Origin of the sequence: Robiginitalea biformata HTCC2501 (assembly GCF_000024125.1) — a bacterium.
GTDB lineage: Bacteria > Bacteroidota > Bacteroidia > Flavobacteriales > Flavobacteriaceae > Robiginitalea > Robiginitalea biformata.
In genome coordinates, this window is sequence record NC_013222.1 from 2,807,501 (window position 1) to 2,863,736 (window position 56,236).

The 56,236-nt window shown below is 56.0% G+C and carries 56 protein-coding genes, 1 rRNA gene and 1 riboswitch (2 of these 58 cut by a window edge); of the genes, 24 read left to right on the top strand and 33 right to left on the bottom strand.

Annotated elements, in window-relative coordinates; translation table 11 throughout:
• Together RB2501_RS12500 and RB2501_RS12505 are read right to left on the bottom strand one after the other, a co-directional pair.
• Positions 1 to 1,428: ribosomal RNA gene (locus tag RB2501_RS12500) — 16S ribosomal RNA — on the bottom strand; it reaches 95 nt to the left of the window's first position.
• A 411-nt stretch (positions 1,429 to 1,839) separates the two neighbouring features.
• The gene (locus tag RB2501_RS12505) at positions 1,840 to 2,538 is read right to left on the bottom strand and encodes a DUF4294 domain-containing protein (RefSeq protein ID WP_015755204.1); all 699 of its coding nucleotides are present in this window, start codon (positions 2,536 to 2,538) and stop codon (positions 1,840 to 1,842) included.
• A 101-nt stretch (positions 2,539 to 2,639) separates the two neighbouring features.
• On the opposite strand from RB2501_RS12505, the gene RB2501_RS12510 reads away from it, so the two are divergent.
• Positions 2,640 to 3,728, top strand: a complete 1,089-nt coding sequence (locus RB2501_RS12510; protein ID WP_015755205.1) for a M42 family metallopeptidase — start codon at positions 2,640 to 2,642, stop codon at positions 3,726 to 3,728.
• Positions 3,729 to 3,744: 16 nt separating this feature from the next.
• Positions 3,745 to 4,293 carry an NUDIX hydrolase gene (locus RB2501_RS12515; RefSeq protein ID WP_015755206.1) on the top strand — a complete coding sequence of 183 codons (549 nt, stop codon included), beginning with the start codon at positions 3,745 to 3,747 and terminating at the stop codon, positions 4,291 to 4,293.
• 18 nt (positions 4,294 to 4,311) lie between these two features.
• On the opposite strand, the gene hisS is transcribed toward RB2501_RS12515, so the two are convergent.
• From hisS to rpsF, 5 genes are all read right to left on the bottom strand, one after another.
• Positions 4,312 to 5,694 (bottom strand): histidine--tRNA ligase, encoded by a 1,383-nt coding sequence (gene hisS, locus RB2501_RS12520; RefSeq protein WP_015755207.1) that lies wholly within the window; start codon positions 5,692 to 5,694, stop codon positions 4,312 to 4,314.
• A gap of 124 nt (positions 5,695 to 5,818) precedes the next feature.
• Positions 5,819 to 6,292 (bottom strand): DUF6495 family protein, encoded by a 474-nt coding sequence (locus RB2501_RS12525; protein ID WP_015755208.1) that lies wholly within the window; start codon positions 6,290 to 6,292, stop codon positions 5,819 to 5,821.
• A gap of 74 nt (positions 6,293 to 6,366) precedes the next feature.
• Positions 6,367 to 6,819 carry a 50S ribosomal protein L9 gene (gene rplI / locus RB2501_RS12530; RefSeq protein WP_015755209.1) on the bottom strand — a complete coding sequence of 151 codons (453 nt, stop codon included), beginning with the start codon at positions 6,817 to 6,819 and terminating at the stop codon, positions 6,367 to 6,369.
• Positions 6,820 to 6,831: 12 nt separating this feature from the next.
• Positions 6,832 to 7,128 (bottom strand): 30S ribosomal protein S18, encoded by a 297-nt coding sequence (gene rpsR, locus RB2501_RS12535; protein ID WP_015755210.1) that lies wholly within the window; start codon positions 7,126 to 7,128, stop codon positions 6,832 to 6,834.
• A 4-nt stretch (positions 7,129 to 7,132) separates the two neighbouring features.
• Positions 7,133 to 7,471 (bottom strand): 30S ribosomal protein S6, encoded by a 339-nt coding sequence (rpsF, locus tag RB2501_RS12540; protein WP_015755211.1) that lies wholly within the window; start codon positions 7,469 to 7,471, stop codon positions 7,133 to 7,135.
• Between the two features lie 243 nt (positions 7,472 to 7,714).
• Between rpsF and RB2501_RS12545 the strand changes: the two genes are divergently transcribed.
• The gene (locus tag RB2501_RS12545) at positions 7,715 to 8,407 is read left to right on the top strand and encodes a LytR/AlgR family response regulator transcription factor (protein ID WP_041327243.1); all 693 of its coding nucleotides are present in this window, start codon (positions 7,715 to 7,717) and stop codon (positions 8,405 to 8,407) included.
• Here the strand turns inward: RB2501_RS12545 and priA are convergent, their stop codons facing one another.
• The 3 genes from priA to nadC are packed head-to-tail and all read right to left on the bottom strand — an operon-like array spanning position 8,408 to position 12,749.
• On the bottom strand, positions 8,408 to 10,927 hold the full coding sequence (gene priA / locus RB2501_RS12550) for a replication restart helicase PriA (protein ID WP_015755213.1): 2,520 nt from the start codon (positions 10,925 to 10,927) through the stop codon (positions 8,408 to 8,410).
• On the bottom strand, positions 10,920 to 11,891 hold the full coding sequence (locus RB2501_RS12555; RefSeq protein ID WP_015755214.1) for a YihY/virulence factor BrkB family protein: 972 nt from the start codon (positions 11,889 to 11,891) through the stop codon (positions 10,920 to 10,922). Before RB2501_RS12555 ends, priA begins: the two co-directional genes overlap by 8 nt.
• Positions 11,892 to 12,749, bottom strand: coding sequence for a carboxylating nicotinate-nucleotide diphosphorylase (gene nadC / locus RB2501_RS12560; RefSeq protein WP_015755215.1), 858 nt, complete (start codon positions 12,747 to 12,749; stop codon positions 11,892 to 11,894). It lies immediately after the preceding gene.
• Between the two features lie 130 nt (positions 12,750 to 12,879).
• Here nadC and RB2501_RS12565 point away from each other — a divergent pair, with 130 nt between their 5' ends.
• Positions 12,880 to 13,353 (top strand): 23S rRNA (pseudouridine(1915)-N(3))-methyltransferase RlmH, encoded by a 474-nt coding sequence (locus RB2501_RS12565; protein WP_015755216.1) that lies wholly within the window; start codon positions 12,880 to 12,882, stop codon positions 13,351 to 13,353.
• Between the two features lie 75 nt (positions 13,354 to 13,428).
• Positions 13,429 to 14,193, top strand: coding sequence for a class I SAM-dependent methyltransferase (locus tag RB2501_RS12570; protein ID WP_015755217.1), 765 nt, complete (start codon positions 13,429 to 13,431; stop codon positions 14,191 to 14,193).
• Here RB2501_RS12570 and serA read toward each other — a convergent pair.
• The 4 genes from serA to RB2501_RS12590 form a co-directional block, all read right to left on the bottom strand.
• Positions 14,190 to 16,073: a phosphoglycerate dehydrogenase gene (gene serA / locus RB2501_RS12575; RefSeq protein WP_015755218.1), complete on the bottom strand. Its 1,884-nt coding sequence runs from the start codon at positions 16,071 to 16,073 to the stop codon at positions 14,190 to 14,192. The genes RB2501_RS12570 and serA overlap by 4 nt on opposite strands.
• 111 nt (positions 16,074 to 16,184) lie before the next feature.
• Positions 16,185 to 16,889 (bottom strand): DUF3307 domain-containing protein, encoded by a 705-nt coding sequence (locus RB2501_RS12580; RefSeq protein WP_083760726.1) that lies wholly within the window; start codon positions 16,887 to 16,889, stop codon positions 16,185 to 16,187.
• Positions 16,877 to 17,497, bottom strand: a complete 621-nt coding sequence (locus RB2501_RS12585) for a hypothetical protein (RefSeq protein WP_015755220.1) — start codon at positions 17,495 to 17,497, stop codon at positions 16,877 to 16,879. The genes RB2501_RS12580 and RB2501_RS12585 overlap by 13 nt, the downstream gene beginning before the upstream one ends.
• A 79-nt stretch (positions 17,498 to 17,576) precedes the next feature.
• Positions 17,577 to 18,038, bottom strand: a complete 462-nt coding sequence (locus tag RB2501_RS12590; protein ID WP_015755221.1) for a methyltransferase family protein — start codon at positions 18,036 to 18,038, stop codon at positions 17,577 to 17,579.
• 65 nt (positions 18,039 to 18,103) lie between these two features.
• Here RB2501_RS12590 and rdgB point away from each other — a divergent pair, with 65 nt between their 5' ends.
• The 4 genes from rdgB (at position 18,104) to RB2501_RS12610 (ending at position 23,241) form a co-directional block, all read left to right on the top strand.
• Positions 18,104 to 18,682 (top strand): RdgB/HAM1 family non-canonical purine NTP pyrophosphatase, encoded by a 579-nt coding sequence (rdgB, locus tag RB2501_RS12595; protein ID WP_015755222.1) that lies wholly within the window; start codon positions 18,104 to 18,106, stop codon positions 18,680 to 18,682.
• Positions 18,683 to 18,880: 198 nt separating this feature from the next.
• A complete protein-coding gene (locus tag RB2501_RS12600; protein WP_041327244.1) occupies positions 18,881 to 20,659 on the top strand; it encodes a DEAD/DEAH box helicase in 1,779 nt (592 codons plus the stop codon).
• A gap of 72 nt (positions 20,660 to 20,731) precedes the next feature.
• A complete protein-coding gene (locus RB2501_RS12605; RefSeq protein ID WP_015755224.1) occupies positions 20,732 to 21,505 on the top strand; it encodes a carboxypeptidase-like regulatory domain-containing protein in 774 nt (257 codons plus the stop codon).
• Positions 21,506 to 21,555: 50 nt separating this feature from the next.
• A complete protein-coding gene (locus RB2501_RS12610) occupies positions 21,556 to 23,241 on the top strand; it encodes an alpha-amylase family glycosyl hydrolase (RefSeq protein WP_015755225.1) in 1,686 nt (561 codons plus the stop codon).
• Positions 23,242 to 23,277: 36 nt separating this feature from the next.
• On the opposite strand, the gene RB2501_RS12615 is transcribed toward RB2501_RS12610, so the two are convergent.
• From RB2501_RS12615 to RB2501_RS12625, 3 genes are all read right to left on the bottom strand, one after another.
• Positions 23,278 to 23,658, bottom strand: a complete 381-nt coding sequence (locus RB2501_RS12615; protein ID WP_015755226.1) for a VOC family protein — start codon at positions 23,656 to 23,658, stop codon at positions 23,278 to 23,280.
• Positions 23,659 to 23,675: 17 nt separating this feature from the next.
• A complete protein-coding gene (locus tag RB2501_RS12620; RefSeq protein WP_015755227.1) occupies positions 23,676 to 24,206 on the bottom strand; it encodes an SRPBCC family protein in 531 nt (176 codons plus the stop codon).
• Positions 24,207 to 24,282: 76 nt separating this feature from the next.
• Entirely contained in the window at positions 24,283 to 24,936 is a 654-nt protein-coding gene (locus RB2501_RS12625; RefSeq protein WP_015755228.1) for a TrmH family RNA methyltransferase, read from the bottom strand.
• A 164-nt stretch (positions 24,937 to 25,100) separates the two neighbouring features.
• Here RB2501_RS12625 and RB2501_RS12630 point away from each other — a divergent pair, with 164 nt between their 5' ends.
• The gene (locus RB2501_RS12630; protein WP_015755229.1) at positions 25,101 to 25,796 is read left to right on the top strand and encodes an SIR2 family NAD-dependent protein deacylase; all 696 of its coding nucleotides are present in this window, start codon (positions 25,101 to 25,103) and stop codon (positions 25,794 to 25,796) included.
• Here the strand turns inward: RB2501_RS12630 and RB2501_RS12635 are convergent.
• Positions 25,756 to 26,229, bottom strand: a complete 474-nt coding sequence (locus tag RB2501_RS12635) for a heme-binding domain-containing protein (RefSeq protein ID WP_015755230.1) — start codon at positions 26,227 to 26,229, stop codon at positions 25,756 to 25,758. The two genes, RB2501_RS12630 and RB2501_RS12635, sit on opposite strands and share 41 nt — an antisense overlap.
• Before the next feature lie 31 nt (positions 26,230 to 26,260).
• Here RB2501_RS12635 and RB2501_RS12640 point away from each other — a divergent pair, with 31 nt between their 5' ends.
• Positions 26,261 to 26,830: a hypothetical protein gene (locus RB2501_RS12640; protein ID WP_015755231.1), complete on the top strand. Its 570-nt coding sequence runs from the start codon at positions 26,261 to 26,263 to the stop codon at positions 26,828 to 26,830.
• A 35-nt stretch (positions 26,831 to 26,865) separates the two neighbouring features.
• Positions 26,866 to 28,209, top strand: coding sequence for an adenylosuccinate lyase (purB, locus tag RB2501_RS12645; protein ID WP_015755232.1), 1,344 nt, complete (start codon positions 26,866 to 26,868; stop codon positions 28,207 to 28,209).
• 86 nt (positions 28,210 to 28,295) lie between these two features.
• Here purB and RB2501_RS12650 read toward each other — a convergent pair whose 3' ends face one another.
• The 4 genes from RB2501_RS12650 to RB2501_RS12665 all read right to left on the bottom strand — a co-directional run bounded on the left by RB2501_RS12650 (position 28,296) and on the right by RB2501_RS12665 (position 30,396).
• Positions 28,296 to 28,847, bottom strand: a complete 552-nt coding sequence (locus tag RB2501_RS12650; protein ID WP_041327245.1) for a DUF4252 domain-containing protein — start codon at positions 28,845 to 28,847, stop codon at positions 28,296 to 28,298.
• Positions 28,848 to 28,911: 64 nt separating this feature from the next.
• Entirely contained in the window at positions 28,912 to 29,463 is a 552-nt protein-coding gene (locus RB2501_RS12655; protein ID WP_015755234.1) for a DUF4252 domain-containing protein, read from the bottom strand.
• An 11-nt stretch (positions 29,464 to 29,474) separates the two neighbouring features.
• Positions 29,475 to 29,897 carry a hypothetical protein gene (locus tag RB2501_RS12660; protein ID WP_015755235.1) on the bottom strand — a complete coding sequence of 141 codons (423 nt, stop codon included), beginning with the start codon at positions 29,895 to 29,897 and terminating at the stop codon, positions 29,475 to 29,477.
• Complete coding sequence (locus RB2501_RS12665; RefSeq protein ID WP_015755236.1) at positions 29,884 to 30,396, bottom strand: RNA polymerase sigma factor; 513 nt, start codon at positions 30,394 to 30,396, stop codon at positions 29,884 to 29,886. The genes RB2501_RS12660 and RB2501_RS12665 overlap by 14 nt, the downstream gene beginning before the upstream one ends.
• A 228-nt stretch (positions 30,397 to 30,624) precedes the next feature.
• Between RB2501_RS12665 and RB2501_RS12670 the strand changes: the two genes are divergently transcribed.
• Entirely contained in the window at positions 30,625 to 32,148 is a 1,524-nt protein-coding gene (locus RB2501_RS12670; protein ID WP_015755238.1) for a S41 family peptidase, read from the top strand.
• A gap of 148 nt (positions 32,149 to 32,296) precedes the next feature.
• Here the strand turns inward: RB2501_RS12670 and RB2501_RS12675 are convergent, their stop codons facing one another.
• Complete coding sequence (locus RB2501_RS12675; protein WP_041327247.1) at positions 32,297 to 34,162, bottom strand: TonB-dependent receptor plug domain-containing protein; 1,866 nt, start codon at positions 34,160 to 34,162, stop codon at positions 32,297 to 32,299.
• 73 nt (positions 34,163 to 34,235) lie between these two features.
• A riboswitch (cobalamin riboswitch) is annotated at positions 34,236 to 34,453 on the bottom strand.
• A gap of 67 nt (positions 34,454 to 34,520) precedes the next feature.
• On the opposite strand from RB2501_RS12675, the gene RB2501_RS12680 reads away from it, so the two are divergent.
• From RB2501_RS12680 to RB2501_RS12700, 5 genes are all read left to right on the top strand, one after another.
• Positions 34,521 to 35,678, top strand: a complete 1,158-nt coding sequence (locus RB2501_RS12680; RefSeq protein ID WP_015755240.1) for an ABC transporter substrate-binding protein — start codon at positions 34,521 to 34,523, stop codon at positions 35,676 to 35,678.
• The gene (locus RB2501_RS12685) at positions 35,675 to 36,706 is read left to right on the top strand and encodes an iron ABC transporter permease (RefSeq protein ID WP_015755241.1); all 1,032 of its coding nucleotides are present in this window, start codon (positions 35,675 to 35,677) and stop codon (positions 36,704 to 36,706) included. Before RB2501_RS12680 ends, RB2501_RS12685 begins: the two co-directional genes overlap by 4 nt.
• Positions 36,707 to 36,799: 93 nt before the next feature.
• Positions 36,800 to 37,627, top strand: a complete 828-nt coding sequence (locus RB2501_RS12690) for an ABC transporter ATP-binding protein (RefSeq protein WP_015755242.1) — start codon at positions 36,800 to 36,802, stop codon at positions 37,625 to 37,627.
• 63 nt (positions 37,628 to 37,690) lie between these two features.
• Entirely contained in the window at positions 37,691 to 39,061 is a 1,371-nt protein-coding gene (gene rmuC / locus RB2501_RS12695; protein ID WP_015755243.1) for a DNA recombination protein RmuC, read from the top strand.
• On the top strand, positions 39,058 to 39,423 hold the full coding sequence (locus tag RB2501_RS12700; protein WP_015755244.1) for a hypothetical protein: 366 nt from the start codon (positions 39,058 to 39,060) through the stop codon (positions 39,421 to 39,423). Before rmuC ends, RB2501_RS12700 begins: the two co-directional genes overlap by 4 nt.
• Here RB2501_RS12700 and pgl read toward each other — a convergent pair.
• Entirely contained in the window at positions 39,403 to 40,128 is a 726-nt protein-coding gene (gene pgl / locus RB2501_RS12705; protein ID WP_015755245.1) for a 6-phosphogluconolactonase, read from the bottom strand. The two genes, RB2501_RS12700 and pgl, sit on opposite strands and share 21 nt — an antisense overlap.
• Before the next feature lie 9 nt (positions 40,129 to 40,137).
• Positions 40,138 to 41,661, bottom strand: coding sequence for a glucose-6-phosphate dehydrogenase (gene zwf, locus RB2501_RS12710; RefSeq protein ID WP_015755246.1), 1,524 nt, complete (start codon positions 41,659 to 41,661; stop codon positions 40,138 to 40,140).
• Between the two features lie 107 nt (positions 41,662 to 41,768).
• On the opposite strand from zwf, the gene gndA reads away from it, so the two are divergent.
• Positions 41,769 to 43,184: an NADP-dependent phosphogluconate dehydrogenase gene (gene gndA / locus RB2501_RS12715; RefSeq protein WP_015755247.1), complete on the top strand. Its 1,416-nt coding sequence runs from the start codon at positions 41,769 to 41,771 to the stop codon at positions 43,182 to 43,184.
• A 77-nt stretch (positions 43,185 to 43,261) separates the two neighbouring features.
• Here gndA and RB2501_RS12720 read toward each other — a convergent pair whose 3' ends face one another.
• Positions 43,262 to 44,122 (bottom strand): DUF5777 family beta-barrel protein, encoded by an 861-nt coding sequence (locus RB2501_RS12720; protein WP_015755248.1) that lies wholly within the window; start codon positions 44,120 to 44,122, stop codon positions 43,262 to 43,264.
• Positions 44,123 to 44,371: 249 nt separating this feature from the next.
• Here RB2501_RS12720 and RB2501_RS12725 point away from each other — a divergent pair, with 249 nt between their 5' ends.
• Entirely contained in the window at positions 44,372 to 44,785 is a 414-nt protein-coding gene (locus RB2501_RS12725; RefSeq protein ID WP_015755250.1) for a hypothetical protein, read from the top strand.
• The gene (locus tag RB2501_RS12730; protein ID WP_015755251.1) at positions 44,782 to 45,348 is read left to right on the top strand and encodes a YceI family protein; all 567 of its coding nucleotides are present in this window, start codon (positions 44,782 to 44,784) and stop codon (positions 45,346 to 45,348) included. Before RB2501_RS12725 ends, RB2501_RS12730 begins: the two co-directional genes overlap by 4 nt.
• Positions 45,349 to 45,355: 7 nt before the next feature.
• On the opposite strand, the gene carB is transcribed toward RB2501_RS12730, so the two are convergent.
• Together carB and rpmH are read right to left on the bottom strand one after the other, a co-directional pair.
• A complete protein-coding gene (carB, locus tag RB2501_RS12735) occupies positions 45,356 to 48,208 on the bottom strand; it encodes a carbamoyl-phosphate synthase large subunit (protein ID WP_015755252.1) in 2,853 nt (950 codons plus the stop codon).
• An 88-nt stretch (positions 48,209 to 48,296) separates the two neighbouring features.
• On the bottom strand, positions 48,297 to 48,455 hold the full coding sequence (gene rpmH / locus RB2501_RS16055) for a 50S ribosomal protein L34 (protein WP_015755253.1): 159 nt from the start codon (positions 48,453 to 48,455) through the stop codon (positions 48,297 to 48,299).
• Between the two features lie 156 nt (positions 48,456 to 48,611).
• Between rpmH and RB2501_RS12740 the strand changes: the two genes are divergently transcribed.
• On the top strand, positions 48,612 to 49,511 hold the full coding sequence (locus RB2501_RS12740) for a DUF6263 family protein (protein WP_015755254.1): 900 nt from the start codon (positions 48,612 to 48,614) through the stop codon (positions 49,509 to 49,511).
• Complete coding sequence (locus RB2501_RS12745; RefSeq protein WP_015755255.1) at positions 49,501 to 50,016, top strand: hypothetical protein; 516 nt, start codon at positions 49,501 to 49,503, stop codon at positions 50,014 to 50,016. Before RB2501_RS12740 ends, RB2501_RS12745 begins: the two co-directional genes overlap by 11 nt.
• Before the next feature lie 128 nt (positions 50,017 to 50,144).
• On the opposite strand, the gene cls is transcribed toward RB2501_RS12745, so the two are convergent.
• The 3 genes from cls to RB2501_RS12760 are packed head-to-tail and all read right to left on the bottom strand — an operon-like array spanning position 50,145 to position 53,298.
• Positions 50,145 to 51,608: a cardiolipin synthase gene (gene cls, locus RB2501_RS12750; RefSeq protein WP_015755257.1), complete on the bottom strand. Its 1,464-nt coding sequence runs from the start codon at positions 51,606 to 51,608 to the stop codon at positions 50,145 to 50,147.
• Positions 51,608 to 52,579 carry a lytic transglycosylase domain-containing protein gene (locus RB2501_RS12755; protein ID WP_041327249.1) on the bottom strand — a complete coding sequence of 324 codons (972 nt, stop codon included), beginning with the start codon at positions 52,577 to 52,579 and terminating at the stop codon, positions 51,608 to 51,610. The genes cls and RB2501_RS12755 overlap by 1 nt, the downstream gene beginning before the upstream one ends.
• A gap of 32 nt (positions 52,580 to 52,611) precedes the next feature.
• A complete protein-coding gene (locus RB2501_RS12760) occupies positions 52,612 to 53,298 on the bottom strand; it encodes an alpha/beta hydrolase (protein ID WP_015755259.1) in 687 nt (228 codons plus the stop codon).
• Positions 53,299 to 53,459: 161 nt separating this feature from the next.
• On the opposite strand from RB2501_RS12760, the gene RB2501_RS12765 reads away from it, so the two are divergent.
• Complete coding sequence (locus tag RB2501_RS12765) at positions 53,460 to 53,753, top strand: GNAT family N-acetyltransferase (RefSeq protein ID WP_015755260.1); 294 nt, start codon at positions 53,460 to 53,462, stop codon at positions 53,751 to 53,753.
• An 89-nt stretch (positions 53,754 to 53,842) separates the two neighbouring features.
• Here the strand turns inward: RB2501_RS12765 and mtaB are convergent, their stop codons facing one another.
• Both mtaB and RB2501_RS12775 read right to left on the bottom strand, forming a co-directional pair.
• Positions 53,843 to 55,171, bottom strand: a complete 1,329-nt coding sequence (gene mtaB, locus RB2501_RS12770) for a tRNA (N(6)-L-threonylcarbamoyladenosine(37)-C(2))-methylthiotransferase MtaB (RefSeq protein WP_041327250.1) — start codon at positions 55,169 to 55,171, stop codon at positions 53,843 to 53,845.
• Between the two features lie 123 nt (positions 55,172 to 55,294).
• On the bottom strand, positions 55,295 to 56,236 hold the 3' portion of the coding sequence (locus RB2501_RS12775) for a GlmU family protein (RefSeq protein ID WP_015755262.1). The gene runs 231 nt beyond the window's last position; 942 of the gene's 1,173 nt are visible here — the last part of the coding sequence; the start codon falls outside the window, past its right edge; the stop codon is at positions 55,295 to 55,297.

Genomic DNA, 56,236 nt, shown 5'->3' on the forward strand with positions numbered 1-56,236 from the left:
GGACTTCAGGCACTCCCGGCTTCCATGGCTTGACGGGCGGTGTGTACAAGGCCCGGGAACGTATTCACCGGATCATGGCTGATATCCGATTACTAGCGATTCCAGCTTCACGGGGTCGAGTTGCAGACCCCGATCCGAACTGTGACCGGTTTTTTAGATTCGCTCCTGCTCGCGCAGTGGCTGCTCATTGTACCGGCCATTGTAGCACGTGTGTAGCCCAGGACGTAAGGGCCGTGATGATTTGACGTCATCCCCACCTTCCTCGCGGTTTGCACCGGCAGTTCCGTTAGAGTCCCCGACATTACTCGCTGGCAACTAACGGTAGGGGTTGCGCTCGTTATAGGACTTAACCTGACACCTCACGGCACGAGCTGACGACAACCATGCAGCACCTTGTAATGAGTCCGAAGAAAAGCCTATCTCTAAGCCTGTCCCACTACATTTAAGCCCTGGTAAGGTTCCTCGCGTATCATCGAATTAAACCACATGCTCCACCGCTTGTGCGGGCCCCCGTCAATTCCTTTGAGTTTCATTCTTGCGAACGTACTCCCCAGGTGGGACACTTATCACTTTCGCTTGGCCGCTGAGGCGTGAGCCCCAACAGCTAGTGTCCATCGTTTACGGCGTGGACTACCGGGGTATCTAATCCCGTTCGCTCCCCACGCTTTCGTCCATCAGCGTCAGTGTGTGGTTAGTGACCTGCCTTCGCAATCGGTGTTCTATGTGATATCTATGCATTTCACCGCTACACCACATATTCCGGCCACTTCACCACAACTCAAGACCAGCAGTATCAAAGGCAATTTTACGGTTGAGCCGCAAACTTTCACCCCTGACTTACTGGCCCGCCTGCGGACCCTTTAAACCCAATGATTCCGGATAACGCTCGGACCCTCGTATTACCGCGGCTGCTGGCACGGAGTTAGCCGGTCTTATTCGTACGGTACCGTCATCTGCCCACACGTGGGCATTATTCTTCCCGTAAAAAAGCAGTTTACAACCCGTAGGGCCGTCTTCCTGCACGCGGCATGGCTGGATCAGTCTTTCGACCATTGTCCAATATTCCTCACTGCTGCCTCCCGTAGGAGTCTGGTCCGTGTCTCAGTACCAGTGTGGGGGATCCCCCTCTCAGGGCCCCTACCTATCGTAGCAATGGTGAGCCGTTACCTCACCATCAAGCTAATAGGACGCATGGCCATCCTCTACCGCCGAAGCTTTAATTGCTCAAGTGATGCCACTAAGCAATACTACGGGGTATTAATCCGAATTTCTCCGGGCTATCCCCCAGTAAAGGGTAGGTTCCATACGCGTTACGCACCCGTGCGCCACTCGTCAGCGGATTGCAAGCAATCCCTGTTACCGTTCGACTTGCATGTGTTAGGCCTGCCGCTAGCGTTCATCCTGAGCCAGGATCAAACTCTTCATCGTAGAATCTTAAATAACTTAACTCTCGGTAATCCCAGAGGTAACTCCTACAACTTATTTGTCCCAACTCGGTCCAGGTTCTTTTCTTAATTCCTTGACGGATGTTGTTTATTTATTTTGTACAATCACTCCTGCCCGTTATCAGATCCATAGGCCTTTCGACCCATAACCCCGGACAGAAGCTACGCTGTCTGTCAATATGTCAATGAACTTTTTTCTGTTCCTCGCATCCAGGTTTTACCCCGAAAAGCGGGTGCAAATATAGAATGCTTTTTTTGAAAAACAATCACATAAATGCGTAAAATTTTTTTCTTTTTTCCGGCCTGACACCTAACCCGCTTAGAACGAGAAATTTGGTTGTATCAACCCCAAAAAAAGGACAAGGAAGATAACGGAAAAAAAAGAACCCTGCAACTAATTTTCCTTCTTTTTGGCGCTGCTCCACTGGTTGGTCAGGGAGGCGTAGTCGTAATCCAGTACGGATTCCTGCCGCTCCAGTATATTTGCCGCGAAAGCCCGCTGCAGAATATCCTCGATCAGGTAATCCTCGTGGACGCTTTCCGGGTGGAACTCCTCCTTGATGCTGATATCGAACAGGCTTGCGGTAGTCTGGTACCAGAAGGCCCGCCAGCCGCTCCTGAGTTGTTTCACCAGGTCAAAAGCGGTAATGCCCGTCTGCCGGTAGATCAGTTTCACCAGGATCTGGCCCTCGGTCCGCGTGAGCTTCTTCAGCTCAGCGGCGAACTCGTCTTCGATGAACCGCTGTACAATGCGCGTGTAGCGTTTCTGCTTCCGCCTGGAGGTGATGCTCTCGAGGCGGCTGTTGAGTTCTACGAGCCGCTCCGAGGCGAGCTTCGCGTACGGATACACCTTGATGGTCTTCCTTCTGAGGATCAGGTACCGGAGTTTGTCGTCATAGGAGTCGAACTTCAGTTTTCCGAAAATATACACCGCGTCCAGCTCGATGGAGCTGCGGAAAATACTATCCCCCTCCAGGATGATCATTTGCTCCTCCACCGAATCCAGTTCCTGTTCGGGCACCTGCCCGATGAGCCAAGCCGGCAGCAGGGAGATCTGCAGGATCGCCAATAAGGTTTTACGGGAAAAACGCATAGACATATTCAATCAAAGGCCTTGCCAAAAGTAACGATAAAGCCAGGCTGGAAGTATTAAATAAAAGTGAATATTGCTAAGTTTGCAGCAAACAAAGCTACATGAACGCAGACAGCATTCTCACTCCGGAATCCCTGGAATTTTTTGAAAAATATCTGAATAACGCCTCCCCGACCGGCTATGAATGGGAGGGCCAGAAAATTTGGATGTCCTACCTGAAACCCTATGTGGACACCTTTATCACGGACACCTATGGAACCGCTGTAGGCGTCATCAACCCGGATGCCCCCTACAAGGTGGTTATCGAAGGGCACAGTGACGAAATTTCCTGGTATGTCAACTATATTACGGACAACGGACTGATCTACGTGATCCGCAATGGGGGCAGCGACCACCAGATCGCCCCGTCGAAATGGGTGAATATCCATACGGCCAACGGCATCGTTAAGGGAATTTTCGGTTGGCCGGCCATCCATACCCGCGACAAGTCGAAAGAGGAGCCGCCCAAACTCGAAAACATCTTTATAGATATCGGGGCCAAGGATAAAGAGGAGGTTGAGAAGATGGGCGTGCATGTAGGCTGTGTTATTACCTACCCGGACAACTTCCAGGTTTTGGCCGGAAACAAGTTTGTCTGCCGGGCCATCGACAACCGGGCCGGAGGCTTTATGATTGCCCAGGTAGCCCGCTTGTTAAAGGAAAACGGCAAGAAACTACCCTTTGGTCTCTATGTGACGAATTCGGTCCAGGAGGAAATCGGGTTGCGGGGGGCCGAAATGATCACCCAGCGGATCAAACCGAATGCCGCGATAATTACGGATGTCTGCCACGATACAACCACCCCGATGATCGACAAGAAAAAAGAGGGGCATACCGAAATCGGGGCGGGGCCGGTGATCTCCTACGCCCCGGCTGTTCAGAACAAACTCAGGGAACGCATCCTGCAAACCGCCCAAAAGAATGACATTCCGTTCCAGCGCCTGGCGGCTTCCAGACAAACCGGGACGGACACGGATGCATTTGCCTACAGCAACGGGGGGGTGGCTTCCGCCCTGATTTCCCTGCCGTTGCGGTATATGCACACCACGGTGGAAATGGTGCAAAAGGAAGATGTGGCGAATGTCATCCGGCTCATTTACGAAACGCTTTTGACCATCGAGGAAGGGGAAACGTTCAGCTACTTCGATTAACCAACCCGCAGACAAGGTGGATGAGCGGATAGATATCTGGGACGCAGACGGCAATCCCACCGGCAAAACGGCGCTGAAGTCGGAAGCCCACCGGGAAGGCTGGTACCATCCCACCGTCCACGTCTGGTTCTACACCTCCGATGGACGCGTCTTGCTGCAGCGTCGCGCCGAGGACAAAGCTACCGACCCGGGCGTCTGGGACGTTTCCGTTGCCGGTCATGTCGGCGCAGGGGAAAGCCCGCTGGAAGGGGCAGTGCGGGAGATACGCGAAGAGATTGGCCTGGAGGTATCCGCGGACCAGCTCATACCGATAACCACTGTGAAGGATTCCCGGGACCACCCCGGGGGAATCCGTGACCGGGAGTTCCGGCATGTATACCTCTGCCGGCTCAGCCAGCCCTTTGGGGCGCTCACCCCCCAGCAATCCGAAGTTGCGGAACTCCGGCTTATCCCCCTCCTGCAATTTGCCGAAGAAACCTGGGGGCTGGCCCGGCCCGGGGAATACGTACCGCACGGGGCCCAATATTATTCCCGGATCGTCAAAGAGGTCAAAAAAAGGCTGTAGTAATACAGGCTGTTGCCGTTATGCGGAAAGGGTATCGGCAAAGTCTTCCCATGCATCCAGCGGGTAGGATTGCTGCCCGCCCCCGCGCATGTCCCGGACGGTAAACTCCCCTTTGCGCAACTCCTCGTCCCCGATCAGGACGACGAAGGGGACATCCCGTTTATCTGCGTATTTAAATTGCTTGCCCACCTTGGCGTCATTTGGGTAGAGGTCTGCCCGGATCCCGCGGGAACGCAGGCGCATGACCAACCGGAGCGCTGACCGCGCCTCTTCCGGGCCAAAATTGATGCAGAACACATCCAGGGCGCGGTCCAGGGTTTCCGGGAACAACCCAAGCTCCTCCATTACCAGGCAAATCCGGTCCAGGCCAAAGGAAATCCCAACCCCGCTGACATCCCTGAGGCCAAAGATGCCCGTCAGGTCGTCGTAGCGGCCGCCCCCGCCAATGGACCCCATTTGCACCGTTTCCGGGGCTGCCACCTCAAAGATGGTCCCGGTGTAGTAGTTCAGGCCGCGGGCCAGTGTAACGTCGAGCACGCACTTACCCGCTTCCAATCCCATCTGCCGGGTCAGGTCGAGCAATTCTTCCAATTCCTCCACGCCCTGCAGCCCAGTCGGCGATTTGGCGAGCAGCCCGCGCAGTGCGGCCAGTTGTCCGGAAGCCTCCCCGCTCAGGTCGAACAGGGGTGCCGCTTTGCGGATGGCCTCCCGGGAAATCCCCTTTTCCTCCATCTCGGCTTCCACCTTTTCCCTCCCGATCTTGTCGAGTTTGTCCAGGGCTACGGTAAAATCCGTCAGCCGGTCGGCAGCCCCGATGACTTCGGCAATGCCGGACAACACCTTGCGGTGGTTCAGCTTGATGGTTACCCCATTCAGGCCCAGAGAGGCAAAGACCCGGTCGTATAGCTGGATAAACTCCGCTTCCTGGATGAGCCCGGTGGCGCCCACCACATCCGCATCGCACTGGTAGAACTCCCGGAACCGCCCCCTTTGCGGCCGGTCTGCCCGCCAGACAGGCTGGATCTGGTAGCGTTTGAAGGGAAAATCGATTTCGTTCTGGTGCATCACCACATAGCGCGCAAAGGGCACGGTCAGGTCGTACCGGAGGGCTTTTTCCGCTATTTGCGGAGTGAGCCCGGCGGAGTCTTTATCCTGCAGGACGGTCGCGTCTGCCTTTTTTAAAAAATCCCCCGAATTCAGGATCTTGAAAATCAACCGGTCGCCTTCCTCCCCGTATTTGCCCATGAGGGTGTCGTAATTCTCAAAGGACGGGGTTTCGATGGGCTGGAAGCCGAACCGCTCAAATTGTTCGCGGATGGCCCCGATGATATGGTTGCGCCTTGCAACCTCCTGCGGGCTAAAATCCCTTGTACCTTTCGGGATGGATGGTTTTCTTGCCATAAGGCGGCTTGAATTCGTGTGGTTATTTCCGGAGCCTGGGATGATCCGACACAGGCTCATGCAAATATAGCGGAAAGACGGGAGGGTGCCAGTCCCTGGGGAGGTTAGTTTTCAAGGCTTGCCGTTAGTTTTCAATCACCTCGTCAAACCAGCGGTACAGGTCGCCTTTGGTAATGGTCGCCCCCTTTCGGATCAATTCGAATTTATCCGCATTCGGATCGTCCGAATACGCCTTGGCCGCCGTGAGGTACTCCACAAAATCGGACTGCCAGTTTTTCTTGAACCAGCCAAACCCTTCCTGCGACCTGAGATCGATTTCCGGGTTCATTACCCGGACGGAAATCAGTTTCATCTCGCGCTTTGTCATGTGGAACAGATGCATTTGCTGCGCCTCGATCTGTTCCAGGTATTCTACCCGGGACAGGACGCCCTCCCAGACCAGGTCGCTGAAGACATCGATTTCGTCTTCGGCCACCTGGGGCGTTTCCCGCTTAATCCGGTCCCATTCCTCGGCCGTGATGGATTGCGTTGCCAGGAAATTGATGAATTCCAGGTGCAGTTCCTCCAACTGTTCGCGTGTAAGCCTTTCGTATTTCATCCTCCGCAATTCGGTTTATAAAAAAAGCCCACCCTGATGGCCAGGATGGACTCTTATCTATTTGCCGGTCGGGCTTAGTTTTGTTCAGCCACCACCTCAAAGGCAAACTCCACCTGTACCTCGCGGTGCAGCCGGATTTCCGCCTCGTAGGGTCCGGCGCGCTTGATAGCGCCTCCTTTGATGCTGATATACTTCTTCTCGATAGCGTGTCCCTCTTTCTCCAGGGCAGCCGCCAGGTCGGCGTTGGTAACGGAACCAAACAGTTTGTCCGCTTCCCCTACTTTGGCGGGGATTTTAATTTCCAGAGCCTTCAGGGCTTCGGCTGTCTTCTCGGCAGCGTCGATGGCCTGCTTTTCCTTATGGGCCCGCTGGCGCAGGTCCTCGGCGAGTACCTTTTTGGCAGAAGGGGTAGCCAGTACCGCCATCCCCTGGGGAATCAGGTAGTTCCGGCCATAGCCGTTCTTGACGGATACCAGGTCGTCCTTGAACCCGAGGTTCTCTACGTCTTTCTTGAGTATCAATTCCATGATTCCTTCCGTTTACTTTAATAAATCACCTACATAGGGCATCAACGCCAGGTGGCGCGAACGCTTAATCGCCTGGGCTACTTTCCGCTGGTACTTCAGGGAGGTACCCGTCAGCCGGCGCGGCAGGATCTTGCCCTGCTCGTTCACCAGCTTCATCAGGAAATCCGGATCCTTGTAATCGATATACTTAATACCGGATTTCTTGAAGCGGCAATACTTCTTCTCTTTGCTGGTCTCAATATTCAGCGGGGTCAGATACCGGATCTCCCCGTCTTTTTTTCCTTTTGCCTGTTGTTGCAGTGTGGCCATATCCTTAGGCTTTAGCTTTTAATTTGTTACGGCGTTTCTCCGCCCATGCGACGGCGTGTTTGTCCAACTTCACGGTGAGGAAGCGCATGATGCGCTCATCCCTCTTGAACTCCTGTTCGTACGGGCCAATGACCTCGCCGGGAGCCGTGAATTCGAACAGATGGTAGAATCCGCTCTTTTTGTGCTGAATGGGATAGGCCAGTTTCTTGAGTCCCCAATCTTCCTTGGAGACCATCTTGGCACCATTCTTGGTCAAGAAATTTTCAAATTTCTTAACTGTTTCCTCTATCTGCGTATCAGATAGAACGGGATTTAAAATGAAAACAGTTTCGTAATGGTTCATATTAAGAGTTTAATTTAAGGTGCGCAAAAGTAAGAATTCTTTGGCCTTTTTACAAGAAATCCAAAAAAAGATCGTTATAGCTAGGAAGGATTAAAAATTAGAGCTTAACCTGAACCCAAATCAAATGACTGAAAGTCGTCTGCAAACCGTACAGTAATTCACACCATGTTTACAACTTTAGTTGTCGACACCGCTGATTTTTAAGTACTTTGTAGATGATTAAACCCCACAAATCAACCATTTATGAAATTAAGGAGTATTGTGGTTGATGATTCATCAATGCAACGAATGGCGGTTGCGAAATTGGTGAATAATCACCCGAATTTAGCCTTGGTTGCTGAGTACAGCAATGCTATTGAAGCCAAAAACGGCATCAAAAACAATGAAATTGACCTGATTTTCCTGGATGTGGAAATGCCCATCATCAACGGTTTCGACCTGTTGGAATCCCTGGAAAATCCGCCCCAGGTAATCCTGATCACCGGGAAACCGGATTACGCCCTCAAGGCGTTTGACTACGACGTGACGGATTACCTGCACAAACCGATTACCATGGCCCGGTTTGACGCCTCCGTAAAACGCGCGGTGTCCAAATACGAGCAGATGCACAAGGTGAATGAGGACGAGGAGCACATCTTCGTGAAAAGCAACCTGAAAAAACGCAAGGTCATCCTCAACGACATCAAGTGGATCGAAGCCCTGGGAGATTACATCAAACTGGTGACCGACGAGGCGAACATCGTTATTTTATCCACGATGAAAGCTTTTGAGAAACAGTTGCCGGAAGACAAATTCCTGAGGATCCACAAATCCTATATCGTCAACCTGGAGAAAATCGAAAAATTCAACAGTAAAAACGTGGAGGTAAGCGGACGCTCGATCCCGTTGAGCCGTAACAAGAAGACGGAACTCGCGGAAGCCTTGAGCAATGTTTAACTAAATGTAGTCGACGTTATAGATCACACGTATACTTCGGAATTGCGAAATAGCATTAAAAGACGATTCGATTCTTTTAATGCTATTTTTTGTTTGGGCCAGCCCGCTGCCCGGCCGGATCTTCAATAGGATATTCTTGTGGTACTGGTTCCGGATCCGCGCTACCGGAGGGAATTCCGGCCCCAGGACGTCCTTTCCGAAATGCATCCGCATAGACCGGGCAAACCAGGCGGCGCCCTCCCCTACCCGATTGTATTCCCGGTGGCGAAAGGTGATCCGGATGATCCTGAGGGCCGGCGGGTAGCCAAACTGCTCCCGTTCGTAGACCTGTTCGGCATACATCGCATCATAGGCCCCGGAGGCAACCTGCTGGAGAATCTGGTGGTTCGGGTTGTACGTCTGGATCAGCACCCGGCCCCGCTCCCGCGTGCGCCCCGCGCGTCCCGCCACCTGCGTCAAAAGCTGGAAGCAGCGTTCGTGGGCCCGGAAGTGGGGGAAGTTCAGCAGGGAGTCCGCATTCATGATGCCCACCAGCGCCACATTCCGGAAGTCGAGCCCCTTGGTCAGCATTTGCGTCCCGACCAAAATGTCCGTTTCCCGCGCTTCAAAAGCCTGGATAATGCGGCCGTAGGCGTGCTTGCCGCGGGTGGTGTCCAGGTCCATCCGGGCCGTTCGGGCCTTGGGGAACAATTCCGCCAGCTCCGCCTCCACCTGTTCCGTGCCGAATCCCTTGGTGTCCAGCGTGGGGTTGCCACAGGCTTCGCAGGTGTTTTCCAGGAGCCGGTGGAAACCGCAGTAGTGGCACCGGAGCTCCTTGCGGTGCCGGTGGAAGGTCAGGCTGACGTCGCAATTTCGGCACTGGGGGGCATGGCCGCAACTCGCACATTCCACAATGGGTGCAAAGCCCCTGCGATTCTGGAACAGGATCACCTGCCCGCCCTGCCCCAGGGCACCCTCAACCTCCTCCCGCAACCGCTCTGAAAAATGTCCCTGCATCTTCTTTTTCCGGAACTGCTCCGCGAGGTCTACCAGTTCCATCTCCGGCAGCAGCACATCCCCGAACCGCCGGTCCAGTCGGGCATAGGCGTATTTTCCCGACCGGGCATTGTGATAGCTCTCGATACTCGGTGTGGCGGAGCCGAGAACCACCCGGGCCCCGGATAGGCCGGCCAGTACAATGGCAGCATCCCGGGCGTGATATCTCGGTGCCGGGTCGAATTGCTTATAAGTGTTTTCGTGCTCTTCGTCCACTACGATGAGGCCCAGGTCTGCAAATGGCAGAAAGAGGGCTGAGCGGGCTCCCAGGATTACCGACGCCTTTTCCTCCCCGGCGCGTACATGGTACCAAAGTTCGGCCCGTTCCTGCATGCTGTGGCGGGAATGGAAAACGGCCACGCGATGGCCCAGGACCCGTTGCAACCTCCTCACGAGTTGTTCCGTAATGGCGATTTCAGGGACCAGGTACAAAACCTGCCGCCCTGCCGCCACCATATCGAGGATCAGGCGGAGGTACACCTCGGTCTTTCCGGAGGAGGTTACCCCGTGGAGAAGGACCGGCCGATCCGATTCAAAACCGCTGCGAATGGCTCCCAGGGCCTCCTCCTGAAGGGCATTCAACTCCGGGGGTTGATGCTGCGCCCCGCCCCCCGGGGATACAATCCGGTCTTCCTCCAGGAAGTACTCTTCCAGGACGCCCTTATCGATCAACGCTTTTAAAACTGCCCGGGAAGTTCCGGATTGCTCCTGCAATACCTTGCTGCGAATGGGTTTGTCGGTTCCCCGCCGCAATTGGAATAAATGCAGGAGGAGCTCGGATTGTTTCGGGGCCCGCCCCATGGAGTCCATCAACTCCCCGAGTGCGGCCTGGTCCTCGTAGTCCGGGTGTAACCGGATAAAACGGGCCCGCAGGGGTTTATATCCCTGTTGGAGCTTTTCCTGCAATACCAGTAAATCCCGGCCGATCATCCGGTGGAGGATGGGCAAAACGGATTTGCGGTCCACGATATCCCCTATTTCGCCCACCGAGAGTACCGGTTGGTGCTGCAATGCCTCCAGGATCAGGAATTCGGTATCGTCCAAATCCTTTTCGTCGGGGTCCGCCCCTTCCCGCAGCATGACCCGGGTTTCGCTCTGTAAAAGGAAAACCGAAGGCACGGCTGTACGGAATACCTCGCCGGCAGTACACATGTAATAATCCGCAATCCATTGCCAGTGCCGGAGCTGCAATTCGGTGACCAGGGGCTCCTCGTCCAGCACGCGGTACACCTCCTTGGCCTCATACGCCTCGGGTGCCCGGTGTCCGAAGCCCACTACCAGGCCCGTATACAATTTGGATTTCCCGAAGGGTACTGCTACCCGGGTCCCGGGACGGAGCGTACCCGGCGGGATGTCTCCCAGGGCATAGGTGAAATTCCGCTCCAGCGGCATCGGGAGGAGCACCTCCACATAGCGCGCGCCCGACGAATCCTTTGGGCTGGAGCCCCGGGGGCTGGCATCCGCTCCGGTCCCCGCCTCATTCATCTCGCGGGAAACTTTTGCGCAAGTAATTCAGCGTGGCGTTTAGCTCAAACCCGAGCAGCAGGATATTCGAATTCAGCCAGATATAAATCATCAGGATCAACAGGCCGCTCAGTGCCCCGTAAAGCTCGTTGTACCTGGCAAAATTATCGATGTAGACGCCAAACAGGTAGGAAGTCAGCAGGATGAGCAAGGTGGTCATCAGCGCGCCGTAGGAGAAAAATTTGGCCTTCTTCCCCTCGGTCGTGCCAAAGTAGTAGAGGATGGCGGTGGTGAGGTAGGTAAGCAGGATAAAGAACAATACTTTACCCACCCGGACCCCTAGGATCTCTCCTTCGTCCAGGACCACCCCGCTGTTGCGTGCCGTGAATTCGGTGAGGTATCCCAGGACGTAAAACTCGAAATAGACGTAAAAAACCGCCCCGACAATCAGGAGGACCGAGAGGATAAGCCCCACGAATAGCGCATAGGCATATTGCTTGAAGAAATTCCGCGTGAGTTCGATGTGGTAACTGTTCTCAAAGCCCCCGAAAATAGCATTCACGCCGTTGGCCATCAACAGGATGGAAATCAGGAAGGCCGAGGATACGAGCCCACCCTGTTTCTGGTCGCGGATTTGCTGATAGACCTCCGTGAAATACTCCCCGGTGGCCTGCGGGAGGAAGGCCTCCAGAAAACTCAGGAACTGGGCGTCAAAATTGCTGTTGCCCACGCTGACCAGGGGGATCACGAAAGGGATGAGGGTAACCAGGAAGATCAACAGGGGAAAAATGGCCAGGAACAGGCTGAAGGCAATGGCGCTGGCACGGGTGGAGAGCGCCCCGCGAATGATTCCCCGGGCGTACATGACGATCAGGTCGAAGAGGGAGAGCCCTTCGAATGCCTTTAGCTGAACCCGCTTTAAGGCAAATACCACCCAGCGGATAACGGGCATGCGCTCCAGTTTTTCGATGAAATTCTGCCCCATCTAGACCGCTTTAAGGCTCATGTCCAGGTTGTGGACCGAATGCGTGAGTGCCCCGGAGGAGATATAATCCACCCCGCATTCCGCAAAGGCCCGCAGTGTTTTTTCGTCGATCCCCCCGGAGGATTCGGTTTCGCACCGATCCCCGATCCGCCGCACGGCTTCCCGGGTGTCTGCATAGTTGAAGTTATCCAGGAGGATCCGGTGGACGCCCTGGCAGGCGAGTATTTCATCTACTTCCACGAGGTTTCGGGCTTCGACGATGATCTTCAGGTCGCGGCCGGTACTTGCCAGGTATTCCCGGGTCTTGCTAATGGCTTCCCGGATTCCCCCGGCAAAGTCTATATGGTTGTCTTTCAGCATGATCATGTCGTAGAGGGCAAACCGGTGGTTTGTGCCGCCCCCGATGCGGACGGCCCATTTCTCCAGGGCGCGGATGCCCGGGGTGGTCTTTCGGGTGTCCAGGATTTTGGTGCCCGTCCCTTCGAGCAGGTTCACATACCTGCGTGTTTTGGTGGCAATCGCACTCATTCGCTGCATCGCGTTGAGGACCAGCCTCTCGGCGCGAAGGATACTCTGGGAGGATCCCGAGACAAAAAATGCCGTGTCCCCGTGCCCCACGTTGCTCCCGTCCTGCAATAAAACTTCCATGTCCAGGTCCGGGTCTACCGCCTGGAAAACCTGTCGCGCCAGGTCCACGCCGGCCAGGATTCCCCGGTCCTTGACCAGCAGGCGGGCCCGCCCCGCCGCCGACGCCGGGATACAGGCCAGGGAACTGTGGTCCCCGTCACCAATATCTTCCCGCAGCGACGTTTCAATAATCCGGTCAATTTCCTGCTGGAATTTTTCGGCTGAAATCATTTGTTCTTTTTCTATCGCTAAAGTAACAAAATGTTCGGGTTAGACCCGGGCCAATCAGACCGAATCGGTGGGGGATACACTGCGGAACGGGAGATTTCCCGAATTGGCCCGCATACCGTATTTTTACCGGATGAAGCTCATTCTGCTCGCTGTTGGCAAAACAGATGCCGGCCCGTTGGAGGCTCTCATTGCGGACTTCGAACGCCGACTCAACCACTACATCCCTTTTGAAATCGGGATCGTCCCGGATATTCGAACCAAAGGGAAGGTTAAACCGGAACAGCTGAAAGAAAAAGAAGCGGAAGCCATCCTCCGGGCGTTACATCCCCAGGATGCCCTTTGGCTGCTCGATGAAAAGGGGCGGGAGTATTCCTCCCGGGGGTTTGCAGGGCAGTTGCAGAAATGTATGAATGCCGGGCCGAAAAGGCTCGTACTGGTTATCGGCGGGGCCTACGGCTTTTCAGAAGGCCTGCGCACCCGGGCCGATAGGACGGTGAGCCTCTCGAAGATGACCTTCAACCACCAGGTGGTCCGGCTCCTGGCGGTGGAACAGCTCTACCGGGCTTTTTCCATCCTGAGGGGGGATCCCTACCACAATGACTGACGGGGAAGGCCGCCCCCGGGCCTGTTCCCACGTTGCGGAATACCGCCCGGGCGGCACCGTTAAAAAGCGACAAAGATGAAGCAACCGAAAGACTTGTTTTCCGAGCAGGCCGCAGATTACCGGCGATTCCGGCCTTCCTATCCGGCAAATTTGCTGGAAGATATAATCGCCCTGGTTCCCGACAGGCAACGGGCGCTGGATTGTGCCACCGGCAACGGGCAGGTAGCCCGGGCCCTTTCACCTTATTTCCAGCAGGTAAACGCTATCGATATCAGCGAAGAACAATTGCGGCAAGCCCCTTCGGCCCCCAACATTACCTACAGCCGGCAGCGGGCGGAAGCCACCGGTTTTGCCAACGGGACGTTCGACCTGATCTGTGTGGCCCAGGCCATCCACTGGTTCGACATCCCGGCATTCCACAACGAGGCGCGACGGTTGCTCAAACCGGGAGGCGTGCTGGCCGTCTGGGGTTACGGCTTACTGAAAACCGACCCGGAAACCGATGCCTGGCTCGATCGGTATTACCGGCAGGTGGTGGGCCCCTATTGGGAGCCCGAACGACGATACGTGGAAGCGGCATACGCCAACCTGCCCTTCCCCTGGGAAGAAATCGAAATGCCCGGCCCGTATTCCATACGCCGTGAGGTGGCACTGGAGGATATAGCCGGATACCTGTATTCCTGGTCGGCTACACGCCACCTGTTGCACACCGAAAGGGACCCGGTGCCCGAATGGATGGATCAACTGGCTGCCCGCTGGATCCCGGGAAGCACCCGGGAAGCAAGGCATGAGATATTCCTGCGTGCGGGGCGAGCGGATGTCCCGGACGGAGACGGTTAGTAGAGCACCCGGAACTTAATCGTGTGCTCGATGGCCTTGAGTTCCTTGATGACCGCTTTGTTGTACTCCTTATCCAGGTCGGTGATTACGTAGCCCACTTCTGGGTCTGTCGACAGGTACTGGCCGATGATATTCATGTCGTAGGACGCCAGGACCTTATTGATATGGGCCATGATCCCGGGGACATTTTTGTGGATGTGCAGGAAACGGTGCGCATTTTGTTGTTTGGGCAGCCGGATGTTCGGAAAATTCACCGCGTCTACCGTACTGCCCGAATTGATATAGTCCATGATCTTGTTCGGGACAAAGTCGGCTATATCCCGCTGGGCCTCCTCGGTGCTCCCGCCGATATGGGGGGTGAGGATCACGTTATCCAGGTTTCTCAGTTCAGTTTCAAACGGGCCGTTGCTGGCAGGTTCTTCCGGGTACACGTCGATGGCGGCACCTGCGAGCTTTCCGGATTTCAGGGCTCCGACCAAAGCCGGGATATCCACCACGAACCCCCGGGACAGGTTGATCAGGTAGGCCCCCGTGCGCATCTGGGCGAGTTCCCGTTCCCCGATGAAATTCCGGTTGGCAGGGTTGTCGTCTATGTGCAGGGTGACCACGTCGGAGACGCCGAGCAGGTCTTCCAGCGTGTCACATTTAACGGCATTGCCCAGGGCGAGTTGTTCGTTCACGTCGTAATAGTACACGCGCATGCCCATGGCCTCGGCCAACACGGAGAGTTGTTTCCCGATATTCCCGTACCCGACAATCCCCAGGTTCTTCCCCCGGATTTCCCGGGCATTTGCTGCGGTTTTATGCCATTCCCCGTTGTGGATTTCCGTGCTCCTGGGAAAAATGCTCCGCATCAGGACGATGATCTCCCCGATGGCGAGTTCCACCACGGAACGCGTGTTGCTGTAGGGGGCGTTGAAGACCACCACCCCTTTCTGGCGGGCGTACTCGAGTTCGATTTGGGTGGTCCCGATGCAAAAGGCCCCGACAATCAAAAGCTTATCGGCGGCATCCAGTACTTTCTTGGTGACCCGGGTCTTGGACCGGATACCCAATACATGGACACCCTTGATTTTTTCGATCAGTTCTTCCTCCGGGAGGCTGTGTTTGACCAGTTCGACGGAAAATCCGTCTTCGGAAAGGTTTTTAAATGCTGCCGGGTGAACATTCTCCAGCAGGAGGATCTTGATCCGGTTCTTGGGGTAGGATAGATTTCGTGGCAAATCGTTTACAAATAAAAATTCATCAAGGTTAGGTGCGATATGGTCGGCATTTCGGGCGGCCTTTTCGCGGTGGACATTCTCGGTATAGGCAAAGAATTTATGGGCTATACCGGCCTCGCGCATCACGTAATCGCTGTAGCCGTCGCCGATGACCTGTACCTCCCCTTCCAGGTCGAGTGCCCGGAGGCATTCGATCTTTCCGTTGTGGGAAGCCAGTACATTGGCCGTGTCGAATCCGGTAATGCGGCCCTGCTCGTCAAACTCGAAGGTGTTTGCAAAAACCCGTTCTTCCGGAATGTTGTATTCCCGGACAATCGGATCGATAAACTCCTTGAAACCGCAGGAAATCACATAGATGTCATCCGCAAATTTTTCAAAGAATTCCCTGTTGGTTGCAATGGATTTTGAAATTTTCTCCCGCAGCATCCCTATGAGGGGTTCCAGGTCTTTCCGGTGCGCCCCGAGCAACCGGATACGCCGTTCCAGGGACTCCGTAAAGGAGATATCCCCGTCGATGCCCAGGTTGGTGATCTGCTGAATCTCCCGGATGATGGCATCCCGGTCTTCCCGGCCTTCCAGGGTAATTTCCGCCAGGACATCCAGGGCCTCAACCCGGGTCAGCGTGCTGTCAAAATCGAAAACGAATTTCCGGCTCACGTACCAACAAGTGTTTAAGGCGGTGAAGATAAAAAGAAATTGCGGCAACCCCTCAATGCCTCTGACAAAATGAAACGGGCGCTACAAAGCCGCCCCGGGATGTTATATTCTTTAACCCTGCAGGGAGGGGAGAACCCACAGGCCGGCCAGGATGGCCATGCCAAAACTCAAAAGCGTCCCGATCAGGATATATTCCGTCCAACGGCGGTTGTTGAACTCCTTCAGGTCGTTGAAGCGGAATACAGATTTGGCCGCTATGAGCAACCCGATGGCTTCCCAACGACCCAACAGGATAAACGCAAAGACAAACAGCCTTTCCAAAATCCCGATATACATGCCGGCGCGCGGGAGGGATTTGTGGTCCATGGGGATCTGCTGGCCCAGCCCCTCGAGGAGTTTGGCGGTGAGGAAGGCCGCCGGAAAGGTCACAAAGAACAAACCGGTAAGGACAGGCCAGTTGAGCCCCGCTGCCAGTTGCGCCAACTCCCCTGTGGTATCCGGATAGGTTGCCACGACCAGGAGGACCAGTACATGGGCCAACTGGTCCAGGAAGAATGGGATGCTGTCTCTTCGGTACCAGTGTGCAGTGTAGAGTTTGACGGCGTCGATGACCAGGTGGGAGGCCGCGATGACCAGGGCCTCCTGCCAGAACCGCAAGTCCCATACCAGGAGCAGGGTCAGGGAAAAATGCACCAGACCGTGGAGGTAGAAAAACCAGGAGCCGGCCTTGCGGGCCTGCTTGTGGCGGAGCGCCCTGCCGGGTTGCAGGAGGAAGTCGCCAAGCATGTGGGCGAGCAATAATTTTACAATAAGCATCCGATCTGTTTTAGGTAATCATCCTGGTAGTAACCCAGCAACTCCCTTACCAGGTCGAGGCGGGCCCGGGTCTGTCGCTGACTCACCGCCGACTGGCGGATTTCGAGCCGTTCTGCCAGCGTCTCCTGGCTCGCTTCCGGATAGGCCAGGGCCAGGCTGACAGTTTCGGCAGAGACCCGGGTCCAGCTGTCCATGAACTGCAATGCGAGCCGGAGCATCAGGTTGAGGCTTTTGTCGGCATCCGGGACGCCTCCTGAAACCTTCAGGCGCGTTTTATCCTTCTTCAGATTTTCAAAAGCCCGCCCGGATCGCCGGTAAGCTTCCCCATTCGACTCGCTGACCCGCCGGCCCCGAAAAGTTTCCGTCCCGATTCCTATGGCCAGCCGGATATCCATGTCCTCCCGCGACCGCATGAGGGCTTTCAGCCAAACTGCAGCCCGGAGGGCTTTGCCCGGGGGCAGGCGCAGCTGCAATTCGTCCCCCCGGTATATTTCCCAATCCTGCGGGCTTTCCCCCCACTCCCCCATCAGCGATTTAAGTGCAGGCAGCCATTCGGGAACCGGTGTTTGGGCGGAATTGATGATGTCTCCTGTGAGAACGGCAATCATTTTATTAGTTTTTCAGCTAATATAATCATTTATTATTTAAAAAGCTAATATTTTGTATTATAAGCATTAAAGATAATAGTTAGAACCACCTGCGGACCAATTTGCAATACTGCCTGTAGGGCGCCCCAAAGCGATCCAGCAAGACCCGCTCCTCCGGGAGAATCTGAAAGCGGTTCATATACGCGACAAACCCGGCCGCGAGCAGCGTGTTGAAGGCGTTGCCCAGTTGCAGCCCCCAAGCGAGCAAAAACAAAAGCATGGCCAGGTACATCGGGTTCCGGGTATAGTTGTAAATCCCCGAGGTGACCAGCCGGTTGACCTTCTGCGGATGCATCGGGTCCGTGGTGGTCCGGCTGAAGACGAATTGCAGGATAGCGACGGCCAGGATGACAATCCCGGCACCTCCCAGTGCATAGATCAGCCAGCGCCGGCCGAAAAAATCAAATTCCCCTGCAGGCAGCCAGGCGGCCAGCAGGTACATGGCGCCGGCAAAGGCCAAAAAAACCAGGGCGGGCGGAAGGCGTAATTCAAGTGTTTTCATAATGCGGGCAGAAGCCTAAAAATAGTATTTTTGAAACCGTCCCAGGAACAAATGATCCAATATCTGTGAAACTGGTATTTGCAACTCGAAACCCCGGCAAACTCCGGGAGGTTCGGAAAATGCTGCCGGAAGGCATTTCCCTCCTTTCCCTGGACGCCATTGGCTGTACAAGTGAAATCCCCGAGACCGAGCCCACCCTGGAAGGCAATGCAGGCCTCAAGGCCCGATATGTTTCAGACAATTTCCGCATGGATTGTATTGCCGATGATACCGGCCTGGAGGTAGCCGCCCTGGGCGGGGCCCCCGGCGTATATTCGGCGCGGTACGCAGGCCCTGCAGCCGACCCGGAGGCCAATATGCGCAAATTGCTGGCAGCGATGGAAGGGAAGGAGGATCGGCGGGCCCGATTCCGCACGGTGATCGCCCTTTGCCTGGGCGGACAATTCCACTATTTTGAAGGCGTGGTCAACGGGGAATTGCTCAAAGCCCCCAGGGGGACGGGTGGTTTCGGCTATGACCCGGTATTCCAGCCGGAGGGTAGCCCGCGGAGTTTTGCCGAATTTACCACGGACGAAAAAAACAGCATCAGCCACCGCGGAAAGGCATTCCGCGCCCTGGATGCCTTCCTCCGCACCCGGGTCTGAGCCTGGCGGCAGATCCCGGTCCATCCGGGCCCGGGACGCAAACATCTGAGGCAGAAAAAGATAAATTGCGGCACATATGTCGAAAATTCGAAATATCTTTGCGGCCGAATTTCAACCGCCGGGTCTCCCGGGTTCATGCGGCACATCCTATGCGTATCGCCGCCACTGTTCGCAACGATTGAACAGCAATACCATCCTATGACATCATTTAAAGACCTGGGGCTCAGCCAGCCACTTGTGGAGGCCGTCGACGCCCTCGGATTTGTACAACCTACGGGCGTTCAGCTCGAAACCATCCCGCTGCTACTCGGCCCGGAAACCGACCTGGTTGCCCTTGCCCAGACCGGTACGGGAAAAACTGCCGCCTTCGGCTTGCCACTTCTGGAAAAAACGGATTCCGCCAGCCGGAAGAGCCAGGCGCTCATCCTGGCCCCTACCCGGGAACTCTGCCTGCAGATTACCTCGGAATTACAGGCCTATGCCAAATTCATCAAGGGGCTCTCCATTGTGGCCGTATACGGAGGCGCGTCCATCCAGCAACAGGCCAAGGCACTTAAAAACGGCGGTCAGATCATCGTGGCCACGCCGGGGCGGATGAAAGACATGATCAGCCGGAAGCTGGCGGATATATCTTCCATTGGCTACTGTGTCCTGGACGAGGCCGATGAAATGCTGAACATGGGTTTTTACGAAGACCTGGTGGATATCCTCTCCCATGCACCTAAAGACAAATCGACCTGGTTGTTTTCGGCCACCATGCCGAACGCCGTCGCCCGGATAGCCCGGGACTTTATGCACCAGCCTGCAGAGGTAACCGTCGGAACCCGAAACGAGGCCATTGCCAGCGTCCAGCACGAATACTACACCGTTGCGGGCAGGGACCGTTACCCGGCCCTCAGGCGCCTGGCCGACGCAAATCCCGGCCTGTTTTCCGTAATTTTCTGCCGAACAAAACGCGACACCCAAAAGGTGGCGGAAAAATTGATCGAAGACGGGTATAACGCCGGCGCCCTCCACGGCGACCTAAGCCAACAACAGCGCGACCTGGTGATGAATGCCTTCCGCAAGCGGCAACTGCAATTACTGGTAGCTACCGATGTAGCCGCCCGGGGCATCGATGTGGACGATGTCACCCATGTGATCCATTACCAGCTGCCCGACGAAACAGAGACCTACACCCACCGCAGCGGGCGTACGGGCCGCGCGGGAAAATCCGGGGTGTCCATGGTGATTCTGACGCGCTCGGAACAACGGCGGATCCGCGCCATCGAAAAAATAATTGGACGGCCATTTGAGCAGAAAAAGCTGCCCGACGGAATGGAGATTTGCGAAATCCAGCTCTATCACCTGGCCAACAAAATCCGGTCTGTGGAGGTCAATCCCTCTATCGAGGCGTACCTCCCGGCCATTGAAGATGTCTTTAAGGGCATGGACCGGGATACGCTGATCCGGAAGATGATCTCGGTGGAATTCAGCCGGTTCTATGACTTCTACAGCAAGACGCGCGACCTGAACCCGGCCGCAGGGGCTGCCGAATCGGCCCGGGATTCCGGGACCACGCGGTTTTTTATCAATATCGGCGAAATGGACGGCCTGGACTGGATGCAGCTCAAGGACCTGCTTAAAGCGGCAACCGGACTCGGCCGTGACGACATCTACAAGGTGGAGACCAAGGACAGTTTCTCCTTCTTCAACACCGATTCTTCCATGGCCCCACTCGTGATGGAATCGATTCAGGGAGTCACCTACGAGGGGCGGGAAGTCCGTGTGGAAATTTCTTCCAGCCCTCAGGACGGGGGATCGAACAGGAAAGGCGGCAAGAAATTCCGCAAAGGCGGCAAGAAGTCCTACAAAGGCGGAGGCCAGGGAAAAGGCGGGTACTCCAAAAAAGGGGGGTATCCCAAAAAAGGAAAGCCCGCGGGGGGCAAGAAGAAAAAGGGGGCCAAGAAAGGCGGGAAACGCGCCGGCTTCTATTAGTTAAGGCCACGCTAAAAATTGGGAAACAGCCATTTTTTTTGTTTTCTTAGCAGCCCATTGTCCCGCATCCCCATGAAGAACCCCCTGCTTTTATTCCTGCTCCTGGCAGTTACCCTTCCGGCAAGCGCCCAGGATACATCGGCAGCCGGCATTTTTAAGGCCCGCGTGATCAACGCGCAGACCGATCAGCCCCTGGAGAGCGTTCACGTCATCAATTTGAACCAGGTGGTCGGGACCATTACGGACCGACAGGGGGAATTCGCCATCCGGGCAGCCGTCAACGACACGCTCTACTTTTCCTATCTGGGGTTTAAGTCGCAAAAGATCCGGGTAACCAACGACATGTTTAAGTTCGAGGATACCGACATCGCCCTGACCGAGCTCGCCTATGCCCTGGAAGAAGTCATCGTACAGCCCTACCAGCTTACGGGCTACCTGGAGATAGACGTTAAAAACCTGCCCATCAATACGGCCTACCAGTACAGCATCTCCGGCCTGCCCGTGAGCTATGAGTCCGGGAGCAAAAGCCCGAGTGCGGTTACCAAGGTCCTGGGGGCCATCATGAACCCGGCAGACTTGCTCCGCAACCTCTTTGGCAGGCACCCGCGCCAGATGCGCAAGCTCAGGCAAATCAAGGAAGACGATCGGATCCGGGACCTGCTGGCCTCGAAGTTCGACCGGGAAACCCTGACCGAACTCCTGCAGCTGCAGAAGGTGGATATCGAGGATATACTCACCAATTGCAACTATTCCAGTTCGTTTATCCGCACGGCAAATGACCTGCAGATCCTGGACGCCCTGAGCAGTTGTTACGAAGAGTACAAGGTGCTCAACCGCCAAAAATAAATTTTAATTATCCCCCTCCATTTTTTAGCTTTAGGAAAAATCCTGAAACCATGCATAGACTCCTGCTGATTCTGGCGCTATCGGTTAGTATTTACAGCTGTAAACCCGAACCAAAAACAGCGCAGTTACCGGCAACGGAGCAAGTGGCAGATCAGGGCCGGGACAGCGTCCCCTTCCTCTGGGAGGCAGCGAACATCTACTTCCTGCTCACCGACCGGTTCCGCAACGGGAATCCGGAAAACGACCTGAATTTTGATCGCGTCAACCCCACCGGGCCCCTCCGCGGGTTTATGGGTGGCGACCTGGCCGGCATTACCGAGAAAATAAAAGACGGATATTTTACCGACCTGGGCATCAATGCCATCTGGTTTACCCCCGTAGTGGAGCAGGTGCACGGGGACACGGACGAAGGGACGGGCAACACATATGCCTACCACGGGTACTGGGCGAAGGACTGGACGGCCCTGGATCCGAATTTCGGTACCCGGGACGAACTGGCAGAACTGGTGGCAGCTGCCCACGCCAAAGGGATCCGCATACTGATGGACGTGGTCCTGAACCACACGGGTCCGGTTACCGGGGAGGATCCGGCCTGGCCGGAGTCCTGGGTACGTCTGGACCCCACCTGCAATTTTGAGGATTACCAGGGAACCACCGCCTGTACCCTGGTGGAGAACCTGCCGGATATCCGAACGGAATCGTCGGAAGCCGTCGTGCTGCCGGATGCGCTCCTGGCCAAGTGGAAGGCGGAAGGCCGGCTGAGCGAGGAATTGGACGAATTGCAGGTGTTCTTTGACCGCACGGGCTACCCCAGGGCACCGCGGTACTACATCATCAAATGGCTGACCGACTATGTCAACGACCTGGGCATCGACGGTTTCCGCGTAGATACGGCCAAACACGTCAATGAAGACGCCTGGTCGGAATTGTACCGGGAAGCCGCCTACGCATTCCAGAGCTGGAAGCGCAAACATCCCGGGAAGGTCCTGGATGACACCCCGTTTTATATGGTTGGGGAAGTGTACGGCTATGGGGCTTCCTCAGGCCGCGACTACGATTTTGGCGACCGGACGGTGGATTACTTTGACCACGGCTTTAAAAGCCTGATCAATTTTGAACTAAAATCGGACGCCGGGCAATCCTATGACCGGATCTTCGAAAAATACAGCACCCTCCTCCACGACGACCTCAACGGACTGGGAATCGTCAATTACCTGAGTTCGCACGACGATGGCAGCCCCTTTGACCCGGACCGGTCCAAACCTTTCCGCTCCGCCAATATCCTGCTGCTCACCCCTGGCGCCTCACAGGTTTACTACGGGGACGAAAGCGCCCGGGGGTTGGTGGTGGAAGGCACCGTAGGCGACGCCACGCTGCGTTCGTTCATGAACTGGGAAGAACTGGACAGCCTCCCGGAGAAACAGGAGATCCTGGCCCATTGGCAGAAACTTGGCCAATTCCGGAACCACCATCCGGCTATCGGGGCCGGCAGGCACAAACGGCTTGCCAGCCAGCCGTATGTATTCAGCCGCACCTATACGGACGGCGACTATCGGGATAAGGTGGCCGTTGGCCTGGATTTACCCGAAGGGCCAAAATCGCTCTATGTACGTGGGTTTTTCGGGGACGGCACCGTCCTGAGGGATGCCTATTCGGGCAGCGAAGCCACGGTTAGCGGCGGCCGGGTGGAGCTCGATACGCCCTACCCCATCGCCCTGCTGGAACTGGCGGATTAACGGCGAGACAGCCAAAAGCCCGTACAGCCTATTGACCTATTGGCGGGAATGCAGCGCCATCCGGTTTCCTTCCGAATCGATAAACAGCCCCATGTACCCGTGGTCCGGCGAGATTTGTTTTTTCTCCTGGAGGACCTTGCCTCCGGCTTTGGTAATTTTATCCAGGGTTACCGCCACATCCCCGCAGGAAAGGTAAATCATTACTCCCTTGGAATCGCTTGGCTCGTAGAAATCCTTGTGGTACACCAGGGATCCCGAAGCGCCCGGCTTCTCGGGTGCAAACGGGAACCACCCCATCTTGAGGTCGTGCATGTCGTTTAGCTGAATCTCGATATCGAGGACCGATTCGTAAAACTTTTTGGCCCGGTCCATATCCCTGACAGGGATCTCGAACCAGCCTACAAAATTCTGTTCCATTTTTAGGTTGTTTTAATTCACTCCTTGCTTTCGAGCCGCGTTTTCAGGGAGGCCAGCCCCTCCTCAAAATCCTTGCCCACCATTTTATCCATGCTCATCACCAGCATCATCAACCGCATGGGGAATCCGTTCTGCCCGGAAAAACCCCAGCGGACCCGGGTAGCGTCCCCTGCGGCAGGCTCCACTTCAATGTAGGCATCCGAGGTGGATTTCCAGGGCTTCAAAAACCGCAACTCGCTCTCGATTCGGGAACCTTCCTGGATGCGTGTGATTTCCTGCTCCCCGGCCCCCACTTCCTTGTTCCCCTCCCAGGAACTCACAAAGCCCACGGTGCCGTCCGTACCCCGGTACTCCTTCTTCATATCCGGGTCCCGTTTCGCCCAGGGCGACCATTCATCCTGGTTTTTCAGATACTTTAAATACTCAAAAACTACAGCCGGGGGGCGGTTGATCAGAATGTTCCTGGATACATCGTATCGGGCAGGGGCAATAAGGTACAGGATAATAAGCAGCACCAGGATGGCTGCCAGGATATAGATAAAAGTCATCATTAGGCAGGTTTAGTTGGAAAAGCCCGGATAGCAGTGCCACCGGGCAGGTTTGTGTATTGTAATATACGAAAAATCAGTGAGTTCTCCGGTAATGGGCGATGATCTCCGGGGCAGACTTAATTGTTTTCTGAGCCCAGTCCAGTCGTTTCTCCAGGATTTCCGCTTCGGTAAGGCGCCAGGGCAATTCGGATTTACGCAGGCGGGTTCCCAGTTCCCGCAGGACGATGGCAGCCGCTACGGAGACATTCAGGCTTTCTGTAAACCCCACCATGGGAATCTGGATTGCGGCATCCGCCTGCCGGATGAGACCTTCGCTCAGGCCTTCCTTTTCCGTGCCGAAAAATACGGCCACCGGGGTGTCCAGCGGGAGTGCCTCCGGGGAGACGCTCCCCTGGTGCGGACTGGTCGCCACAATCCGGTACCCCTTTTCCCGGAGGGCATGGACGCACGCATCCGTGGATTTGTAACGATGGATGTCCACCCATCGCTGGGCCCCCATTGCGATATTCTTATCCAGGCGGTTGCCAAACCGTTCCTCAATCAGGTGGGCATCCTGGATGCCGAAAATATCGCAGGAGCGGATCACTGCGCTCGCATTGTGCAGTTGATAGACGTCCTGCAGCGCCACGGTGATATATCGCGTCCGGTTTGCGAGAACTTCGAGGAAACGATTGCGCCGCTGTTCAGTTAGAAATTCCTCCAAATATTCCAGCAGGCCAAAATCCATGCGTATATTTCGTTTGTAATGCGATTTACCAACCCGATGAAATTACAGATTTTTCAATTAGGCCCGATACCGTTCGCCCGGATTACCCGGACGGAAGGGTATCGGAATGCATGTATGCGGAATGCAAGTAGATTGTCCGGGTCCCCGGACAAAACCCCTTTGCCATGAAGCGCCTGGTGGTTCTCAGCGGGGCCGGGATGAGCGCCGACAGCGGGATACGGACATTCCGGGATGCAGGCGGGCTTTGGGAAGGTCACCCGGTAGAGCAGGTAGCCACTCCCGAAGGATTCCGCCAGGACCCCCGGCGCGTCCTGGATTTCTACAACCAGCGCCGCCGTCAGCTATCGGAAGTGGCCCCCAACAAGGGGCATTTGGCGTTGGCGAAAATGGAGCAACACTACCACACCACCATCGTCACCCAGAATGTAGACGACTTGCACGAACGTGCCGGCAGCAGCCGCGTACTGCACTTACACGGGGAACTCCTCAAGGCGCGGAGTACCGGGCCGAATGCACGCGTATTCCCCTGGTTCGAAGACATCGTGCTGGGGGATACCTGCCCGGACGGATTCCAATTGCGGCCCCACATTGTCTGGTTTGGCGAGGAAGTGCCCATGTTGCAACGGGCGGCTGAGGTAACCGCCCAGGCCGATGTTTTGATCATCGTAGGCACCTCCATGCAGGTGTATCCGGCAGCCGGGCTGGTCCATTATAAAAAAGAGGGAGTCCCGCTGTATTTTGTGGACCCGGATCCGCAGATGGCGCCGGGGGAACACGGGAACCTGGAAATAATCCGGGAGCGCGCTTCGGTGGGGCTGCCTATTTTGGCGAACCGTTTACGGCCAGGCGACTCCGGCTAAGCCGCGCCCATTCCAGGATGGCGTTGCGCTGAGACTCCGTCAGCCGGGCCTCGGCATGGGTCCAGGTATATTCCCGCAACGGCATTTCGCCGGATTCCACGGTTTCCACAACCTCTTCGAGCTTGTGGTCTTTCTCCCCGGCATCATAGGTATCCCACTCCGAGAAATTCAGGTGCCCCTTGCCGTGGTCAATGTGGTCGGCCAGCCAATAGGAGACCGGCGCTACGCGGTTGTACCAGGGATAGACCGTATGGTTGCTGTGGCAATCGAAACAGCTCGTTTTCAGGAGGTGCTCCACCTGGTCGGGCGGATTGGTTTCGCTGAGGAAGGTGGCCAGGTGGTCTGAAGTATCTTCATTTTTGTCCGGCTGGAAGAACTGCATGCCGACAAACACAATGAGCAGTGCCCAGGCAATTTTTTTTCCTAATTTCATAGTGGCGATTTAACCAACCCAAAATACGTCATTGGAATTAAACAACCAACTACTCCAGCGTTTGGACTATGTGGATGCCACCCGGAAGAAGCGCCTCGCCATGGCGGCAGAAATCCTGGGTACCCCCCATTGGCTCCCGGATTTAATCGCTATCTGCCTGAACCGGCACGATGCTATTGGCAGCCGGGCCTGCTGGGTACTGGAATTCGTCTTTAAAAAAGACCCGGCCCGGTTATTCCCGTATTTGGGGGTATTCATTGACGGGCTGTCGCGCCTGCAGGAAGAGTCTTCCATCCGGCCCATGGCCAAAATCTGTGAATTACTCGCCGGGAGTTACTACAAGCCCGGCAAAGGGGCAAAGCCCCCCCTGGAGAGCCGTCACCGGGAGCGGATGGCCGAGGTGTGTTTTGACTGGTTGATCGGACCGCACAAGGTAGCTCCCAAGGCCTATTGCATGCAGACGCTCTACCTGCTGGGGGAGGAATTCCCGTGGATCCGGCCGGAATTGCGGGAAGTCCTGAAGTTGAATTACGCAAAGGGAAGCGCTGCCTATCAGGCGCGTGCCCGCCACGTCCTGAAACTGCTTGAGAAATCGCAGTAATCAGTATCTTTGCCCTTTCCAACGCAAACAGCCCTATGGCCCACGATCCACTATACGCTATCTCTCCCGTCGACGGTCGGTACCGGGATAAAATAAACTCCCTCGAGGACTATTTTTCAGAAGCCGCCCTGATCCGTTACCGTGTCCGCATAGAAATCGAATATTTTATCGCCCTGTGCGAACTGCCGCTCCCGCAGCTCCGGGACGTGAAGCCGGAAGTCTTCGGGGATTTGCGAAAGCTGTATCGGGAGTTCGACCGCGCAGATGCCCGTGCTGTAAAAGAAATCGAAAAGACCACCAACCACGACGTGAAAGCCGTGGAATATTTTATCAAGGAGCGATTCGATGAACTGGGACTGTCCGACTACAAGGAATTTATCCATTTTGGCCTTACCTCCCAGGATATAAACAATACGGCCATCCCGCTTTCCCTGCAGGAAGCGGTCAACGAGGTCTATGTACCCGCCCTAGAGGAGGTGCGCGAAAAAATCGGCGAACTGGCCGGGCAGTGGCGGGATGTATCCATGCTGGCCCGGACCCACGGGCAACCGGCTTCGCCAACCCGACTCGGCAAGGAAATCGAGGTCTACGCCGTCCGCCTCCGGGAACAATTCAACCTGTTGAACGACGTGCCCTGCGCCGCCAAATTCGGCGGGGCTACCGGCAACTTCAACGCGCACCATGTCGCCTACCCGGATATTGACTGGAAGGCGTTTGGAAGGAAATTTGTCCAGGACCGCCTCGGGCTGCACTACTCCTTCCCGACCACCCAGATTGAACACTACGACCATATGGCCGCCCTGTTCGACGGGCTGAAGCGCATCAACACGATTCTGATAGACCTGGACCGGGATTTTTGGAGCTACATCTCCATGGATTACTTCAAACAGCAGATCAAAAAAGGGGAAGTGGGTTCCTCCGCCATGCCGCATAAGGTCAACCCCATCGATTTTGAGAACAGCGAGGGGAACCTGGGTATTGCAAACGCCCTGTTTGAGCACCTGGCTGGCAAGTTGCCGGTTTCCCGGCTGCAACGGGACCTGACCGACAGTACGGTTCTCCGGAATATCGGCGTACCCCTGGCCCATACGCTCATCGCTTTCCGGGCCACGCTGAAAGGCCTGGGCAAACTCCTGTTAAACGCCCCGCGTATTGCGGCGGACCTGGAGGCCAACTGGGCAGTGGTGGCCGAGGCAATCCAAACCATCCTGAGACGGGAAGGATACCCGAACCCCTACGAAGCCCTCAAGGGCCTAACGCGCACGAATCAGGCCATTACGGCCGAAACCATGTCCGAATTCATCGACACCCTGGAGGTGTCCGAAGGGGTGAAAAAGGAACTTCGGGCCATCCGCCCGGAAAATTACACCGGGGTATAAAAAATCCCGTTCCGGGGAACGGGATCGATACCGCAATGCGGGTTTCTTTTCAATAAACGGAGTTGCTGCGGTGGGAACTGCCCGGATCAGCCATTGATCAGGAAAGCGAGTTCCGAAAGCCCCTCCCCTTCCAGGTCGGCATTTTCGATAGCCTGGAGCAGTTGGACGAAGTAGGCCGGGTTCATATTCTTCCCGAGCACGCGGATTACCGCAAACCCGTTTTCCCTGCTGTCGCCGTAGATCACCACCTCGTCGATGGCATCCTCGTCGCCCAGGTATTTGACCACCCCACGTCCGTACTTGGTGTTGAGCTTCATCAGTTCCTTGAACTCGGAATCCTTCAGGATCGCTTTAACCTTGGCGCTTTCCTCCTCATAGGACTGGGCGTTCGCATCCGTTTTTCGAAAGGTCAGGATATTGAGTTTCCGCAGGGATCTGAGAGCCTGTTTCTCCGTTTCACTCAGCGCGGCTTCGTCGAGTTTCAGGATATTGGCCGGGACATCGAGCACCAGGAAATTCGGGTTTTCCGAATTGTCCACATAGTATTCCTGCAGGCTCTGGGTGCCGGAGCAACCCATAAACAGCAAGAGGGACGCAAGTCCCGCCAGCAGTGAGCCAAATGTAATTTTACGTTTCATCCCGTTGGGGTTATAACAGGGTCCCCGGGCGGTGGATCGCCGCCCGGGTCCTGCCTGTCTGATGTTATTTATTCGATTTTTTCTCGGCCTTGTTGAGTTCCTCGGGAAGGTTCATCTTCCGGGTCAGCGCACCGATCTTGGTCAGGTCGATATCGCCGGTAAGGGTCAGCAGCACCGTTTCGATCTGCCGGTCATTCACCTCGAGGTCCATGTTCTTGATGCCGGTTACGAACATCAGCAATTCGCTCACATGATCGCTGTCCTTTCCCTCGCGGATATAGAACTTCACATTGGCATCCTTGTCCTTCACCCGCATCAGCTCGCTCAGGGAGGCAGACTTCAGGTAGCGGTCCACGGTGGCTTTCATGTCCGCAGATACCCCGCTGTCTTCAGTGATAAAGACCTTCACGCCGTTCAGGCTCTTGGCGATGTCCATAAACTCCTTCGCCTCCGGGTCATCCACGTCCACGTCCATCTTGATCAGGAGTTCAAACATGTTCTTGTTGACGATCACGGAGCTCACCTCGTCCATTTCCTCGTACTTGTCAAAAATCGACTGGGAGGAAGCGGCCAGGGGCGCAATGAGCATCAGGGCAATTATTACATACTTTTTCATTGTTTTTGGATTTAATTGTTTTTGTAAATTTTTTGTTTGGTTTCTTCAAATTCGCTCAGGTGGGCTACTTTTTCCGTACCCCGATCGAGGTTCTGGGCAATCAGCCCCAGCGCCTTGCGGGTCTGCTGGTAGGCGTACTCCGCTTTTTGCTGTTCCCGGTACTGATTCCCGAAATACAGGCCCATCATCAGGACGGCTACTGCGGCAACGGATAGCCACCGAAACGTGTTTCTTCTGGCTGTTAGTGGTACCTGCCGGGTAGACCGTTGATTTTTGGCCTCGGAAAAGTATTGGAACATCGGGGCGTATTGTTCCAGGCCGGGCGCAATGTCCCCTGCCGAAAAATAATCCCGGAGTTGCTGTTCCTCGGCCTCCGTAGCGGTGGCCTCGAAATACTTTTCCAGTATCGATTCTATTTTTTTATCCAATTCCATAACGATGCTTTTCTATTAATTTATCGCGAACGGCCTTCCGCGCCCTGGAAAGGGCCACGCGAACGGCGGTTGGCTTCATATCCATCAGTTTTTCAATTTCCTCGTATTCGTAGGACTCCACGTCCCGCAACTGGAGGATGAGCCGCTGTTGTTCCGGCAATTCGTCCATAATCCGCTCCACCCAGCCCACACTGTCCCGGGCCTCCACCTGCTGTTGCAGGGAAGAATGCCCATTGTCCGCGTAATTGCTGTGCACCAGCTTCAGGTTGCCGGATTGTTTGGACTTTAACCGGTCGAGGCAAAAATTCTTGGTCATTGTCATGGCGAAAGCCTCGACATTTTTATACCGGCCCATTTTCTTCTTTCCCGCCCAGAGTTTCATCAGGATTTCCTGGGTGGCGTCCTCGGCCTCTTCGGAGGAAATCAGCAACCGCTTAGCTACGCGGTACAGTTTATCCTTAAAAGGCATTACGATCTGCAAGAACTCAGCCTGTGTCATTTTGGGTCGGTCGATGGTTGTCGTTGTCAATTTAACGTTGCTTTACATCAGGAAGACGAAAGTGGACGAATTTTGTTACAAAAAGTTTTTTATTCAGGGGGGCGTGTCTATTTTTAACGCTGTAAACCGCTGATACAGGGTCAGTAAAACGCTATTTATCAGTATTTTTGCAAATATAGGGCCGGAATTTTGGAACGGTCTTTGCCCCAAACAATAAAAAAATTGAATATGAAGAAGCTAGTATATCTGCTGGTGGGTCTGTTGATGCTCTCCTGCAGCAAGGATGACGATGCCAATCCCGGACCGGACCCGCAGCCCGTTGGCGATACGAATGTGCAGGATTTTATGTGGCAGGCCATGAACCTCTGGTATTTCTGGCAGGGAGACGTGGCAGACCTGGCAGATGACCGGTTTGGCACGGATGCGGAATACAGCGAATTCCTCGATTCGGAAGATAGCCCAACCGCATTTTTTGAAAACCGCCTGCGGTTTGTGGAGGACCGCTTCAGTTTTTACAGTGACGACTACACGGAACTTACCCAGAACCTGGCGGGAATTTCCCGGAGCAACGGGCTGGAGTTCGGGCTGATTTACGACGACGCAAACGGAAACAGCCAACTGGACGATACGGATCCGATTTTCGGCGTGGTCCGCTATGTGGTCAACGGCTCGAATGCCGCCACGGCGGATATCGGACGGGGGGAGATCTTCGTGGGCGTGGATGGGACGATGCTCAACGGCGGCAATTACGCGGACCTCCTGTTCGGGGAAAACGCCACCTATACGCTGATGATGGCCGACTACAATGGGGGGGACCCGGTTGTCAACGGCAAGGAAGTGACCCTGACCAAGGAAGAAGGGCTCGCCGAGAACCCGGTGTATATCGTCAAGTCCTTTGAGATCGGGGCCGATAGAATCGGATACCTGATGTATAACGGCTTTACCAATGAATACGACGAAGACCTGAACGATGCCTTTGGGAGCCTGGTGGCCGACGGGGTTACCGACCTGGTCCTCGATTTGCGCTATAACAGCGGGGGGTCCGTCAATTCGTCCCGCCTGCTGTCGAGTATGATTTACGGCCGGAATCCGAACGATTTATACCTCAGGCAACGCTGGAATGACAAAATTCAGGAAGCCTTTACCAGGGACGACCCGAATGCCCTGGACGATTATTTCGCCACCCAGACCGGGGCCGGGTCGGTTATCAATACGCTGAACCTCCAGCGCGTCTATATCCTTACCACCGGCAGTACTGCTTCGGCCAGCGAACTGGTAATCAACGGCCTGGACCCCTATATAGAGGTCATCCAGATCGGGACAACCACCACCGGGAAAAACGAATTTTCGCTAACCATGGTGGACGACCCGGGACGACCCGGTGCACCGTTTATCTACAGTGCCAGCCGTGAAAACCAGATTGACCCGGAAAATAACTGGGCCATCCAGCCCCTGGTTGGACGGAATGAGAACGCCGTCGGTTTCTCCGATTATACGGCCGGTTTTGCCCCGGAAATTGAACTCCGGGAAGACCTCGGGAACATGGGCGTCCTCGGGGATGACGACGAGCCCCTGCTGGCCCGCGCCATACAGGAAATCACCGGCGTATCGGCCAAAAGGAGCTGGCAGCCCGAGCGTCCTATTGAGGCCTTTACCCATAACGGGATGTTCACGCCCATGCGGAACAATATGGTGCTGGACAAGGACATCCAACTGCCGCCGAGCCTGCTGGAACGCATGCCCCAACAATAAGCCCCACTGCCGGTGCAGGCCGGAAGGCCGTGCGCAACATCCCTTTTCCTAATGAGCAATCAAAAACGCCCCCGGCCGGGGGCGTTTTCGTTCCGGGCCGATGCCGGGCCCTATTCCAGTTGCAGGGCCCTATTCCAGTTGCAGGGACCTAATCCAGTTGCAGGGACCAGCCAAGGTAAATCGTCCGGCCCGGGGTTTGGTAGCCAATTACCTCCGTAAATTCGGTATTCAACAAGTTGTCCGCCCGGAGATAGGCATCCAGTTTCCCACGGAGGAAGCTGTATCCAACCTGCCCGCCTACCAGGGAAAATGCGTCCAGTTCCCGGTTGGTAAACGTACTGAAATCCGTATCCGTCCGTGTCCCGGTGTACCGGTAGTACAGGGAGCCCCTCCATCGGCTGGAAATCTCCCCATTCAGGCGAAACTGGAATTTATGGGCCGGTATCCGGATCGCAGCATCCCCCTGCCGGTCCGTATAGGTGTAGCCCGCCCGGACCTGCCAGCCATCCGCCGCAAACCAGGTGGCCTCAAATTCCACCCCGTTTACCTCCACGGGGTCCGGGCTGTTCCTGTATTGCATCCCGGCGCCGTCATAGATAACCGCCTGCTCTTCTTCCCGGTCAAAGTACAGCACGGACAGGCGCATCCGATTCCCGAACTGCCACGCCAGGCCCGCTTCCAGGGTCCGGTCGGTCTCGGGTTCGAGTTCCGGGTTGGCCCCGAAGGTGCCATAGAGCTGGTTCAGGGTGGGCGTAATATAGGCCGTGGACCAGGTGGCCAGGGCCTTAAAGGTGTGTTCCCCAAGGGTGAGCGCATAAGAGGGATTCAACTGGTAGACCCACTGGGAGCCGTATTGCGAATGGAAATTGACCCGGGTTCCGGCATTCAGGTTCCATCCGGAAGCGGATGCCCATACCAGGTTTACGAAGGGGTCGATAAACCGAAAGGATTCCACATCTTCGGTCCCCGCCCGGTCTTCGGATGCCATGATACCCCCCAAAACAGACAGGCTGCGGTTCAGGCGATGCTTGTACAGGACCTCCCCGAACCAATTGCTTCCCCGAAAGGTCGTCGGGAAGTCGCTGCGGTTGTCCGAATCGAACTCCGAATAGCCCGCGCGGGCCTCCAGCGTTCCTTTTGAAAATTCCCTGGTGGCATTCAGGGAAACCCGGGTTTGCTCCGAGAGGAACAAAAAGTCTGCATCTGCCCCGTTAAAGGCGTCATCATAGGCCGTCCGCAATTGCGTCCGGTTTGCCGTGAGTTGCACCCTGGTATGGTCCCAGGGTCGGTATCCCAGCCGGGCACTCAGCGAGAGGTTTCGGAAGGGGTCCGTTTCAGTACCGGATCGCAGGGAAGACAGCCCCGTAGCCCGGGCGTGCGTAATGCCCGCCTGGTAATTGAGCCGTCCCGAGGTCCCTCCCAATCGCGCATACTGCTGGTACTGGCCAAATTGTCCTTCAGGGTCTTCGGGGGCCCGGTGGGTCCCCAGGAGACTGCCCACCCGGAGTGCGAGGGGGGATTTGGGTGCCTTTCGGGTGCGGATGTTAATCACGGCCGTTGCCGCATTGGTGCCGTAAAGTGTGCTGGCTGCCCCTTTCAGTATCTCCACGGACTCCACCTCTTCGGCCTGGACGAACCGCAAATCGTATTCCTGGGATGCCGAGGAGGGGTCCGTTACCCGGACCCCGTCAATCAGGACGAGTACCTGCCGACCCCGGCCGCCGCGGGCAAAAACTCCCAGGACCTCCCCGGGACGGCCCCTGCTGCCCGATATTTCAATCCCGGTTTGCGCATTCAGGATCTCCGCCATAGTCGCCCCCCGGTAGGATGCGAGTTCCCGCCGGCTCAGCCGGATGACGGTTTTTCCGCTTTGTTCCCAGCGCAGCGGAAAGCGCGTGTCCGATACGACCACTTCGTCGAGTTTTTCAATACGGGTGGAATCCGTTTGGCCCATAAGAGGGACGCATGCCGCCAGATAAGCGGCAACGCCCAGGGCCTGCCATGGTTTGTGCATGTCTTTTTCGTTTTAAGACACGGGAAAGGTTTTCCGTAGAATAGCTACCTAAACTTTTATCCCGAAAGTTTAACAATGAATGCGGAAAACGGCAGGTCTCCTGGCTTGCGTCCCGGCTGCCTGCCTTCCCGTCCGAAAAACAGACAGTGGTCTAATGAAGATGGCAGCGGGCATCCCCCTAAGGGGACTGAGCATACAGTTGCGGGAACAGCTCCGGCCTTTCACCGGATTCCCTTTTAATCCCGCATCCCCTGGTGGGGCGATACGGGAACCGGTATCCGGCCGCAAGATACACATTTACCGCAAACTTTGACAGGCGGTATTTTCAGGCTACTTTTGATCAAACCAAAAATGACCCGTGGCCCGAACATCTGCCTTGCTCATCCTGATCCTCCTGACAACCGCCTGCAGGGAACGGCCTGAGAAAGCCGCTCCCCTGCCGGAAGCAGCTGTTGACAACCCCGTTGAAATCGATTACGCAAAAGGCTTTGCCGCTCATACGGATGCGTCTGGCGTCACCTACCTGACCGTGAGCGATCCCTGGCCGGAAGCGTCCCGGGAGTACAAATACGCCCTGGTGCCCCGTGGGAAACTGGCCGCCATCACGCTCCCTGCCGATACCTTTGACGCTATTATCCCTGTCCCCGTGGAGCGCCTGGTCCTGACCTCCACAACCCATGTCCCTTCCCTGGTGGCTTTGCGGGCTACAGAATCCCTGGTGGGGTTCCCGGGCCTGGATTACATCTCCTCCCCGGAAGTGCGGCAGCGTATCGATGCGGGAGCGGTGCGGGAACTCGGGGCGAATGAACAACTCAACACCGAATTGGTCCTGGAGGCGGCCCCGGAGGTCGTCGTGGGCTTTGGTATCTCGGATGCCCCAGGTTCCTATCGGGGCGTCCGGGAGGCGGGGATCCCGGTAATCTACAACGGCGACTGGATGGAGACCAACCCGTTGGGAAAGGCCGAATGGATCAAATTCTTCGGGTTGCTCCTGGGGTCCCTGCCGGAGGCTCAGCAGTATTTCGAAGAGGTGGAGGCCGCCTACCAGGAGGCCCGGGAGCTGGCTGCAAAGGCCTCCACCCGGCCAACGGTCCTCAGTGGGGCACTCTACCGGGATGTCTGGTACCTGCCGGGGGGTGAAAGCTGGGCTGCGGCCTTCCTCGAGGATGCCCATGCAGAATACCTGTATGCGGATACCCCGGGCAGCGGCAGCCTTTCCCTCAGCCTGGAAGCTGTTCTTGAAAAAGGCGTGGATGCCGAATTCTGGATCTCGCCCTCCCAGTATACTTCCTATTCGGAAATGGCCTCCGACAATCCCCATTACGAGCAATTTCGCGCCTTCCGGGAACGGCGTATTTTCGGGTATGCCTCCAATCGGGGTTCCGGCGGGGGGCTTTTGTATTTCGAAATCGGGCCAAACCGTCCCGACTGGGTACTCAAAGACCTGATCCACCACCTCCACCCGGGGTTGCTGCACGGGTACGAACCCGTATTCTTCAAACCCCTGGCCCCTTGAGACGTCCATTCCACCAGCCCGGTCGGTTCCTGCTGCTCGCCCTGATCCTGGCAGTGGTATTCCTCGTCAATCTGAGCCTGGGCTCTGTGGACATTCCCCTGGGCGATATTTTTCGCTGGATGGCAGGCGGCCCATTGGGCGAAACGAGCTGGGGGTATATCCTTCGCGAATACCGATTGCCCAAAGCGCTCACGGCAATAATTACCGGGAGCGGACTGGCCCTCTGCGGCCTGCTGATGCAAACGCTTTTCAGGAACCCGTTGGCGGGGCCCTTTGTATTGGGCATCAGTTCGGGTGCCAGCCTGGGGGCTGCCCTGCTGATCATGGGGGCCTCCCTGCTGGGGCCCGTGGCTGCGGCCTGGGCAGTTTCCGACCTGTCCCTGGCCATTGCAAGCAGTATGGGCAGCCTGTTGGTGCTGCTAACCGTGGTGGCGGTTGCCACCCGTTTGAAGGATGCCATGGCCCTGCTGATCGTCGGTTTGATGTTTGGCAGTATCACCGCGGCTGTGGTGACGGTATTGTCTTCGTTCGCCCAGGCGGAACGCCTGCAACAATATATATTCTGGTCCTACGGCAGCGTGGGCAACCTGGGCTGGGGACAGCTGGGTGTCCTCGCCCTGGTATTTGCCATCGGCACCGGTATTTCCATCGGGATGCTAAAAGGCCTCAATGCCCTGTTGCTGGGCGAGGCATATGCCCAGAGCCTCGGCATACCGATCCGCCGGTTGCGCCTGGGCATCCTATTGGCCACGGGCCTGCTGGCCGGCGGGATTACGGCTTTTGCGGGGCCCATTGCCTTTGTCGGCCTGGCCGTACCCCACCTGACCCGGCAGCTGCTTGGGACTTCCGACCACCGGCAGCTCATGCCCGGGGTACTGCTCTACGGGGCCATCCTGATGCTCATTTGCGATACGGTGGCCCAGATGCCTTATTCCTCCTACGTCCTGCCCATCAATGCGATCACCTCGGTAGTAGGTGCCCCGGTAGTGATCTGGCTCCTGCTCCGACGGAACCGGATGCTGTTCTGAACCGCCTGCTCGTGGGGCTGTAACCCGGATACCACCCGGCATGTGCCGGGAAATTAATAGGAAAATATTCTGTGAGCGCATAACTTAGCAAACATGGAATCCACAGAGGACCTATCCCGTAAATCGACCAATGGCCAGGCCGCCGATCCGATCCTTGAGGCAACGGGCCTGCGGATTGGGTATCCCGGGGCGAAACCTCCCCTGTCTCTTTGCGGCGAACTGAACTTCGGCCTGCCATCCGGCCTACTGGCGGCCGTAGTAGGGATCAACGGGGTCGGAAAATCCACGCTGCTGCGGACGCTTGGGGGGATGCAACCCGAACTTTCGGGGGAAATACGGATTGGCGGGAAGCCTGCCGCAAAACTCCCTGCCCAGCGAAGGGCCAGGCTACAGAGCCTCGTCCTTACGGAGCCCCCCGCCTCTCGGAACCTCACCGTGACCGAACTGGTTGCCCTGGGGCGCCACCCGTATACCAACTGGATCGGGCAGCATACCGGAGAGGACCGGGAATGTATCGAAAAGGCCCTGCAGCGCATGGAACTCGGCAACCTCCGGGAGCGTCCCTGCCATACCTTAAGCGATGGTCAGCTTCAGCGCGTTCAGATAGCCCGCGCCCTGGCCCAGGACACCCCGCTGATCCTGCTTGACGAACCCACCACCCACCTGGACCTCTACCACAAAGTACAAATCCTCAAAGGCCTCCGGGCCATCGCACACGATACGGGGAAAACCGTCCTGTTTACCACCCATGAAATCGACCTGGCCATCCAGCTCTGCGACCGGATACTGATCCTGCACCGGGACCGTTCCGTTTTTGGCGATCCCTGCCAGCTGATCGAGCAGGGGGCATTCGAGAAATTATTCCCCGAAGAAACGGTTCGTTTTGACCGGGAAAGCGGTGCCTTCCGGATTGCGAAGTAATCCATTCCACCCCGTACCTTTCTTCAGGTATCTTGTTATCTTTACGGGAAATTCACTTTTCGGATGAGCGAAATCTGGACCCTGGGGATTGTTGCCCTGTTTTTCCTGGCAGCCGGCTTCTTCCTCGGCAGTTATATCGTCAAATTAAAAACCCAATCGGGCCAAAGCGCACTGCGCGAACGGGAACAGCAGCTGAGCCACAACCTGGAACTCCTCGGGGCGGACCTGCAGGAGGCCCGGGGGCAAAACCAGGCACTCCAACTCGAAAAAGAACGGCTCGGGCAGGAACTGGTTCGCCGGGAATCGGAGATCGCCAACCTGGAGGAAAAACACCGGGAACAACGGCAACAACTCGAGGAACTCCAAAAGACGTTTACACGGGAATTCGAAAACCTGGCCAACAAGATCCTGGACGAAAAGAGCGTCAAATTCACGGAACAAAATCAGAAAAACATCAAGAATATCCTGCTTCCCCTGCAGGAGCGCATCCAGCATTTTGAGAAAAAAGTGGAGGAAACCCGGAAGGAAAATTACGGGATCCACCAGGCGCTTCGGGAGCAACTGCTGAACCTGCAGAACCAAAACCTGAAAATCACCCAGGAGGCTGAAAACCTGACCCGGGCCCTGAAGGGCGACAGCAAGATGCAGGGAAATTGGGGCGAACTGGTCCTGGAACGCGTCCTGGAAAAATCCGGCCTGGAACGCGACCGGGAGTATTCAGTACAGCAGAGTTTTACGCGGGAGGATGGCACCCGTCTGCTCCCCGATGTAATCATCAACCTGCCCAACGGCAACAAAATGGTTGTAGATTCCAAAGTTTCCCTGACCGATTACGAGCGGTATGTCAATGCAGACGAGGAGGCCCGGGAGCGGCACCTGAAAGACCATGTCAATTCCCTGAAACGGCACGTAGAGCAATTGTCTGCCAAGAAATACGAGGATCTGTACGAAATGGAAAGCCCGGACTTTGTGCTGATGTTCGTCCCCATCGAGACGGCATTTTCCATCGCGATCAACGCGGACAACGACCTGTACAACAATGCCTTTGTCAAGAATATCGTCATTGTGACCCCTTCCACGCTCCTGGCCACCCTGCGAACCATCGACAGTATGTGGAGCAATGAGAAACAGCGTCGGAATGCGATCGAAATTGCCCGCCAGGCGGGAGCGCTCTACGATAAATTTGAAGGCTTCGTCACCGACCTCACCCGGGTGGGAAAAAAAATGGACGATGCCAAGAGCGAGTATCGGGGCGCCATGAACAAGCTGGTGGAGGGCCGGGGCAACATCCTGACTTCCATCGAAAAACTAAAGAAAATGGGGGCAAAAGCCAAAAAATCCATACCGGAATCGCTGTTGAAAAGGGCCCGGGAAGCCGAGGAGGATGCCGAACTGGAACTGGAAGACCCCACTGAACCCAACCCGCAATCGTGAAAAAAGCCCTTTTTGCCAGCCTGGCGGTTATTCTTTTGGTTTTCGCGGCCATATATGCCGTTATTTACTACATACCCTATAGCGAAGGGGTGCGTTCCGGGGAACTCATCAAGATCAGCCGGAAAGGCGTGTTAATCAAGACCTGGGAGGGACAGATCAGCCAGGGAATTTCCGGGGCGCAGATATTTTCGTTCTCCGTGCTGGACAAGGAATCCGAAGTCATCCGGAATTTGGAAGAATACCAGGGGGAATACGTCAAGCTCTATTATACGGAACGGTACGCCACCTTCCCCTGGCTGGGGGACACCAAGTACTTTATCACCCGGGTAGAACCGGACGAATCACCACATTTCAGGCGGTAGGCCGGCTGCTGCTGCCTCATCCAGGATCCAGATCAACCTTCCGTCCCGGGGCGCTACCCGGCCTGCCGGATAATTGCCCCCGGCTCCCTGCTGCCCTACAATTTCAGCCACGCGCCCGGCCTTGGCCGCCCCGGTTACGAGGAATACGATACGCGCCGCATTGTTGATGATGCCGCCGGTCAGGGTCACCCGCTGCTGCCCCGTATCCGGATGATTCGCTACCGCGCATAATTCCGGGGAATCCCATAAATGGGCTTCGTGGGGAAACACGGAAGCTGTATGCCCGTCATCCCCCATCCCGAGTATTACCAGGTCAAACCGAGGCAAACCGTTTTCCGCTGGGAGCTGCTTTTTCAGGAGGTCGGCATAGCGTTGGGCCTCGGACTCCGGGTTGGCTTCCCCCCGGATGCGGTGGATGTGCTTGTCCGGGATGGGTAAGGGGTCGAAAAGGTGCTCGCGGGTCATCCTGAAATTGCTCTGCGGGTCGTCCGGGGGAACGCAGCGCTCATCGCCCCAGTAAAACTGCAGTTCTTTCCAGGGCAACCGGAACCAGTAGTCCTCCGCAAGGGTATCGAAAAGAATTTCCGGGGTACTCCCGCCCGAAAGGGCCAGGTGCTCCACGCTGCCCTCCCGGGCCCATTCGGACAGCTGCTCGGCCAGGGCCTCGGCGGCCTCTTGTTTTCCCGGGTAAACCTGTAATTCCATAACGCGTAATTAACTGATGACACAAAATCCGGGGTCGTCCGTGAGGTGGGCCCCCGGGTTCCTCCACCCATAGGCTCCTTCAATCAGGTCGTCGGCGTTTTTCGGGCCCCAGACCCCTGCCGAATAGCCATAGGTCACCACGTCCCCGGCCTCCGACCAGTATTTCAGTATCGGATCCACAAACTCCCAGGCGGCTTCCACCTCATCGGCACGGGCATAGAGGGTTGCATCCCCCTGCATGGCATCCAGCAGGAGCCGCTCGTATGCCGTCATGATGTTTTGATCGGCCAGGTCCGAGTAATAGAAATCCAGGTTGGCCCGTTCTACCTGAAACCCCTGCCCGGGTACCTTTACCCCGAATTTGATGAGGATCCCCTCGTTGGGCTGGATGCGGATAATCAGCTTGTTGTCCTTGCTGTCCATGCCAATATCCCGGAAGATCTGGTGGTGGGGCGATTTAAAATGGATAACCACTTCGGTCACCTTGGTGGGCATCCGTTTGGCGGTGCGTACGTAAAACGGGACTTCCGCCCAGCGCCAGTTGTCCACATAAAATTTCAGGGCGGCATAAGTTTCCGTGGTGGAGTCCGGGTCCACGCCAGCTTCTTCCCGGTACCCGGGTACTGCCTCCCCGTCGATCTCCCCGGCAAGATATTGTCCGCGGATGGTGTGCGCGTAAAGCGTTTCCGGGTCGCGCATAATGCGCAGGGACTTTAGGGCCTTCACCTTTTCGTTCCGGATGGCCTCCGCCTCGGGCCCGATCGGGGGCTCCATGACCACGAGCGAGATGATCTGCAGCAGGTGGTTCTGGAACATGTCCCGGAGGGCACCTGCCGAATCGTAGTAGCCGCCGCGCTTCCCCACCCCGACGCTCTCCGCGTTGGTGATCTCCACATGCCGGATATAATTGCGGTTCCAGAGCGGTTCAAAGATGCTGTTCGAAAAGCGGGTCACCAACAGGTTCTGGACGGTTTCCTTGCCCAGGTAATGGTCAATCCGGTAAATCTGCGATTCCTGAAAGTACCGCTGTAAGCCCTTGTTGAGACTCCGGGCGCTTTCCAGGTCATAACCGAAGGGTTTTTCCACGATCAACCGGCGCGTGCCCGACTCCTCGGAGGAAAGGCCCTGGTCGTGCAGGCGCGAGGCAATCGTTTCGTAGATCCGCGGCGGGACGGACAGGTAAAATATCATATTCCCCGGAGAACCTATGCCATTGTCGAGTTCCGCGATCCGCTCGTTCAACCCCGCATAGTCCTCCTCATAGCTCCCGAGGTCGTAATAGTGCAGCAGTTTTGCAAACTCCTTCCGGTGGCCGTGGTTGCCCACGGTCTCCGGGATATGCGGATTGTCTAGGACGACCTTCTTGCGGAAAGCCTCATCGTCCATATCGCTCCGGCTAACTCCCAGGACGGCAAAGGACTCCGGGAGGTGCCCGCCCTGGAACAGGTTCATCAGGGAGGGGATGAGTTTCCGCTCGGTCAGGTCGCCGGAGGCCCCGAAGATGACCAGCAATTGTCCGTCAATGGCATTCATAATTGATAATTTGCCCTATTTTTGAAGGAAGGACGAATATACGTCGAAAATTGCCGGCGGAAAAGACCGGGCGGCCAGGCAACAGAAGAATTTTAAGAAAATAGTATATGCAAGCGAATAACCAGTACGCATTTGGGTTGATCGGCCTCGGGGTCATGGGCCGGAACTTCATTCTCAACGTGGCCGAAAAGGGCTTTACCGCCCTGGGGTACGACCTGGATCCCGGTCAGGTGGAAGCGCTGAAGCGCGAAGGAGGGAACCTGGACCGGGTCAATGCAACCAATTCGCTGGAGGCGTTTGTCCAGGGGCTGGAAACCCCGCGGAAAATCATGTTGCTGGTCCCGGCCGGGCCCATCGTGGATTCGGTAATCGAAGAACTGCTGCCCCTGGTGTCCGCTGGCGACCTGATCATCGACGGGGGGAACTCCTTTTTCCGGGATACGGACCGGCGGGAGGCCTACCTGAAGGAAAAAAACATCCATTTTTTCGGGGCCGGGGTTTCCGGCGGGGCCGAAGGGGCCCGGCGGGGTCCCAGCCTGATGCCCGGCGGTGACCGGGACGCTTACCGGGAAGTACAACCGATTTTCGAGGCCGTGGCCGCAAAGTTTGAGGGGACGCCCTGCGTAGCCTACCTGGGGCCGAAATCGGCAGGCAACTACGTAAAAATGGTCCACAACGGGATCGAATACGGCCTTATGCAACTCACCGCCGAGGCCTATGACCTGTTGCGACGGGCCGGCGGTTTGGGCAATGCGGAAATTCAAGAAGTCTTTGCCCGCTGGAACCGGGGCCGCCTACAGTCCTTCCTGGTGGAAATCTCCTCGGAAATCCTGGGCCGGAAGGACGACCTGGATTCCGGCGACCTGATCGACAAGGTTCGCGACCAGGGGAAACAAAAGGGTACCGGCAAATGGACTTCCCAGAATGCCATGGACCTCGGCATTCCCGTGCCGACCATCGACATCGCCGTCAGCATGCGGGCCATCTCCGCATTTAAACAGGACCGGGAGCGGGCAGATACCCTGTTCGAAAGGCCCGGGGCCGGATCTGTCGATACCGAAAAGCTGATTGCCGATTGCGAAGCCGCCTTGTATTTCAGCTTCCTGCTCACATACGCCCAGGGGCTTCACCAGCTGGCCGAAGCCTCTGAAACCTACGGGTACGAACTGGACCTGGCAACCGTGGCCCGGATCTGGCGGGCGGGCTGCATCATCCGGGCGGCCCTGCTCGAGGATATCGCTTCGGCCTACGAAACCGCACCGGAGCTCGTCAACCTCGTTTTCTCCGAGAATTTCCGGGAGCCCCTGCAAAAGGCGGCGACCCCTGCCCGCCGCCTCGTGTCCCTGGGGGTTTCAGCCGGAATCCCGGTACCCGGCCTGGCGAGTGCCCTCTCCTATTTCGACTCCTACACCACCGGACGGCTACCCATGAACCTCGTCCAGGCCCAGCGCGATTATTTCGGGTCGCATACCTACCAGCGAACAGACCGGGACGGGACATTCCACACGGATTGGGACGCATAAGGCCCTGCAAGGAGAACCTCCCGTGAGGTCCTGATCGCAGAATTTCCTTAAGCAATCGGGGCCGGAATGGCCGGGGCTTAGAACTGGAACACCCGGCTCAGGTTAAAGCCGAAATAAACAACCCCCTCGGACCAGTCCCCCACCGCATTGCCGAGGAAACCGCTCTCAAAAGTTGGCTGGGCATTCGTGAAGTGAAGCTGGAAAACGTGTCCGCCCGTTTCGATGTCCACCCCAATGGACAGGGGGTTTACGAAGGGCGAGCCGGATGCCCGGTTCAGGTGCCAGCCGTAATCGACGTTGAGGCTCCAGTGTTTCCCGATTTTATACCGTCCCCCAATACCAAGCGCCCACTGGGAATTATCCTGAGGGGCGTAGTCCACATATCCTTCGTGGAAATACGTGGGCATCAGTTGGAGGGAAAGCCGTTCGTTGAATTTCCGTGAAATCAGGACTTGCTGCGTATAGGATACCCGGTCCGAAAAATCGACGGGGATGGTCAGCAGGTCTTCGTCCAGCTGCGTATTGATCGCCAGTTGGCTGTATCCCACCACCGTCACCGGGACCCCGGCCTGTTGCTGCAGCATCCGGTATTTCAGGGAAAGGTCGTAGGTCTTGTTAAAAGAACTCCTGGAAACCGAAATGTTGAACCCATCGGATACCCCGTAGAGGAAATGCAGGCGGGTATTGGCAAAATCCAGGCCGAAAAAATCGTCGAATCCGTTGCTGATGCTGCCAAAGCGGTGGGATACCACAAAGTAAAACTCCCGTTTGGAAAGGAGTTTTGTGGATTCGAAGTTGACGATTTTAAGGCCTTTAAAAGCGGCCTCTCCGAGTTGGGTGGTGTCTTCCTTGTCGATAGTGGCGAGCAGGTCGTCCTGCCCGTTGACCCCGAGATGCAAGGCGCAAGCCAGGCACAAAAGGCTGATTGTTTTTTTCATAGCGGTTGTTTTAAGGAGCCGGCCCTCAGTACCCGGGGGGCCATACGGAAACCGGCCTTTTTTACGTTAAACATACTAAATAATTCAATGGGCGGATGGTTTCCCTGCCCGGACAACCGGTGGGAAATCCGGTGAACAGAAGCAACCAAAAGCGTATTCAGGCGTCTTTTTGAAAAGAGGAATCGATTCGCAGTTACCTGACTATAAAGGACGTAGTTGGGAAAATCGAACAACCTATCTCAAGACGCTATGAAAAAAATGAAGGTAATCCTGGGGGCAGTCGCGCTGGCTGCAGTGGTATCCTGTTCCAAGGGCGGGGACTCCGACCCTGTGAACGACCCGCCCGTAAACAACCCGGGCAACGGCTCGGGCGATGATTCAGGCGACGGTTCCGGGGACGGTGCCGGGACAGACCCCGTATCCTACCAGGCAGACATTGCACCCATTATGAGTTCGAGCTGTACAAACTGTCACGGCGACCCGCCCACCCAGGCGGCCCCGATGGCCCTGGTAACCCTTGCGCAGGTACGCAGCGCCGTGGAAGACCGGGGACTGATTTCCAGGATCAACAGCACGTCCAACCCCATGCCGCCCGACGGCCGGTTGCCTCAGGCAACCCGCGACCTGATACAGGCCTGGGTAGACCAAGGATTCCCGGAATGAAGAAACTGCTCCTGCTTTGCTGCCTGCTCTGCCTCGGCGCTCCCGTTAGCCGCGCACAGGATCTGTGGACTACAGAGACCGGCATCGTTCATATCAATGCTTCCACCCCCCTGGAGGATATCGATGCCACGAACGACCGGGTCAATGCCATCCTCCGCCACGGCGACGGAGCCTTTGCCGTGGTCATGCTGATCCCGGAATTCCGGTTCCGCCGGAAATTAATGCAGGAGCACTTTAACGAAAATTACATGGAGTCAGACAAGTTCCCGAAAGCGACCTTCAGCGGAAAGATCTCGGGCCACGCCGATATGGCCCCCGGGGATACCCGCCAGTGCCGTATAGCGGGAACGCTCACGGTTCACGGAGTGGCCCGGGAGCGCGTGGTGGAGGCGGAAATCCGCCGCACGCCCAGGGGGTGGCGAATCCATTCGGATTTTACAGTCCGCACGGCCGACCACGATATTGACATCCCCAAAATCGTCTTCACCAAGATTGCCGAAGAGGTTGCGGTATCCCTGGATTTTGACCTGGACTCCGAAAAGGATTCGGGGCCCGGGGAATAAGAGCCGCTTACTTGCTCAGGTACATTTTCCGCCGGGAATACAGGTTGTAGAACTCGTCGTCTTTCAGGCTCTCGATAAACAGGATGCTCTCTCCCGTACTCTTCATCTCCGGCCCCAGGTTCTTGTTGACGTTGGGGAATTTGTTGAAGCTGAATACGGGTTGCTTGATGGCAAAGCCTTCCAGTTTCGGATTAAATTTAAAGTCCTTCAGCTTGTTTTTCCCCAGCATGATCCGCGTGGCGTAATTTACATAGGGCTCCCCATAGGCCTTGGCAATAAAGGGCACCGTACGGGACGCCCGGGGGTTTGCCTCGATGATGTAGACCATGTCGTCCTTAATGGCGAACTGGATGTTGATGAGCCCGACCGTATTCAGCGCCAGGGCGATCTTCCGGGTATGGTCCTTGATCTGCTGCATCACAAATTCCCCGAGGTTAAACGGCGGCAGGGTGGCATTCGAATCGCCGGAGTGGATTCCGCAGGGTTCGATGTGTTCCATGATCCCGATGATATAGACATCCTCCCCGTCGCAAATAGCGTCCGCCTCGGCCTCGATGGCCCCGTCCAGGTAGTGATCGAGTAGCAGCTTGTTGTTTGGGATCTTCCGGAGCAGGTCCACGACATGCGCTTCGAGTTCCTCCTTGTTGATGACGATCTTCATCCCCTGGCCGCCCAGCACGTAGGAAGGCCGCACGAGCAATGGGAATTTGAGTTCATCGGCGAGTTGCAGCGCCTCGTCTGCGCTTTCCGCCACCCCAAACTGCGGATAGGGGATGTCGTTGTCTTTCAGCAGTCGGGAGAAACTCCCCCGGTCTTCGGCCAGGTCCAGGGACGCAAAGCTGGTGCCCATGATGCGGATGCCGTATTTATCGAGCTTTTCCGCCAGTTTCAGGGCCGTTTGCCCGCCGAGCTGCACAATGACCCCTTCGGGTTTCTCGTGCAGGATGATGTCGTAGATGTGCTCCCAGAATACCGGCTCGAAATACAGCTTGTCCGCCGTGTCGAAGTCCGTGGAAACGGTTTCCGGGTTGCAGTTGATCATGATGGTCTCGTAACCGCATTCCGCAGCGGCCAGCACCCCGTGTACGCAGCAGTAGTCAAACTCGATCCCCTGTCCGATCCGGTTGGGCCCGGAACCGAGCACCACGATCTTCTTCCGGTCTGTGACCTCGCTGTCGTTGGCCACATACCGCTTCCCGTCGGCTGTCTCGATCTCTTCCTCGAAGGTGGAGTAGTAATACGGGGTTACCGCCTGAAATTCGGCTGCGCAGGTATCTACCAGCTTGTAGACCCGTTTGATGTCCAGGGCCATCCGCTTGGCGTGGACCTCGCTCTCCCAGCAATCGAGCATATGGGCAATCTGCCGGTCGGCAAAACCTTTTTGTTTCGCCTCCAGCAGCAGCGCCTTCGGCAGCGTTTCTACGGTATAATTCCCGATTTCCTTTTCCAGTTCATAGAGCTCCTCGTATTGTTTGAGGTACCACATATCGATTTTGGTGATCTCGTGGATGCGGCTCAGCGGTATTCCCAGTTGGATGGCATCGTAGATCACAAATACCCGGTCCCAGCTGGGATGGGTGAGCTTGTCGATGATCTTGTCGTAGTCCCGATACCCCTTGCCGTCAGCTCCGAGACCGTTCCGCTTGATTTCCAGGGACTGGGTTGCTTTGTGAAGGGCTTCCTGGAAGGATCGGCCGATTCCCATCACCTCCCCTACTGCCTTCATCTGCAGTCCGAGCGTCCGGTCGGCGCCCTCGAATTTGTCGAAATTCCAGCGGGGAATCTTAACGATTACGTAGTCCAGAGTGGGTTCAAACAGGGCCGAGGTGGACTGGGTGATCTGGTTGTCCAGCTCGTCCAGGTGGTAGCCGATGGCCAGCTTGGCGGCCACCTTGGCAATGGGATAACCCGTCGCCTTGGAAGCCAGGGCCGAAGACCGGGATACCCGCGGGTTGATCTCGATGGCAATGATATCCTCCTTCTCGTCCGGGCTTACCGCAAACTGTACGTTGCATCCGCCCGCAAAGTCCCCGATGCTGCGCATCATGTGGATGGCCATGTCCCGCATCCGCTGGAAGGTGCGGTCCGAAAGCGTCATGGCCGGGGCCACGGTTACCGAGTCGCCCGTGTGGATCCCCATCGGGTCCATATTCTCGATGGTACAGATGATGACCACGTTGTCGTTTTTGTCGCGCAGCAATTCCAACTCGTATTCCTTCCACCCCATCATCGCCTTGTCGATCATCACCTCGTGGATGGGGGAAGTCTCCAGTCCGACGCTTAAAAGGTTGTCGAAGTCCTCGGGTTTGTAAACGATGGAGGCCCCGGCTCCCCCCAGGGTATAACTGGCCCGGATAACGAGCGGAAAGCCGTATTCCTGTGCGATTTCCTTACCCTGCAGGAAGGAGGTGGCTGTGGCCTGCGGCGCCATGGCCACGCCGATGCGGCTCATCAGATCCCGGAATTTCTCCCGGTCTTCGGTAATGTTGATCGCATCGATGTCCACACCGATGATTTCAATTCCGAAATCCTCCCAAATGCCTTTGTCTCCTGCCTCGATACACAGGTTCAGGGCTGTCTGTCCCCCCATGGTGGGCAGGACCGCATCGATTTCCGGGTGCTTTTTGAGCACCTCCAGGATGGACTTGGTGGTCAGGGGCAGCAGGTAAACGTGGTCGGCCATGGACGGGTCCGTCATGATGGTGGCCGGGTTGCTGTTGATCAGTACGGTTTTGATCCCGTCCTCCCGGAGCGACCGGAGTGCCTGGGAACCGGAATAATCAAACTCACAGGCCTGGCCGATGATAATTGGGCCCGAACCGATAATCAACAGGGTTTCTAGATCTTTTCTTTTGGGCATGGGGAAGCGAACTTTTTGGAGTTAGTGGACAAAAAAAAGGTGCTACTTTCAAAAGTAACACCTTCAGATTTTATGATTGGGTACACCATTATTTTTTATGCCGTGGCTCAGAGGATACGCTCAGTTTTTTACGTCCTTTGGATCTTCTGCGGGCCAGCACTTTCCGACCGTTGGCTGAAGCCATGCGCTCGCGAAAGCCGTGTTTGTTTTTCCTTTTCCTTTTGGAAGGCTGAAATGTTCTTTTCATCTTGAATCTTTTTCCGCTTGATGGATTAAGGCCCGGAGCCTCTTGAAAATCTGGGCGCAAATATACGAAGAGTTTTGGCAATCCCAAATGCAAATAAATTTTTTTTCGAATAGTTTTTAGTACTTTTGCGGCAGCCGTTTAAACGCTGCCAATCCCATGTCCAAGGCCCTGTTTTTAGCACTTTTCACCCTGTTTTTGACCGGTAGCACCACCGCCCAGGAAAAGTTGGGGTACTCCTTGCAGAAAGGGGATGTATTCACTGTGGAACAACAGTCGGAACAAAACGTTTTCCAGGATGTCGGCGAAACGGGCCACCAACTGACCAATCGGGTGACTGCCGTACTCGAGTTCCAGGTTCGGGAAGTCAAGGACAGCACCTATGTGCTGGTGATGCGGTTCAGGGACCTGTTCTTCCGGATTGAAAGCAGTTCGCAAGGGCAACTGCTCGACGTGCGCGCCCGGGAACCCGGCAGGACGGATCTGCGCTCCCGCCTCTTCCGCAACCTGATGGATGTACCCGTAACCATGGAACTAACGCGCAGCGGCGAGGTGCTGTCCGTTACCGGGGGAGACGGCCTGGTGGATGGCATGCTGGATGGCACGGGCCTGATGGCGGGAGCCGAACGCACAGCCCTTAAGGAAAGCCTGCTGGCTGACTACAGTTCGGAGGCCCTGGCGGCCAGCTTCGAACAATTGACCTATTTTTATCCGGATCGCGCGGTGCGCTCCGGTAGCAAGTGGACAAACCGGCACGAGGGCAAGCTCCAGGCGGCAAACACTTGGAAACTGGATACCGTGGCAGGCGGCAGCGCCTCCATCAGCGGCCAGGCAACCATTCTGCTGCGGGAACATCCGGAATCGCCCGGGAGCGCCCTGCAGGGCAAACAAAACATGCTGGTAAAGACGGAAGCCGGCAGCGGCTTTTTGCTTAAAATGGTCGTCTCCGGAGAAGCCTCCGGTCAGACGCCACTCGGCGCCCCGGGGACAGATCCTGTACCCACAAGGGTTCAAATGAAAAGTATCTACACGCTAATAGACCACAAACATGTTCAATAAAAACATCAAAATCGTCCTGGCTTTTTTGATAACCGGGTATGCCGGATACCAGTTCTACGAAGGTGAAATCGGCAATGGCATTATGTTGGTGCTTTTGGCACTCATTTTTGTCTTCCTGTATTTTCGAAATGAATTGATCCTCCTCGCGTTTTTGCGTATGCGGAAACAGGACCTTGAGGGTACCGAGAAATGGCTTGGGAAAATCCGCAACCCAAAGGCGGCCCTGACCACCAAACAACAAGGCTATTACGAATACCTCCACGGGATTATCTACTCCCAGAAAAACCTGACGCAGGCCGAAAAGCACTTTCGCAAGGCCCTGAAACTCGGGTTAAACATGGATTACGACGTTGCCATGGCGAAACTCAGCCTGGCCGGGATCGCCATGCAGAAACGGCGGAAACGGGAGGCCACCACGCTCCTTTCCGAGGCCAAGAAACTCGATAAAAACAACATGCTTAACGAGCAGATCCGCATGATGCAGCAGCAGCTGAAACGGATTTGATAATTTGGGAATTTGGAAATGCGTTTAACGGGCGATGCCGTAAATTGGCCGCGGGAAATTCCCGGGGTGCAGTCCTGGAGCCAGGAGGCCCGGAGCCGGTTTTAGAGCAAGGGGGACCAGAGCCGGTTTTAGAGCAAGGGGGCCCAGAGCCGGTTGAGGGATTCCTGTAATTTTCGGGAGATCCCCCGTTCCTCCCAGCGTTCGAGTTCCACTTCCTCAGACTCTTCCAGGTCGCGGAGAAAGACCTCCTTCAACTGTTTAGCTTTGGTCTTGCTGTAAAGCAGGGCATTGATTTCGAAGTTAATCGAGAAACTCCTGTAATCCATATTGGCCGTCCCGATGCTCGCGAAGGTGTCGTCCATGACCAGCGTCTTGGCATGCACAAACCCCTTGTTATACCGGAAGATACGCACCCCGGAACGCAGCATCGATTCGATATAGGAATCCGTGGCGTACTGGGCTGCCCACGAATCGGACTGGTACGGGATGATTACCCGGACATCCACGCCGGAGCGGGCCGCCGTGGTCATGGCGGTCATGATGGAGGCATTCGGTATCATGTAGGGCGTGGTGATATACACATACTCCCGGGCCGTATTGATGGCCGTAAACAGCGCCTCCATGATATTCGCGTAGTCGGAATCCGGGCCGCTGGCGGCAATCTGGACAGCTACCGGGTCCTGGGAATCGGGTTTGGTATCCGGGAACAGGTTCTTTTGGATCGAGGTAATGTCATCGGATACAAAATCCCACGACAGTAAAAAGCTCGCCTGGAGGGAACCCGTTGCCGGCCCCCGGATCCGAAGGTGGGTGTCCCGCCAAAACCTCGGGTTGCTCAGGGAGTTGTCGTATTTCCTGCGGATATTGATCCCCCCCACATAGCCTGTAATCCCGTCAATCACGATGATCTTCCGGTGGTCCCGATAGTTGAATTTACCCGTAAACCGGGTGAACAAAACAGGCATGAATGGAAAATGCTCCACCCCGCATTCCGTCATGCGCTTCTTGGTGCTACCGGAGAGTTTACTCCCCACATCGTCGTAGATCACGCGCACGGTAACCCCTTCCCGGGCCTTACGGCAAAGCATGTCGATGATCGGGAGCCCGGTCGCATCGTCGTAGAGCACAAAATACTCCAGGTGGATATGGTCGGTCGCTTTTTCAAGGTCTTCCAGCAAACGGGGGAATTTGGCCTCCCCGTTAATGAGGATTTCCACGTCATTTTCATACGTCAGGACAGCGCGGTCATTGTAGTGCAGCAGTTGATACACCCGATAAAGGCCGGGGCCGAACCGCTGTTCAAAATCGGTTTGCTGGTCCGGGGTCATCCCGAATTGCTCCCGCCAGTCTTTTAGCCGGGTATTATCGGTGAGGTACTTCTTTTCGAAAATTTTATTTTTCCGGTGGTCGATCCCGAAGAGGTAATAGACCAGCAACCCCAAAAACGGCAAAGTAGCCAGGGCAAAGAGGTAGGTAAGCGTTTTAACCGGATTGTCGTTCTTGAGCAGGACCGTTACGGCAATAATAATGGCCAGCAGGTAGTTGACCAGCAGGAGGTAGGCCCAAAGATTGTCCTGCAGATAGTCCGACATCAGGGCCCGGTCTTATAATAACCTTTGTGGGGGATGGCGATCTGGTATTTTTTACGGGAGGCATTATTCAGGTGGGGTTCCCGCAGCCAGGGGTTGTGCCGTTTGAGGATTTTATAGTTAATCTCGTACTGGTTGGCGAAATCAGCAAAATTGCGGACGGCCGTATCCACCTCCACCGAAAAAGTGGGGACCTCATTGTACAGATCTTCCTTCTCAATGACGAATCCGTATTTCTCCGGATGCGAGAGGATTTCCTTGATGGCCAGGATCCGGAACACGTACCGGCCGGTTTCCGCCCCGAGCAATAAGTCGTAGTAATCGTCCACTTTCTGTATGCCCATGTACCGGTCGATAGACCCGGTACCTGTATTATAGGCCGCGGCGGCCATCGTCCAGGAACCGTATTTGTCCCGGTAGCGCTTCAGGTAGCGGCACGCCACTTCCGTGGATTTTTCAAGGTGGTAACGCTCGTCTACATTGTCGTTGATCTCCAGGCCGTATTCCCTGCCGGTGGCTTTCATTATCTGCCAGAATCCCGTGGCCCCGGCGGGGGATACCACATTCTCCAGCCCGCTTTCAGCTACCGCCAGGTATTTAAAATCGTCAGGGACTCCATTTTTTGCCAGAATGGGTTCGATGACCGGAAAATATTTGTGGGCCCGCTTCATCAGCAGCAGGGCATTGGATTGCCAGTAGGTGTTCACCAAAAATTCCCGATCCACGCGCTCCATGATTTCCGGGTCGTCCTGGGGGACGGGCTCCCCGGCAAAGTTCAGATCCCCGGGGATATCGATGGCGGAAATCCGGTAGGCGGGGGAAACGTTTTTGTCCTGAGCTTCAACCGATTCCGGCGCTTCCAGCGATTCAGGTGCCTCCCCGGCGGTTTCCGCCGATTGCTGGACGGCAAATACCAGGGTGCTGACCACGCTGATCAGACCGATCAGCATCAGGGCGTTCTTGAGAAGTCTCATACAAAAAGGATTAAGGATTTATACCAAAGGTATTAAATAGAACTCCCATCTTGCAAAATAATTGCAGGCAACCGTTCATTGAGCCAGCGATGCCGGTGGAGGATCATTGTATGGGTACCCCCGGGCACCGAAATACAATCGCCGATATACCCCATCGGAAAGACAGCATCTTTTTCACCGTGCAAATGCACCAGGCCGGGAACGGGTTCCTCCCGGGTCCAGTTTACAATCTGGTCGATGGCCCAGTCCAGGTAGCCGGTATCCCGCACGCCCAGGTACCTCTCGTAAAGCTTCAGCCGCTTGCCGATCGATTCCCCGAAGGCATACCGCGCCAGGACCTCCACATTGTTGACCAGGGATGTGGGCAGGAGTTTGTGGAGTTTCGTATAACGCGCCACGAGCAGTCGCCTGGGCATTTCCCGGCGGCATTTTACGCTGGAAATTATTATCACTTTACGGGTTTCCAGAAATCGGGTCATCTCCTGGACGAGCATCCCTCCAAAGGAAACCCCGATCAGTACGGGGTTGGCCTCCCGCACCTGCATGCTCATCCTGCGGGCGTATTCCTGCAGGTCCATCCCGGGCTCTGGCAGGAACCATTCCAACAGGTGGATCCGGAAGCGGTCCTCCGGCAATCGGATATTTTCAAAGATATCCGGACAGGCTGCCAGGCCGGGCATCAGGTAAACGTGTACCAGGGGAGCTTCTGGGTCCTTCAAAACCGTTTAAATCTTAGGTTTTTAGCATTATTTTGACTAATTTTGAACGCTATCGGTGGTATTTTTTGCATTTCTGAAAAAAAACGCGCCCGGTGCTTCTAAATTACGACACTCCATAGTTCGTAATTTTTTTATCTGAAACCAAAATTAAATCACGACATATGAGCGAGCTGGCAATTAAGGACAATAGCTTCCTGCGTCAATTTGAAACGCGGGTTAACGGGCAACTGGCCAAGATTGAGTATTCCTCTCAGGAACGGAAAGTATTCCTGACCAAACTGGTCATTCCGGAAACCATTAGCCGGGAGGGCTTCAAGGAAGAGTTTATCAAGGCCGTACTGAACCACATCCAGGAGCAAAACCTTCGCGTTGTCCCGACCAGTCCGCAAATTGCCGGTTTTCTGAGGAAAAACAGGCAGTATAAGGAAATGCTCCCCGTCGGCATCCGGATCTGATTGCCGACGTTACTCCAAACAGCCTGGTAACCAGGCCTGCATCCCGGTACTGAGACCGGGATTTTTTTTGTCCGGGCTCCAAGCCAAAGTTAAATTGCGAAAGCGGGCGATACCGGCTCCATGCGCACCAGGCCATCCGAGTCGATTTCCGTCAGCCGGACGCGTAGGGTGGTACCTGTCAAAGCCGGGTCCCAGGGAGCTTTGACCTTCACGTAATTCCGGGTAAAGCCGTGGATGTATCCCTTTTTGTTTTCCCCCTCAAAGAGTACGGTTTGTTCGGTATCCAGTTGCTCCTGGTAGAACGCCCGCCGTTTCTTGGCCGAGAGGCTGCGGAGCATCTTGCTGCGACGGTTGCGTTCTGCCGGGGGTACCGCCCCGTCCATCTTCGCGGCCGGCGTATCGGCCCGTTCCGAATACGTAAAGACGTGCAGGTAGGAGACCTCCAGTTCGTGCAGGAAATTATAGGTTTCCATAAAGTGGTCTTCCGTTTCCCCGGGGAACCCGACGATGACATCCACCCCGATACAGGCATGGGGCATGACTTCCCGGATGCGCGCCACCCGGTCTGCGTACAACTCCCGCATATACCTCCGGCGCATCCGTTTCAGGATTGAATTGCTGCCGCTTTGCAGGGGAATATGGAAGTGCGGTACAAAATGCCGGCTGCCCGCCACAAAATCGATCGTTTCATTCTTCAACAGGTTCGGTTCGATAGACGAGATCCGGACGCGTTCAATCCCGGGTACGTCATCGAGGGCCCGCACCAGGTCCAGAAAGGTGTGTTTGTGCCGTTTATCCCCGTTTTCGCCCTTTCCGTAATCCCCGATATTTACGCCCGTAAGGACAATTTCCCGGATCCCCCGGGCTGAAATTTCCCGGGCGTTTTCCAGGACATTCTCCAGCGTATCGCTCCGCGAAATCCCGCGAGCCAGCGGGATGGTGCAATAGGTGCACTTGTAATCGCATCCGTCCTGCACCTTGAGGAAGGCCCGGGTCCGGTCTCCGATGGCATAGCTGCCCACATAGAAGTCCGCTTCGCGGATCTCGCAGGAATGCACTTCCCCCATATCGTTCTTAGACAGGTCGTCCAGGTACCGGGTCAGGTTGAATTTTTCCGTTGCCCCCAGGACCAGGTCCACACCGGGGATGGAGGCGATTTCCTCGGGTTTGAGCTGGGCATAGCAACCCACCACGGCTACAAAGGCCTCCGGGTTGTTCCGCAGGGCCTGTCGGACAACGGCCCGGCAGCGCTTATCCGCATTATCGGTTACCGAACAGGTGTTGATCACATACAGGTCGGCGGGCTGCCCGAATTCCACCTTGCGCAACCCCTGTTCCACCAGGTCGCGGGCAATCGTGGAGGTCTCTGCAAAATTCAGTTTGCAACCCAGGGTATAAAAGGCAACGGTGCGGTCCATAGTATTTTTCAGGTCGTCGGCCGGGCCGGGGCTAACACCGGCCGGTTTTACCGGGGGGCAAAGATACGGATTTACTCCCTTTTGGCAAGCCGGGCCGGGCACGCAGCGTATTGGCCCCGATGCCTATTTGCGCCATTGGGCACTGTCGTCAAAAACCTGCTGGAGGATCCGGGCGTCTTCCTCGGTGAAGTCCACACCCCGGCGGGCCATCATCACCCGGGCTGCCTCGAATGCCTTTGCCGGCTGGTAAGTGGAAAAACCGGAGGCGCCCCCCCAGCTGAAACTCGGGACAAAATTCCGGGGAAACCCCGGCACATAGATATTGCAATTCACCCCGATAACCGTCCCCGTGTTAAACATCGTATTGATGGCTGTTTTGCTGTGGTCGCCCATCATCAGCCCGCAAAACTGGAGGCCGGTGGGATCGAAGCGCCGGGTCTCATAATTCCAGAGCCGGACCTTGGCGTAGTTGTTCTTCAGGTTGGAATTATTGGAGTCCGCCCCGATATTGCACCATTCGCCCAAAACGGAATTTCCCAGGTAGCCGTCGTGCCCCTTGCTGGAATACCCGAAGATGACCGAATTGTTGATCTCCCCGCATACCTTGCCATAGGGCCCCACTGTGGTGGGACCGTAAATCTTGGCGCCCATTTTCACCACCGCATGGTCACAAACGGCCAGCCCGCCGCGGATCAGGTTGCCTTCCATGACCAGGGCATTGCGGCCAATGTAGATCGGGCCATCACTGGCATTGAGGATACTGTGCTCCACTTCGGCCCCCTCCTCGAGGAAGATCCGGTCGGCAGCTACCAGCCGGTTTGTGGCGGAAATCGGGGCCGACTTACGCCCGGCGGTCACCAGGTCAAAATCGGCCTCCAGGGCCCGGCCGTTCATCGAAAAGATATCCCAGGTATTTCGCAACTGCCAGGTCTCGCCCGGGTAGTCTCGCCGGATGAACCCTTTGCCCTTAGGGTCGGCATGCGGGTCTTCGCTCCTGCAAGCCAGGACGCAATCGTCCTTCCAGAGCGCCTCCCCGGGCTGCAATTTCCGAATGGCTGCCACCAG

Coding starts and splice junctions, on each gene's coding strand:
- RB2501_RS12505 (WP_015755204.1), bottom strand. CDS start 2,538: ATGCGTTTTTCCCGTAAAACCTTATTGGCGATCCTGCAGATCTCCCTG.
- RB2501_RS12510 (WP_015755205.1), top strand. CDS start 2,640: ATGAACGCAGACAGCATTCTCACTCCGGAATCCCTGGAATTTTTTGAA.
- hisS (WP_015755207.1), bottom strand. CDS start 5,694: ATGGCAAGAAAACCATCCATCCCGAAAGGTACAAGGGATTTTAGCCCG.
- RB2501_RS12525 (WP_015755208.1), bottom strand. CDS start 6,292: ATGAAATACGAAAGGCTTACACGCGAACAGTTGGAGGAACTGCACCTG.
- rplI (WP_015755209.1), bottom strand. CDS start 6,819: ATGGAATTGATACTCAAGAAAGACGTAGAGAACCTCGGGTTCAAGGAC.
- rpsR (WP_015755210.1), bottom strand. CDS start 7,128: ATGGCCACACTGCAACAACAGGCAAAAGGAAAAAAAGACGGGGAGATC.
- rpsF (WP_015755211.1), bottom strand. CDS start 7,471: ATGAACCATTACGAAACTGTTTTCATTTTAAATCCCGTTCTATCTGAT.
- RB2501_RS12545 (WP_041327243.1), top strand. CDS start 7,715: ATGAAATTAAGGAGTATTGTGGTTGATGATTCATCAATGCAACGAATG.
- priA (WP_015755213.1), bottom strand. CDS start 10,927: ATGAATGAGGCGGGGACCGGAGCGGATGCCAGCCCCCGGGGCTCCAGC.
- RB2501_RS12555 (WP_015755214.1), bottom strand. CDS start 11,891: ATGGGGCAGAATTTCATCGAAAAACTGGAGCGCATGCCCGTTATCCGC.
- nadC (WP_015755215.1), bottom strand. CDS start 12,749: ATGATTTCAGCCGAAAAATTCCAGCAGGAAATTGACCGGATTATTGAA.
- RB2501_RS12565 (WP_015755216.1), top strand. CDS start 12,880: ATGAAGCTCATTCTGCTCGCTGTTGGCAAAACAGATGCCGGCCCGTTG.
- RB2501_RS12570 (WP_015755217.1), top strand. CDS start 13,429: ATGAAGCAACCGAAAGACTTGTTTTCCGAGCAGGCCGCAGATTACCGG.
- RB2501_RS12580 (WP_083760726.1), bottom strand. CDS start 16,889: ATGCTTATTGTAAAATTATTGCTCGCCCACATGCTTGGCGACTTCCTC.
- RB2501_RS12585 (WP_015755220.1), bottom strand. CDS start 17,497: ATGATTGCCGTTCTCACAGGAGACATCATCAATTCCGCCCAAACACCG.
- RB2501_RS12590 (WP_015755221.1), bottom strand. CDS start 18,038: ATGAAAACACTTGAATTACGCCTTCCGCCCGCCCTGGTTTTTTTGGCC.
- RB2501_RS12600 (WP_041327244.1), top strand. CDS start 18,881: ATGACATCATTTAAAGACCTGGGGCTCAGCCAGCCACTTGTGGAGGCC.
- RB2501_RS12605 (WP_015755224.1), top strand. CDS start 20,732: ATGAAGAACCCCCTGCTTTTATTCCTGCTCCTGGCAGTTACCCTTCCG.
- RB2501_RS12610 (WP_015755225.1), top strand. CDS start 21,556: ATGCATAGACTCCTGCTGATTCTGGCGCTATCGGTTAGTATTTACAGC.
- RB2501_RS12615 (WP_015755226.1), bottom strand. CDS start 23,658: ATGGAACAGAATTTTGTAGGCTGGTTCGAGATCCCTGTCAGGGATATG.
- RB2501_RS12620 (WP_015755227.1), bottom strand. CDS start 24,206: ATGACTTTTATCTATATCCTGGCAGCCATCCTGGTGCTGCTTATTATC.
- RB2501_RS12625 (WP_015755228.1), bottom strand. CDS start 24,936: ATGGATTTTGGCCTGCTGGAATATTTGGAGGAATTTCTAACTGAACAG.
- RB2501_RS12630 (WP_015755229.1), top strand. CDS start 25,101: ATGAAGCGCCTGGTGGTTCTCAGCGGGGCCGGGATGAGCGCCGACAGC.
- RB2501_RS12635 (WP_015755230.1), bottom strand. CDS start 26,229: ATGAAATTAGGAAAAAAAATTGCCTGGGCACTGCTCATTGTGTTTGTC.
- purB (WP_015755232.1), top strand. CDS start 26,866: ATGGCCCACGATCCACTATACGCTATCTCTCCCGTCGACGGTCGGTAC.
- RB2501_RS12650 (WP_041327245.1), bottom strand. CDS start 28,847: ATGAAACGTAAAATTACATTTGGCTCACTGCTGGCGGGACTTGCGTCC.
- RB2501_RS12655 (WP_015755234.1), bottom strand. CDS start 29,463: ATGAAAAAGTATGTAATAATTGCCCTGATGCTCATTGCGCCCCTGGCC.
- RB2501_RS12660 (WP_015755235.1), bottom strand. CDS start 29,897: ATGGAATTGGATAAAAAAATAGAATCGATACTGGAAAAGTATTTCGAG.
- RB2501_RS12665 (WP_015755236.1), bottom strand. CDS start 30,396: ATGACACAGGCTGAGTTCTTGCAGATCGTAATGCCTTTTAAGGATAAA.
- RB2501_RS12670 (WP_015755238.1), top strand. CDS start 30,625: ATGAAGAAGCTAGTATATCTGCTGGTGGGTCTGTTGATGCTCTCCTGC.
- RB2501_RS12675 (WP_041327247.1), bottom strand. CDS start 34,162: ATGCACAAACCATGGCAGGCCCTGGGCGTTGCCGCTTATCTGGCGGCA.
- RB2501_RS12690 (WP_015755242.1), top strand. CDS start 36,800: ATGGAATCCACAGAGGACCTATCCCGTAAATCGACCAATGGCCAGGCC.
- rmuC (WP_015755243.1), top strand. CDS start 37,691: ATGAGCGAAATCTGGACCCTGGGGATTGTTGCCCTGTTTTTCCTGGCA.
- pgl (WP_015755245.1), bottom strand. CDS start 40,128: ATGGAATTACAGGTTTACCCGGGAAAACAAGAGGCCGCCGAGGCCCTG.
- zwf (WP_015755246.1), bottom strand. CDS start 41,661: ATGAATGCCATTGACGGACAATTGCTGGTCATCTTCGGGGCCTCCGGC.
- gndA (WP_015755247.1), top strand. CDS start 41,769: ATGCAAGCGAATAACCAGTACGCATTTGGGTTGATCGGCCTCGGGGTC.
- RB2501_RS12720 (WP_015755248.1), bottom strand. CDS start 44,122: ATGAAAAAAACAATCAGCCTTTTGTGCCTGGCTTGCGCCTTGCATCTC.
- RB2501_RS12725 (WP_015755250.1), top strand. CDS start 44,372: ATGAAAAAAATGAAGGTAATCCTGGGGGCAGTCGCGCTGGCTGCAGTG.
- RB2501_RS12730 (WP_015755251.1), top strand. CDS start 44,782: ATGAAGAAACTGCTCCTGCTTTGCTGCCTGCTCTGCCTCGGCGCTCCC.
- carB (WP_015755252.1), bottom strand. CDS start 48,208: ATGCCCAAAAGAAAAGATCTAGAAACCCTGTTGATTATCGGTTCGGGC.
- rpmH (WP_015755253.1), bottom strand. CDS start 48,455: ATGAAAAGAACATTTCAGCCTTCCAAAAGGAAAAGGAAAAACAAACAC.
- RB2501_RS12740 (WP_015755254.1), top strand. CDS start 48,612: ATGTCCAAGGCCCTGTTTTTAGCACTTTTCACCCTGTTTTTGACCGGT.
- RB2501_RS12745 (WP_015755255.1), top strand. CDS start 49,501: ATGTTCAATAAAAACATCAAAATCGTCCTGGCTTTTTTGATAACCGGG.
- cls (WP_015755257.1), bottom strand. CDS start 51,608: ATGTCGGACTATCTGCAGGACAATCTTTGGGCCTACCTCCTGCTGGTC.
- RB2501_RS12755 (WP_041327249.1), bottom strand. CDS start 52,579: ATGAGACTTCTCAAGAACGCCCTGATGCTGATCGGTCTGATCAGCGTG.
- RB2501_RS12765 (WP_015755260.1), top strand. CDS start 53,460: ATGAGCGAGCTGGCAATTAAGGACAATAGCTTCCTGCGTCAATTTGAA.
- mtaB (WP_041327250.1), bottom strand. CDS start 55,171: ATGGACCGCACCGTTGCCTTTTATACCCTGGGTTGCAAACTGAATTTT.